The organism is Brucella tritici (assembly GCF_902825325.1).
Taxonomy (GTDB): domain Bacteria; phylum Pseudomonadota; class Alphaproteobacteria; order Rhizobiales; family Rhizobiaceae; genus Brucella.
The window spans coordinates 56,510-112,258 of record NZ_CADEAR010000011.1; the positions used below are offsets into that span (position 1 = coordinate 56,510).

The following is a 55,749-nucleotide window of genomic DNA, read 5'->3' on the forward strand; positions in this document are numbered from 1 at the left end:
TCGATGAAAATCGTCGCCGCTTCCGGATAACGGCCCTGACCGTAAAGCGATTCACCAAGCCAGAAGCGTGCTTCCGCCGTATTGGGGTCCGCCGGATAGCGCTTCACGTGTTCGCGAAAACCGGTTTCCGCTGCCTTGTAGTCGCCCGACATCAGATATTGATAGGACGCCTGATAGAGCGAATTGGGATTATCGTCGGTCGGAAGGGAAGCGACCGTATCACCTGCCGTTCCTCCGGCCGTAGTACCCGGTGCCGCACCCGGCTGTGCCGTTCTTGGTGTGGCATCGAGCGTTTCGCCGATTACATTGCCACTGGCGTCGAACCGGATGGAGCCCAGCGATTGTGGCGGCTCGCCACGTGCCGGTCCGCCTTGTGCGGGCGTGTTCGAACCAATAGCCATGGAATCGGCGCCAGAAGACTGGCTGGCCGCAGTCTGCGAAGAAGCGTCATAGCCGCCGCTCTGTGGAGCGCTTCCGGAAACCCCGCCATCGAGGTTTCCGTTACTGCCCTGACTGGAACCGGCATCGGCGAGCGACGTGTCGCCGCCAGCCTGCTGAACATCCGTTTCGGCGCGCTTGCCGGTTTCCAGAAACTGAAAGCGGTTTTCGTTTGCTTCCTGCATCTTCTGCATCTGATCCTGCATTTCGAGGATCTGGAAGTTCATGGCTTCAGCACGCGCACTCAATGCATCCGCGATCCCGGCGGGATTGCCCATGCCCTGTGCACAGAGATCGGCCCCAGGCGATGCTGCAGCGGGAGCGGACTGAGACGCGCCGCTGGAAGCAGGCGAGGCTACGCCGTTCTTCTTTTCCAGTTCTTCGAACCGGAATTCATTGTCTTCCTGCGTCTTTTGCAACTGGTTGTCGGTGAACGAAATCTGGGCGTCCACGTCCTCGACCTTGCCGGTCAGGTTGCGCACAAGTTCCTGCTGCAGGCCGGGGCTTTGATAGCCGCCACCCTGCCCGCCGCCGCTGCCATTATCACGCATGGCATCATCGAGAATTGCCGTCGAGCCGATGCTGACGCGATTCTGTGCGCCGCCACGCCCCTTCTCCAATGCCTGAAAACGCGCTTCGTTGTCGCGCTGGATTTTCAGCATCTTGTCGCGAAGCTGCAAGATGCGCGCATAGGATTGGGCGTTTTGATGCGCCAGATTGCAGACCTGCTGCGAAAACTGATCCCCGCCGGGAGCACCTGCCTGTGCGAGCTGAATTCCCCCTTGCGAAGAAACAGATGCCGCCAGAACCGGAGCACTCGCCAAAAGCGGCAGCATGGCAATTGCCAGCGTCACTTTCCTCATTGGTTTCCTCATTCCCTTTTGCCCCTGCTAATTCATCCACCCAATTCGAAGCGAACTGGATGATCGAGTGCCGCGCCTGAACAGGCGCTGAACATGATTGCCGCATGACGAGAACCGTTCCGGCTGGAACATGACTCGTTGGAACCACTCTATCCATTTGTTTTTACGTATGTCTTTACCCCGAAACCGGTTCCCACTTTCGCGAGACATACTTCAGCTCCGCTTTTAGAGCATTTCCCGCAAAAGTGCGAAGCGGTTTTGCGCCGGAAATTGCGAAAAGCAAGGGCCTTTTGATGTTCACTATGACAAGTGCGACTTCGGCCAAAGTTTGTCGAAACGGCTAATCAAGCGGTCAAAAACGAAAAAAGCGGCCTGAAAGCCGCTTTTCCGTAACACTGTAAGGTGTTCGAAGATTAGCTGCCTGCACCGTTGAGAACGGTGACAGCGCGGCGGTTTTGCGACCAGCACGAGTCGGCATCGCAAACCGCGACCGGACGTTCATTACCGTAAGAAATGGTGCGCATACGGTTGGTCGGAACGCCACGCGAAGCGAGGAAGTCGCGGGTGGCAGCTGCACGGCGCTGACCGAGAGCGAGGTTGTATTCACGCGTACCGCGTTCGTCGGCATGGCCTTCGACCGTGATCGAGTACTGCGGATAACGCTGCAGCCACTGGGCCTGCTTGGAAAGCGTCTGCTGTGCATCGGCGCGGATCAGCGAAGAATCGAGATCGAAGAAGATGCGGTCGCCGACATTAACCGTGAAGTCCTGCGAGGAACCCGGCGTTGCAGCGCCTGCACCGAGACCCAGATCACCGGCATTGTTCGGAAGGTTCTTCTTGGACGCACAACCGGCAACGGCGAGCGACATGAAAAGGGCAATAGCGATCGGGCTACGTGCAATCGACTGGATACGGCGCATGGGCCGGAGCTCCTTAAGATTTGATGTTCCTGCGTAACCATCCAATAATCATATTGAGGTTAAGACAGGCTCAAGAAGTATGGTTAATATTTTCTTGCGGCCAAGTGCAACCGGCGATTTCCGGCGGCATTTCTGGTTCTAGCCCTTGGGGGCAAAATACGGCAGAAACACGGCTTCCTGGCAATGATTGTGGCAATTTGAGCATTTCCAGCAAAAGTGCGAAGCGGTTTTGCGTGAGGATAATGCGACAAAACAAAGAGATAGAGTGATTCCCCGTTTCCGGTTCAACCGGAACCGCTCTATCCATGAAAAAGGCGCGAAACCGGAGCTTCGCGCCTTCAACTTTGGTAACTTTTCGCAAAAGCCTATTCGAGCAGCGGTGACCAGGCCGGGTCAGACGCGAAGTTTGGCGTCTGAATCTGGCGCTCGTTGCGGCCGGTCAGATCAATGGTGAAGAGCTTCGGACCGCCTGCACCTGCCGCCTTGCGGAAGAACATCAGAACGCGACCGTTCGGAGCCCAGGTCGGACCTTCATTGTGAAAGCCCGAGGTCAGCAGGCGTTCGCCCGAACCATCAGTCTTCATCACACCGATGGAAAACTGGCCCTGCGACTGCTTGGTGAAGGCGATGAGATCGCCGCGAGGAGACCAGACCGGCGTAGAGTAGCTGCCGTCACCTGCCGAGATACGGCGCGGATTGGAGCCATCGGCACCCATGACATAAAGCTGCGGACGTCCACCACGGTCGGAGGAGAAAACGATCTGCGATCCGTCCGGTGAATAGGACGCGCTCGTATCGATCGCCTGGCTGTTGGTCAGGCGCGTGGTCGAACGATTGCGCAAATCCATGGTATAGATATTGGCGCTGCCGTCGTCCTGAAGCAGACTCATCACGACCTTCTGGCCATCGGGCGAGAACCGCGGAGCAATGGTCATGCCGGGGAAGTTGCCGACGAGTTCACGCTGGCCGGTTTCGAGCTGCAGCAGATATACTTTCGGTGAACCGCCTTCGAACGACATATAGGTGACTTCCTGACGGTTCGGCGAGAAACGCGGCGTCAGCGAAATCGCGCGACCGTCGGAAATATAACGCACATTGGCGCCGTCCTGATCCATGATGGCCAGTCGCTTCACGCGCTTCTGTGCCGGGCCGGATTCGTCGACGAAAACAACGCGCGTATCGAAATAGCCCTTTTCACCGGTCAGGCGCTCATAGATGGCGTCAGCGATGATGTGGGCGACGCGGCGCCAGTTGTCCGGCGTGGTGAAAAACTGCTGGCCGATCATCTGCTGGCCACCGAACGTATCCCACAGGCGGAACTCGGCCTTGAGGCGGCCATCCGGCTGCTTGGTGATGCGGCCCGTAACGAGCGCCTGCGCATTGATGACCTTCCAGTCCTCGAAACGCGGAGCCGCGTCCGGATTGGAGATCTTCTCGATGAAGGCGCCCTTGTCGATAGGCGCGAAAAGACCCGACCGCTCAAGATCAGCCGCAATGACCGACGTGATATTCGGTCCGAGCTGGTCGGCCGAAAGGAAATCGGTGATGGCGATCGGCAGCGGCTCGATCACACCCTTGTTGATATTGATTTCCACGACGGCGCGCGCCGGCATGGTGCAGACAAGGCTTGCGGCAATCATACACGCGAAAGCCGAAAAGACCGTCCGGATCTTTGTATTGATGATGCCGATTTTCATGTCTTCTGGGACCTCTTTGTCCTTGGCACTAGTGGGTTGGCGACCGGAAACCCGGTCAGAACATATCGCTCGGGTCGAAGTTGACGATCACTTCCGACCATGTGTCATACTTGTCCGCTGGCAGATTGTACGGTGCGCAGCGTGCGACAGCGCGCTTGGCGCTCTCAGCGGCTGCACGAGCCACACCATCACCGCCACCGCCCGACGTAACCTCAGGCGAAGCCTGTAGGGAGCCGTCCTGGTTCAGCTTCATCTTGACGGTCACGACCAGTCCCGGCGCGTCAGCCACACCGGCCGGTACGTTCCAGCACTTTGAGATAGCTCCCTTCAGCGCATCAGTTTCGCTCTGGCTGAGCTTGGCGCCGCCCGTATTCTTCTTGCCGCCCAGCGAAGCCTGATCGGTGGAACGCTTGGCACCGCCGCCTGCCGCCTTCTGCTTGTTCAGAAGGGCTGCAACCTCATCTGCAATCGCGTCTTTCTTCGATTGCGATGTTTGCGAAGCGCTCTGCGTCGGCTTCTTCTCTTCCGTCGGCTTGCGGTCCGGCGTCTTCGCGGTCTGCGCCTGCGGTGGCTTCGGCTTGGCTTCCGGCGCGGGAACCTTGTCTGGCAGCTTCGGCGCTTCCGCGTCGGGCGATTCAGCCTGCTTTTCGATGGCTTCCGCCACCGGATCGGGCTTCACTTCCTGCTTTTCTTCCGGCTTGGTCTGAACTTCCGTCGCAGGAACCGGCGTCGGCTTCGTCTCCGGCTTCTGTTCCGGTTTCGGATCAGGCTTCGGTTCCGGCTTCTTCACCGGTTCCGGTTGTGCCTTTGGCTCTTCAGCCGCCTCGATTGGCTTTGCCTTCGTGTCGGGCTTTGGGGGCGTCGTGGTGTCTACGTCCTGATCGCCGACATTCTGGGCGTCGGGAACGGTTTGCGGCTTGGTTGTCGGCACGGGAGCCGACTTTTCCTTCATGGGCGCTTTCTTGTCGCCCTGCTGGATTTGGGTAATCGACTCGATCGGTACGATATCGACAGGGAATGATTCCGAATCCTGCACGTCGAAAGCCTTCGGCGAGGAAAACGAAACCACTGCCAGCGCGACCGCAACGGCATGCAATGCAACAGAAGATGTCAGGCCAGCCTTCATGATGGCGTCAGCTATCCTGCTCCTGGAGGGTCACAAGGCCGATATTCTTGAAACCGGCGGCGGAAATGCGAGCCATGACTTTCATGACGGTGCCGTAATCGGCAGCCTTGTCACCGCGCACGAAAATGCGCTCTTCATAGCCTGTCTTGGCGATGGCCTGGAGCTTCGGAACCACTTCCTCAATCGGAATTTCAGTTTCCTGCAGGAAGATCTTGCCTTCGCTATTGACCGAAACGGTGATCGGCTGCGTGTCGGCGTTCATGGCCTTGGCCTGCGTGTCCGGCAGATCAATTGGCACGCCAACAGTCAGCAATGGTGCGGAGACCATGAAGATGATGAGGAGAACGAGCATCACGTCAACGAACGGCGTGACGTTGATTTCGCTCATCAATGCTGGTCTGCGGCCGCGCCTGCGGCGTCCGCCCGACTGCATTCCCTGATTTCCTACCGACATGCCCATTGCAAGATTCCCGAAGGCTGAAATTACACTCGATGCTTGAAGCCGCTTAATTACGCGGCGTCAGCTTCTCATCAATTTGGCGCGACAGTATGGCGGAAAATTCATCCGCAAAGCCTTCCAGTCGCCCACCGATCTTGCCCGCGTCTGCCGACAGCTTGTTATAGGCAATAACGGCAGGAATAGCGGCAAGAAGACCGATTGCCGTTGCCAGAAGCGCTTCGGCGATACCTGGCGCCACGACGGCAAGACTGGTGTTCTTGGAAGCGGCGATGGCCTGGAACGAGGTCATGATACCGACAACCGTGCCGAACAGACCGATAAAGGGGGCCGAGGAACCGATGGTCGCCAGAAAGCCCAGACGCGAGTCGAGCTTTTCACTTTCACGCGCCAGCGCGACGTCCATGGCCTTGTCGATACGCATCTGAAGACCGATGGGCGAGCGAGCGCCCTTCTCGAATGATTTCTTCCATTCACGCATCGCAGCCATGAAGATGGACGCCATGCCCGTGGTGCGGCGTTCACCGAGATTGCGATAGAGTTCCTCCAGCGACTGGCCTGACCAGAACGTCTGCTCGAAGCGATCAATCGCGCGGCGCGCCCGTCCGTAAGCAATCGTTTTGTCTACGATGATAGCCCAGGTCCAGATCGAGGCGAACAGCAGGCCAAGCATAACCAGCTTGACGACCCAGTTCGCCTGCATGAACAGGCCCCAGAGGGTAACATCGGCGGCGGGGGCCGCTAACGCAACATTTTCCATCGATCTACCGTCCTCGAATCCAAACGCCCGGCCACATGACCGGGCGGTATCGCAAATCCGTTACTCAACGTCTGAAAACAGACGCTCCAAACCTGCGCAGCTTTTCATTTGAAGCCGTACCTGCCCGACGAGCGGTCGACACTTCGTTCGGCAACCGCCATTCCCGGATTTCAACTTTAAATCCATCACGCGCTTGTTACGGTTAATTTTGGTGAAAGGAAGGCGCTGCGCTTCGTGCCTGCCTCTCCACCGATTCCGTCAGGGTGATTAATGGAATATTATGGTTAAAGATGCGTTAGCATTCGGCCAATTAGGCATATTTGCCGGTAGCGCATAGAGCAAGCCAGCGCAGAAAGTGCCTGGAGCTGTCTTGGGACTCAGTCCTTGCGGCTGTTGGTGAAGGCTTCCCGCCACTCGTCGGGAATGCGACGCGGATGGCCTGCCTTTGTTATCATCACGGCCTCTACCTTCGCCTCCGAAAGCAGACGTTCACCGCAGGTAATCTTCTGCGCCATGATGACCCGTGCGCCACGAATTTCGCTGACGCGGGTTTCAATCAGAATAAGGTCGTCCATCTTCGCGGGCGATTTGTAATCGATCTCCATGCGGCGAACGACCCAGACCATTTCCTCGCCAAGCGCGCCTTCGGCCAGTTCGATATGATGAACGTCCTGCAGGCGCAGGAAGTCCGTGCGTCCGCGTTCGTAGAATTCGAGATAACGACCGTGATAGACGAAGCCGGAAAAATCCGTATCGGCATAATAGATGCGTGCATAGAGCAGATGCGCGCCGTCTTTCAGTTCGCCCGATACGGCAGCCTGCGCCAATTGTTCCTGTCGTTCCGTCATTCATCTTCCATAAAGAGACCGTATTGCGACTGCTGGATGATTTCAGCAGGCGCAGGCAATCCGAGATGCTGCCATGCGATGGCCGTCAAAACGCGACCGCGTGGCGTGCGCTGCAGGAAGCCCTGCTGGATCAGATAGGGTTCGATAATGTCTTCAATTGCATCACGCGGCTCAGACAGGCCGGCGGCAATGGTTTCGATCCCCACCGGACCGCCGCCGAAATTGCGTGCGATAATATTGAGGTAACGCCGGTCGAGCTGATCCAGCCCGCGATTGTCCACTTCAAGACGTGACAGCGCCTCATCGGCAATCTTCCGATCAATGACATCCACGCCTGCAACCAGCGCGAAATCACGCACGCGGCGCAACAACCGACCGGCAATACGCGGAGTACCGCGCGAACGGCGGGCGACTTCCAGCGCACCATCCGGCGAAATACCCATCTGCATGATGCGCGCACCACGCCGCACGATATATTCCAGCTCCTCGACCGTGTAGAAATTGAGCCGTGTCGGAATGCCGAAACGATCCCGCAACGGCGTGGTCAAAAGCCCGAGACGGGTCGTGGCCGCAACGAGCGTGAACTTGGCGAGGTCGATCTTGACCGAACGGGCGGCAGGCCCCTCGCCGATGATGAGATCGAGCTGGAAATCCTCCATGGCCGGGTAGAGGATTTCTTCCACCGCCGGGCTCAGGCGATGAATTTCATCGATGAAAAGAACGTCGCGCTCTTCCAGATTGGTCAAGAGAGCCGCAAGATCGCCCGCCTTGGCAATGACCGGGCCGGATGTGGAGCGGAAATTGACGCCCAGCTCCTTGGCCATGATCTGCGCCAGCGTTGTCTTGCCGAGCCCCGGAGGGCCAACGAACAGGACATGGTCAAGTGCCTCGCCACGCACTTTGGCGGCTTCAATGAAAACCTTGAGATTGGCGCGCGCTGCCGCCTGCCCGACAAAATCGTCAAGCGTCTGCGGGCGCAGCGTATTGTCTTCGTCTACGCGTCTATCGGCATCGATGAGAGGGTTGCGGTCGCTCATGCCTTCCTCCTCGCATGAACATATCGCTCAGGCAAGTAAATCACCGCGACAATTCCTTCAATCCAAGACGGATCAGCTTGGCCGAATCGGCGCCCTCGCCCGCTTCCTTCAGGGCGGCAGCGACGGCATTGGCGGCCTGATCACGCGAATAGCCTAGATTGGAAAGCGCCGACACCGCATCGGCAACCGGTGCCGGAGCCGCCCCCGCGCCAAGTTCCTGCTTGAGCCCGATCGTGCCGCTCGCATCACCGGCGAAGGCAGGCGCCTTGTTCTTGAGTTCCGTCACGATGCGCTCAGCGACTTTCTTGCCGACGCCCGGCGCGCGCGACACCATGGCGATGTCACGCAATGCAATCGCATTGGCGAGTTCCGATGGAGACAAAGTGCCAAGCACGGCCAGAGCCACCTTGGCGCCAACGCCCTGCACATTCTGCAACAGGCGGAACCATTCACGCTCAAGCTGACTGGCAAAACCATAAAGGCGGATCATGTCTTCGCGAACATAGGTTTCGATAAACAGGATGGCCGCCTCGCCCGCACCACCGAGATTGCCCAGCGTGCGCGCCGAACAAAACGCAACGTAGCCGACGCCATGCACATCGATGACGGCATGATCCTCGGCAATTTCATCGATCACGCCCTTGAGCTTGCCGATCATTCTGATCCTACCCCGCTGAGAGCGCATCCCGAAAAGTGTAAAACGGTTTTCGGACGAGATGCGCGCAAAAAAACTACGTTAGAACGCGCAGCGACCTGATGGATCAGGTCGCTGCGCGTTCTAACAGCGCCTGCATCCGGCGGGCGCTTACAATGCTCTGACGATGATGCGCATGACAAATGGCGATGGCCAGTGCATCGGCGGCATCGCTCGTATCGAACGATGCGCGCGGCATCAGCACTTTCACCATCATATGGATTTGCTGCTTTTCCCCGTGCCCGACGCCGATTACAGCCTTCTTCACGGCATTCGGCGCATATTCGGCAACGGGCAGTCCGGCCTGCGCGGGCGCCAGCAAAGCAATACCGCGCGCCTGACCAAGTTTCAGCGTTGCCGTTGCGTCCTTGTTGACGAAGGTGTGTTCGACCGCTGCCTCATGCGGCATATATTCATGCAGGACTTTGGAAAGCCCTTCATGCAGCTGGCAGAGGCGCGATGCCAGATCCATCTCGGCATTCGAGGTTACGGTGCCCGAGCCGATGAAATGCAGTGAATTGCCAAGCGATTCGACAATGCCCCAGCCAGTACGGCGCAGGCCCGGATCAATACCAATGATGCGAATCGTTTCTTTCATAAGCGAACCCTATCCTCAGACGGATTCACTTGACAGCAGAAAAGTGAACAAAAGAGAAACATGCGCCACGAAGGGCACATATGATCAATTGTTACGAAGCGCCAAAAGCGGTCTTGAGCAAAACGATCTGTTCGGAAACCGGGTTGCCACGCGGAACGCCCTGAAGCGAAACCACTTCACCGTAAACTTCGCGGTCCATGCGGCGCACGCGTGCCTGAAGGCGCATGGAACGGTCAATGAGTTCCATGAATGCGGCGGGCAGTTCGGACCAGCCCTGTGCAACTTCGCCCGCCGACGGTGTATCAAGACGCACCTTGGCCTTTTCGGCGGAAACCTGCTGGCGGGTCATCTCACCGCTGCGTGCCGCGCGCTGGAGCAACAGCCAGGACGCTATCTGCATCAGGCGCGTCGTCAGACGCATCGATTCGGCAGCATAGAGCGTCGCAGCCACACGGGAAAGATTGCGTGCGTCTTCACGGCCTTCGCCGTCGAGATAGCTCGCAGCTTCCTCGACCATATCCATGCCTTCGGCGTAGATCGGCTTGAACGAATCCGAGAAGACCATGCGCTCCGCGAGGCTGATCATATTGCTCGGCATCTGACCCTGTTCGCTAATCACTGCTCTGCCACCTTGCATGACCGCCGGTATCGGCGGCCCATTCCGTTGCCGCATACGTCCGGTGGGATTTGCCGGACGGATACGAATGAAACCATTGAACCGCTGTTCGACCATGGGGGAGGCTGAGACGGAACAGCTGCGCTAAACAAGTCCACGATAAACTGCACCTTCATGCACCGTCGCGCAAGTTTATGTTTAACATTCGGTTAACATTTTCAAAGGCTTTTGATCAAAGCCAGGAAACTAAGCACGCCCCCAAAAGTGGAAACCGGTTTTGGGACAAGGACATGCGTGAAAAAGATTAAAGCGGGTCGTTTGAATATGACAAAATACGACACGATTTAGAACGGATTGAGCAGATATTCCGTTCCACGTCCCTGCATGTGGAGATTGGTTTTTCCCGGTGCGTAGCAAAAAGCACATAAAAAAAGAGCCGCAATGGCGGCTCTCAGGAGTTTAACAGGGAGGCGTCAAACAGAGTGGCTAAACCACTCGGTAAGAATCCAGCCGAACTGGATGTAAACCATTTAACATTCTTAAGATTAATGAATGGTTAATTTCTGCTCGGCGCTGTGGATAATCTCGCACAATCCGGCGCTGTTTACTCAAAGAAAAGCCGCCCGAAACGGGCGGCTGATCGGTGCTGATTGTTAATAGCGCTGCATTGCAGGCTTCGAGCTTGAGGCAACCTGCATCTTGACGGGCTCGGCAGCGGGAACAGCGGATTTTGCCGACGCGGCTGCGCCTTTTTTGCTCCAACCAATGGTCGGCAGCCATTCAAGATAATAGGCCAGCGCGAACTGCATGACGATGCCGGTTGCAATCAGCAGCGTGTCATAAGGCAAGCCGCCCGGATTAACGAGCTTCATCACCTGTGCGACCATTGCCAGCAGCGTACCGGCAATAAAGACCGGCAACGAATGCTTGCCGAGAATCGCCAGCGGATTATCCGGCGCAGTCCGGGCAATGTTGTTCAGCGTCGGCACAACAGCAATGAGATAGGCAATCGCCAGCACATGCAGCAGGCGCGGGCCTGACAGGAAGGTCTTGTCGAAGCCGGTGACGACCATCGGCATGCCCATTGATGCGTCGATACCCCATAGCGGGATGCGGACCCATGCCAGCGCCAGCACGAGATAGCCGACAGCTAGGCCGATCAGCAGCGGATGCTTCGGCAGTTCACCACCGCGACGCACATGCATCACGCCCGCGATACCGATCGCAAACAGAAACTGCCACGACAGCGGGTTCAAGAACCAGACGCCTTCGGTCGGATAGTTGACCGGCGCAACGTGATAGAGGCCAGACAGGAACCAGACCGTTCCGGAAACACCGAGCATGAGCGGCAGGCTGATGCGCGCCAGCAGAAGCAGGAGCGGGGTCAGAATCAGCATCACGGCATACATCGACAGAATGTTGTTATAGCCAAGCTGGTGACCCATGGTGACGATGCCGAACAGCGCCTCGACCGGGTGCTTGACCAGTGGTGCGATGTTGATCTGCGTCAACAGTTCCGAACGTTTCAGGAAGATGGCCGCAGCAGCGAAAATGGCGATGGTCGCCATGGTGGTCATGATGTGCGTGGTATAGAGCACGCCCGCGCGGCGCCACATCTTCAGCGACAGGAGCAGGCGATTGCCGGGGGCAAACTTTGATCCATAAGCAAGCGCCACGGCCATGCCGGAAATCAGCACGAAAGCTTCAGCCGAATCGGAGAAGCCCAGATTCTTGTGCGTGAAATGCTCGTAGATCGTGCCGGGCACATGGTTGATGAAGATCGTTAGCAGCGCGAGCGCACGAAACACGTCAATGCGCGTATCACGCATTTTCGTTGGTTGTGCGGGCATCGCTTCTCTAGCGGTCGCAATATTCATTTACCAGCCTGCCTATCTTTGAAGGAAAGCGCTCGCACTTGGGATTGCGCGGCTTTCCAATCTTCTTCGTGTCATTCCGGATGGGTAACCGGAACAGTTTCACACGTTTTGCCGGGGCGTTCAGCGCCCGGTCTTGGTGTGGCATATATACCCGTTAATCCCGGCAGAACCGGGTTGGTTCCGATCAACTTTCGTTCCAGTGGATAACATTCTGCCAGCCCGGACAGGCGCAAACCGACGTGAGTTTCGCCAATGAATACTTGCCGAAGCGCGGTTGCGTCGCATAAATGCGATAAAACAAATAGATAGAGCGCAGCTTCTGTTTCCGATAAACAGAACGCCTCTATTGCCCGAATTCCATCACGTTTTTCCCGTTAGGCTTGGTTCATGAACACGCCCGCACACCAGACTGAAATCGAACGCTGCCGCATTGTGCTGGTTGCGCCTCCACTTGCCGACGGCGCGGCTCTCGCAAAGCTTTTGACGGCCGCACTATCGGGCGGTGACGTTGCAAGCGTCATTCTCGATACCGGCGATCTCGATGAGGCCACTTTTCAGGCCACGGCCGAAAAAGTCATCCCCATCATTCAGGAGAAAGGCGCTGCCGCGCTCATCCTCAACGATACACGCATCGCAGGTCGCGTCGGCGCTGATGGTATTCACATCGAAGGCAAGACTGCCGATCTGGCGGATGCAATCGAAAAGCATACGCCGAAAATGATCGTCGGCACCGGCAATCTGCGTGACCGCCATGGCGCGATGGAGATCGGCGAATTGCAGCCCGACTATGTCTTCTTCGGAAAGATCGGCGCGGACAACAAGCCGGATGCCCATCCGCGTAACCTGTCGCTGGCTGAATGGTGGTCGCAGATGGTGGAAATCCCCAGCATCGCGCAAGCCGGAAGCACGCTGGAAAGCATCATCCCTGCAGCCGAAACCGGCGCGGATTTCGTTGCGCTCGGACGCGCCGTCTTCGACGCGGAAGACCCCGCAAAGGCTGTCGCGGAAGCCAACCGGCTTCTCGATGAGAACGCGCCACGTTTTGAAAACTGATTCCTTCATCAAGGTCTTGCCGATGCCCATGAAGAACAAATTTCTTCTCGCTGCCGTTCTGACATTCGCGCTGCCGGTCCTGCCTGCTCTGGCAGCAGGCGAGCCGGTGCACGGTCAGAAGGAGAGCCAGCAGGGTAATCACAAGGACAAGAAGGCGGACAAGCCAGCCAAGCCGGTGATGCTGCCGCAGCCGGCAACCACGGAACCGATGCCCCCCATCGATCCGAGCCGCTTCGGCGACAAACCGGCAGACGAGGCATTCGGCGCATTTCAACGCGGTCTTTATCTGACTGCTTTCAATCTGGCCAAGCCACAGGCTGAAAAGGGCGATCCGGCATCGCAGGCGCTCATTGCAGAGATTTATGCCCGCGGACTCGGCATCCCCGCCAACCAGAAACTGGCGGCAGAGTGGTATGAGAAAGCAGCCAATAACGGCGTTGTCGAAGCGCAATTCCGCTATGCTGCACTTCTGCTTCAGGGCACCTATGCCAAGAAAGATCCGGTCAAGGCCGAGGAACTGATGAAGAAAGCCGCCGATGGCGGCAATGCCATGGCGCAGTTCAACTATGGCCAGATGCTGATGGTAAAGACGCCGGGCAAGCCGGGCATCGACCTTGCCTTCCCCTGGTTCGAGAAGGCCGCCGAAGCCAAACTGGCCGACGCACAATATGCACTCAGCCAGATTTATGCCAACGGTACGCCTGCCATTCCGCGTGACGACAAGAAAGCGCGCGTCTATCTCCTGCTTGCAGCCGCGCAAGGTTACGATACCGCGCAGTTCGATCTCGGTCGCTGGCTGATTGAAGGGCGCGGCGGCGACCGCGACTACGAACAGGGTTTTGGCTGGATGCGTCTTGGTGCCCAGCGCGGCATGGTGATGGCGCAGGCCTGGCTTGCCCGTCTCTATCGCGACGGCATCGGCACCGAAGGCGATCTCGTCAAGGCTGCGGCCTGGTATATTGTTGCCCAACGCGCCGGTTTTCGCTCGCCGGACCTCAACGACATGATGGACGGACTGGCTGACGACCAGATCAAACAGGCCATAGAAACCGCCAACAATCTGCGCGTTCGCTGATTTTTGGGCGAATTTTCTGGCACGTCCTGCTCTCTTTTCGTGCTCAGGCTTGCGCCAAGCGCCTTTTTATGGTCTTGAGACGCCGATTATCGTGGTTCGAGTATAAGGCAGGTGCGCAATCTCCGGAATAAACCGGACGGTTGCCTTTTCGTCGTCATGCGCCGGACCGCACATGGTTTCACATTTTCATTCCGGATCAAGCTCATGAAGATCAATGGTAACGAAATCCGCCCCGGCAATGTCATCGAACATGCTGGCGGCCTGTGGGTTGCGGTCAAGACCAACGCCGTCAAGCCTGGCAAGGGCGGTGCCTATAATCAGGTCGAACTGAAGAACCTCATCAACGGCACCAAGCTCAACGAACGTTTCCGCGCTGCTGAAACCGTGGAGCGCGTTCGTCTGGAACAGAAGGATTTCTCGTTCCTCTACGAACAGGGCGAAGCGCTGATCTTCATGGACACCGAATCCTACGAACAGCTTGAGCTGGCCAAGGATTTTGTTGGCGACCGCGCTGCTTTCCTGCAGGATGGTATGATGGTCACGGTCGAACTTTACGAAGAAAAGCCGATCGGCATCCGTCTGCCGGATCAGGTCACGCTCGCCATCACCGAAGCCGATCCGGTCGTCAAGGGCCAAACCGCTGCATCGTCCTACAAGCCGGCTGTGCTTGAAAACGGTATCCGCATTCTCGTACCGCCGTTCATTGCATCCGGTGAACGCGTGATCGTTGATACCAACGAACTGACCTACGTCAGCCGCGCTTAATACGAAAAACGAGATCTGCGGTGCCCCGTATCGGGCGCCGCATAATCCATGTCGCAAATTTAGCGACCGTTCTTTCTCAGATCGCTCAATTCCCCCGACTGTCCGCCAAACATGTTTCTGGCTGGATGATCGACCTTCTGTTTATGATTAACTGCATGATTCCCTTCAAAATCCACGCTTCGGGATCGTGCTTACAAGGACAATGAAATGGCCCGCTCAGCCCTTCTCAACGTTATGGTACAGGCCGCTATGAAGGCCGGCCGCAGCCTCGCTCGTGATTTTGGCGAAGTCCAGAATCTCCAGGTTTCTCTCAAGGGCCCAGGCGACTATGTCAGCCAGGCAGACCGTCGCGCCGAACAGATCGTCTATACGGAATTGAGCCGCGCCCGCCCGGATTACGGCTTCCTGATGGAAGAATCCGGCGAGGTTGAATCCAAGGACGGACAGCATCGCTGGCTGATCGATCCTCTCGACGGTACCACGAATTTCCTGCACGGCATTCCGGTTTTCGCAGTCTCCATCGCTCTCGAGCGTCAGGGGCAGATCGTCGCCGGCGTCATCTACAATCCGGCCATGGACGAGCTTTACACCGCAGAACGCGGTGGTGGCGCATTCCTCAATGACCGTCGCCTGCGCGTTGCATCGCGCAACAAGCTGGTTGATTCCGTCATCGGCACCGGTATTCCCCATCTGGGTCGCGGCCATCACGGCCATTATCTGGTCGAACTGCGCAATGTCATGGCTGAAACCGCAGGCATCCGTCGCATGGGCGCCGTTGCGCTCGACCTCGCCTATGTTGCAGGCGGCCGTCTGGATGGCTTCTGGGAAGACGGCATGCATCCGTGGGATCTCGGCGCGGGCATGCTGATGATCCGCGAAGCCGGTGGTTTTGTCTCGGACAAGAATGGCGGGCAGGATATTTTCGGCACCAAAACCATTGTTGCGGGCAATGAAATCATTCAGAAAGCCTTGCTGAAGACGATCAACAAGCCGATCTGATTTAATTCCGGCATTACCTGCGTTTCCTTTCAGCGCGTCGTGTGAAAGCGGCGCGCTGAAGCATTTTTGCCTTCATTTTTTCGTATCCAGACGATTCCGCTTCACGAATTAATGAAGTAGGCTCCTGTTCAAACACGCGACCATGGAGCGCAGCGCATGAGCGATTTGAGAGTTTCCCGGGACCGTCTGGACGAGGGACGTGATTACGACCCCTACCGCCTTTCGAGCCCGCGCATCGTCATTCTCTCCATGGCGATCTTCCTTATTATCGTCGCCTTTCTGGCGGCGATCCTGATGCGACAGATTCACACTTTCTTCATCACCAATCCTGGTCTCAACGGGCTTATTCTCGGCGTTCTGCTGGTCGGCATTCTGCTCGCCTTCGGGCAGGTGTTGCGGCTTTTGCCTGAAATTCGCTGGGTTAATTCATTCCGCGACGGTGACCGCGAAGGCACCACGCGCCCACCCGTGCTGCTGGCACCGATGCGTGCTCTGATCGGCCGCCGCCAGTCGATGGCGCTGTCGACCTCATCCATGCGGTCGATCCTCGATTCCATCGCGACGCGCCTTGATGAAAGCCGCGATATATCGCGCTATCTGATCGGCCTTCTGGTCTTTCTCGGTCTTCTCGGCACTTTCTGGGGCCTTCTGGAAACAGTCGGGTCCATAGGACGCACCATCCAGACACTTGACCCCAATTCCGGCAGCACTGGCGACGTTCTCGATGCATTGAAAGCCGGGCTTCAGGCTCCACTGTCTGGCATGGGTACAGCCTTCTCGTCTTCTCTGTTCGGCCTTTCCGGCTCGCTCATTCTCGGCTTCCTTGATCTTCAGGCGGGCCGCGCGCAAAACCGCTTCTATACAGAACTGGAAAACTGGCTTTCCTCGGTCACCGATCTCGGTTCCGATATCGCAGCCGATCAAAACGGCGGCACGGAAGAAATCCGCGTTCTGGCCGACAGGCTACAGAACCTCCATGGTGGGGACGCTTCGACACAGCGCACCACGGCAGCGCTGGCCAATCTTGCGGAAGGCATACAGGGCCTCGTCAAGAACATGCGCAGCGAACAGCAGATCATGCGCGACTGGGTGGAAAAGCAGGCCGACGAGCAGAAGGCCATCCGCCAGACGCTTGACCGCCTCACCAAGGCCATCGGCGAGCGTTCGCACGACCGCAAATCCGACCGCACGGACAAGACGGAGTAGGCCGCCATGTCCCTCGCCCGCAACCGCCGCTCCCAAAGGCATGTCGATTACTGGCCGGGCTTCGTCGATGCGCTGACGACGTTGCTGCTCGCAATCATGTTCCTGCTCACCGTCTTCGTGCTGGCGCAATTCCTGCTAAGCCGCGAGGTCAACAACAAGGACAGCGTGCTTGCACGCCTCAACAGCCAGATACAGGAATTGACGCAGCTTCTGTCGCTGGAGCGCAGCAATTCGCAGGACATGCAGGACACCATCGCCAATCTGCAAGCTTCGCTGTCCAGCGCGGAAAATGAGCGTTCGCGTCTGCAAAGCCTTTTGAACGAAGGCAGCGGCGCGGGTGCAGCGGCTGAAAAGCGCGCTGGTGAACTGTCCGAAAGCCTTGATGCCGAAAAGCAGGTCAGCGCCCGCGCACTCAGTCAGGTGGAACTGCTGAACCAGCAGATTTCGGCTCTTCGCCGCCAGATCGCAGCGCTTGAAGATGCACTCAATGCTTCCGAAAGCCGCGACCGCGAATCGAACGCCAAGATCGCCGATCTCGGCCGCCGCCTGAATGTCGCGCTGGCGCAGCGCGTGCAGGAGTTGAACCGCTACCGTTCCGACTTCTTCGGGCGTCTGCGTGAAATCCTATCAGACAAGGAAAACATTCGCATAGTCGGTGACCGTTTCGTCTTCCAGTCGGAAGTTCTTTTCCCGACGGGTTCGGCGGATATCAATCCGGCCGGTCAGGACGAGATGAAGAAACTTGCCGATGCGGTAAACCAGCTCAATCAGGAAATCCCGGATGACATCAACTGGGTGCTGCGCGTTGACGGCCACACAGACAATGTACCTCTGGCCGGCACCGGACGTTTCCGCGACAATTGGGAGCTTTCATCGGCCCGAGCAACCGCAGTGGTCAAATTCCTGATCGCCAACGGCGTTCCGGCCAACCGGCTCGTCGCGGCTGGCTTCGGCGAATATCAGCCGCTCGACGCCGCCGACACACCCGATGCCCGGTCCAAGAACCGGCGCATCGAGCTGAAGCTGACCGAACGTTAAGAAGAAATGACGGGAGGGCAAAGCCCTCCCATTTCACTTCGCAACGAATGCTCCAGCACCTGCCTCGAATTGCAGCTTGGCGAGACGGGCATAGATACCGCCCTTTTCGACAAGGCTTTGATGTGTGCCTTCTTCGACAATATGACCATGGTCGAGCACGAGAATGCGGTCGGCCTTGAGCACAGTTGCAAGCCGGTGCGCAACGACAAGCGTCGTGCGATCAGCCATCAGGCTGTCCAGAGCTTTCTGCACCAGCATTTCGCTTTCGGCATCAAGCGCTGACGTCGCTTCATCAAGGAGAAGAATGGGCGCAGCACGTAAGATTGCCCGCGCAATGGCAATACGCTGGCGCTGACCGCCTGAAAGCGTCACACCGCGTTCACCCACTTCCGTATCATAGCCCTTGTCGAGCGCCATGATGAAATCTTGCGCAAGAGCCGCCTTTGCCGCCGCCACAATCTCCTCGTCGCTCGCTCCGGGGCGACCGAAGGCGATATTCTCGCGTATGCTGGTGGCGAAAATCGCGACGTCCTGCGGCACGGTTGCAATACGCGCGCGAACGGCTTGCGGGTCGGCATCAGGCAAGGCCACGCCATCGATCAGGATCTTGCCGGACTGCGGATCATAATAGCGCATGACAAGCGCGAAGATCGTGCTCTTGCCGGCACCCGAGGGGCCGACAATCGCAACGGTTTCGCCGGGTTTCACGGTGAAGCTGATGCCGTTGAGCGACGGCGCATCTGGCCGTGTCGGATAGGAGAAATGCACAGAATCGAACACGATCTCGCCGCGCGGCGGCACCGGCATGGCAACGGGCTTCAAGGGGGCTGCGATGCCGGGCTGTTCGTCCAGAATTTCGACAAGGCGCTCCGTTGCCCCTGCAGCCTGCGCCAGTTCCCCCCCCACTTCCGACAAGGCACCGAAGGAACTGCCTGCAAACACCGCGTAAAGCACGAACTGTCCAAGCGTACCGGCCGTCATCGTGCCAGCCAGCACATCACGCGAACCGAACCAAAGCACCGCAACAATGCTGGAGAAGATCAGGAAAATTGCAAAGGCCGTCAGGATTGCGCGGGCTTGAATGGAGGAACGCGCTGCCTGGAAGGCTTTTTCCACCGCGCTGCCAAAACGCCCGACCACCATGTTCTCGTTGGTGAAAGCCTGCAGCGTGCGCATCGCGCCAATCTGTTCGCTGGCATAGGCATTGGCCTTCGCAAGCATGTCCTGCGTCATACGGGAGCGGCGACGCACCGAGCGTCCGAAGGCAATGAGGGGCAAAACGATGATCGGAATGGCGGCAATGACCAACGCAGAAAGCTTCGGGCTGGTCACGACCATCATCGCCAATGCGCCGACACCCAGAATCATGTTGCGCAGCGCGACAGAGGCCGTAGCGCCCACCACGGACTTGATCTGCGTTGTGTCGGATGACAGACGCGAAACGATTTCACCGGACTGCGACCGGTCGAAGAATTCCGGCGAGAGCGCCGTCACATGCGAGAATACCGCATTGCGCAGATCGGCAACCACCCGCTCTCCGAGCGAAATCACGAAGAAATAGCGCAGGCCCGACGCCAGCGCGAGAATGAGCGCCAGCAACACGAGCATGCCGAAGTAATTATTGACGAAGATCGCATTCGAGCCCGTAAAGCCATGGTCAATCATGCGACGCAGCGCAACAGGCACTGCAAGGGTCGTTACAGCGGCCAGCACCAACGAAAAGAGCGCCCCTGCAACCAGGACCTTATAGGGTGCCAGAAACGGCATCATCCTCTTCAGCGGCTTCAGCGAGCGGCGTTTGCGACTTTCTTCTGCAGTCAATTCGTGATTCATATCAATTTCAGTATCCCGGTCGGCCATTCTTGTGTTTGCGCCCTTGTTATTGCCGTGCGCCTGATGTATAGGCTCGCCAACCCTTTTGGAAGCCGTTGCCTGTAGGTAATGGGTCTTCATATCTGCCATTGGGCGAAAGTGCCGCAGTTTCGATAGTCAAGGCTGCGCTTTTCACCCCAGACTTTCAGGATTGAGAAGATGAAAGCCAATATCCATCCCGACTACCACACCATCAAGGTCGTGATGACCGATGGCACCGAATACATGACCCGCTCGACCTGGGGCAAGGAAGGCGATACGATGAACCTCGATATCGACCCGACCACTCATCCGGCCTGGACGGGCGGTTCGCAGACCCTGCTTGATCGCGGCGGTCGCGTTACCAAGTTCAAGAACCGTTTCGGCAATCTCGGCATCTAATCCGATATTGCATCTGGTTGAAAAGCCCCGCCTCGGCGGGGTTTTTTATTGCCCGAATGTCTCATTCATCAAGGCATAAAAAATCCCGGACAAAGCCGGGATTTTTCGAGATTATCTCAGAGTGCCCAATCAGGCGCTCAGCTTTTCCATGACTTCGTCGCTGACTTCGAAATTCGTGTAGACGTTCTGCACGTCGTCATCGTCTTCGAGCACGTTGAGAAGCTTGAGAACCGAACGCGCCTTTTCCTCGTCCAGCTCGGTATTGGTCTGCGGCTTCCAAATCGTCTTGATCGATTCGGCTTCACCGAGCGCAGCTTCCAGAGCCTTGGACACTTCGCCGATATCTTCGAACGCGCAGATGATGACGTGTTCTTCTTCACCGGACTGCACATCGTCAGCGCCAGCTTCGATGGCTGCTTCCATAACCTTGTCGGCGTCGCCGACTTCAGGCTTGTAGATGATTTCGCCGACGCGGTCGAACATGAAGGACACCGAGCCGGTTTCGCCCAGTGCACCGCCCGATTTCGTGAAGGCTGCGCGCACATTCGATGCAGTACGGTTGCGATTGTCCGTCAGCGCTTCCACGATGACCGATACGCCGCCGGGGCCACGGCCCTCGTAGCGCACTTCATCATAATTCTCGCCGTCATTACCGGCAGCCTTCTTGATGGCACGCTCGATATTGTCCTTCGGCATAGACTGCGCCTTGGCGTTCTGGATCGCCAGACGCAGGCGCGGGTTCATTGTCGGGTCAGGCAGCCCCTGCTTGGCAGCGACGGTGATTTCGCGTCCGAGCTTGGAAAACATTTTCGACCGCACCGCATCCTGACGGCCCTTGCGGTGCATGATATTCTTAAACTGTGAATGGCCGGCCATGGCACCCCTGTTCTGTTTAAAATGCTGTGCACGGAGAAAGCGTCACGCATGAAACAGAGATCAAGCAGAGAAGGGCCGCAGGTTGGGCCACAGTGCTTTCCGTGCAGAATGGCGGCGTTATAAGGAATTCAGGCCCATTCGTCCAGCAAAAGCGCCGTCCCCCTCGAATCTCTGTCAATAAAAGCAATATTGCTCGACCCGCCAGGCAAAGCAGATTATCTATAAATTCATGATTCAGCCCGCCCAGAACACCCCCAGCGAAACCATTGCAGCCCGTATCAGCCGCATTCTTGCCGACCGCATCATCGCGGGCGAGATAGAACCCGGCATGAAACTACGACAGGATCACATTGCCGAAGAATTCGAGACCAGCCATGTGCCGGTGCGCGAAGCATTCCGGCGGCTGGAGGCTCAAGGGCTTGCTGTTTCCGAGCCACGGCGCGGCGTCCGGGTCGCATCGTTCGACATCGGCGAGATCAGGGAAGTGGCAGAGATGCGGGCCGCTCTGGAAGTTCTGGCGCTGCGCCATGCAGCCCCGCACATCACACAGGCAACGCTCGACGCCGCCGAACAGGCCACACTGGAAGGCGACAAGTCACGCGATGTCAGAAGCTGGGAAGATGCCAATCGCCGCTTCCATCGGCTCATCCTCGAACCATGCAAGATGCCGCGTCTGCTTGCAGCCATCGACGATCTCCATGCTGCCAGCGCCCGGTTTCTCTTCGCTACCTGGCGGTCGGAATGGGAAACCCGCACCGACCACGACCATCGCGCCATCTTGCAGGCGCTGCGCCAGAACGATGTCGAGAGCGCAGTGACCATCCTCGCCCGTCATGTACAATGGATCGGACACCGTCCGGTCAAGACCGCATCGGGCAAGACGCGCGATTCGTTCGCGATTGTTGGTTGATCAGGCGCTTGCACAGATAAGCACCTCATTTCTATCGTCGCCACTCTGGTCACTCGTGCGGATTTTCAGCTGCGTGACAGGGGCTCTGCGCGCGACTCCCACAGCTACGCACCGTTCTGTTTGCGCCGCCTCTTGCGTTTATCGTCAGGAGCCTTAAGAAGATATAGATCGAATCTCAATTTTATCTATAATTTGAGGAAACCATGACGACCATCACCCAGACGTGCCCATCCTTCAGCCCACTCAATCTGGAATCCCGTTCCCCTGCGATGCGCCTTGCAGCCGTTGCGCTTGGCACGCTGGTTCTCGCCATCTCGTCGCAGATCGAAGTTCCGATGATTCCGGTTCCGATTACGCTGCAGACCCTGATCGTCCCGCTGATCGGCGCACTCTATGGCTGGCGTCTTGGCATGGCCACGGTTCTGGCCTGGCTCGGCGAAGCCATGCTCGGCCTTCCGGTTCTGGCTGGCGGTGCTGGCGGTCTTGCGCATTTCGCAGGCCCCACCGCAGGCTATCTCGTTTCCTTCCCGATCATCGCCGCGATGACCGGCTATCTGGCCGAACGCGGCTGGAACGGTAACCGCGTCGGCCTCGCCTTCGTTTCGTTCCTTGCCGCTAATGTAGTCTGCCTTGCGCTTGGCGCAGTCTGGCTGTCCAGCATCATCGGCGTTGAAAAGGCAATTGCCTTCGGCGTAACGCCGTTCCTTATCGGTGCCCTCATCAAATCGGCTCTTGGCGCTGCGATCCTCAAGGCCATCGCCCGCGACGGCAAGGCCTGATCAAACAGGTGACAATACGCCTGCGCGGCCATCACCTCCTTTGCATGCTGACTTATGTCGGCAAAGGCTACAGCCCGGCTTTCGTCGAAAACTACGACAGGATTGCCGGGCGGCTGAGCGAAGGGGAAGATATCCTTCTCGTCGATGGCCCGGACGACATTTGCGCGCCCCTGCTCTGCGGGGGCGATTGCCATTGTTACGAAGCGAGTGTTCGCGAGCGCGACCGGCTGGCATTGGAGGCCGTAGGCGACCTGATCGGCCAGACGCTTTCCACGCAAAACCTTCTCGGGCTCAACGCAGAGCGGCTTGACGTAATGCGTCGTGCTTTTGCAGAAGGCATATTACGCACAGCCTGCAAGCGTTGCGAATGGTCAGACCTCTGCACGAGAATTGCCACAACAGACCAGTTTCACGGCGTTAAAATAACAAGGCCACCCGTCTCAGGATGAGACGGGTGGCCTTGTCGTATCTGGCTTTTACTGTTGGCTTTTGCGCTTTCGCCGCGCCAGCATGTTGAGCGCTTCGACCAGCGCCGAAAAGCCCATCGCAGCGTAGATATAGCCCTTCGGGACGTGGAAGCCGAAACCATCGGCAATCAGCGTCATGCCTATCATCAGCAGGAACCCCAGCGCCAGCATGACGATGGTCGGGTTCGCCGCGATGAACCGCGACAGCGGATCAGCCGCAAGCAGCATGACGGTGACGGCTGCGACCACGGCAATGACCATAATGGCGATCTCGTCGGTCATGCCAACGGCAGTGATGATCGAATCGACCGAGAAGACCAGATCGAGAATCAGAATCTGAACGATGGCGGCGCCCATGGTAAGTTGAGCCACCTTGCCGCCGATATTTTCCTTGCCATCCTCGGGGTCAACCGTGTGGTGGATTTCCTTGGTCGCCTTCCAGACAAGAAACAGACCACCGGCAATCAGGATGATGTCACGCCAGGAGAAGCCGTGGCCGAACGCCTCGAAAATCGGGTCCTTGAGCTGGACGATGATCGAAATGGTGAAAAGGAGTGCCAGACGCAGAATGAGCGCCGCACCGATACCGATACGGCGTGCGCGAGCCTGCTGCGAAGCGGGCAGCTTGTTGGTCAGGATAGAGATGAAGATCAGATTGTCGATACCGAGGACGACTTCCATCGTCACCAGCGTAACCAGCGCGGCCCAGCCGGCGGGGGTCGAAAGAAATCCCAGATACTCGGCAAAAAAATCCATTAAGCTGCGTCCCCTTGCGAAAAAACTCGTTGCAAGGAGATAGGAACGCGAAAAGCCCGTTCAACCGGCAGAAAGCTGCCAGGTCAAAATAGCCACTCAATTGTAGATAACATCATACTTCGAGCTAAAATAAGACGTTATCGCCAGAATGCCGGAATGGTTTCTTCCAGATGTGCACCGATGCGCAAGGGGGCGGCCTTTTCTGCAAGCCCTGTGCGATCCGAAATGTCTATACCCACGCCGCAGACGGTAGCCGGGCCATTCGCCGCCTCGAAACGTCCTTTCGGCACTTTCGACAGGAAACGATTGAGCGGCTCTTCCTTGTCCATGCCAAGCGAGGAATCGTAATCACCGCACATGCCGGCATCGGACATATAGGCCGTACCATTCCGCAAAATCTGGCAATCGGCGGTCGGGACATGCGTGTGCGTTCCGACAACAGCGCTGGCGCGACCGTCGACAAAATGACCGAAACACTGCTTTTCGCTCGTCGCCTCAGCATGGAAATCGAAGAAGACCGCATCGGCCTGCTCGCCAAGCGGACAGGCTTCCAGAATTTTCTCGGCCGCGATAAACGGATCATCAAGATCGGGATGCATGAACACTCGGCCCATGACGTTCGATACCAGAACCCGGGCGCCGTTTTTGGCGATGTAAAGCCCCTCGCCTTTTCCGGCTGTGCCTTTCGGGAAGTTTGCGGGGCGCAGAAAACGGTCTTCGCGCCTGGAGAAATCCAGTGCTTCGCGCTGATCCCAGACGTGATTGCCGGTCGTCACGACGTCGGCGCCAGCACGAATGGTATCGTGGAAAATCTCTTCCGTAATGCCAAAACCGCCCGCGGCGTTTTCGCCGTTGACGATTACGAAGTCCAGCTTCAGATCGGAAATCAGCCCCGGCAGTTTTTCATATACCGCGGTGCGGCCCGACCGGCCCACCATATCACCAAGAAAAAGCAATCTCATGAGAATGCCTTATAAACCTGCGCCAAGCGAACGCAAGCCGCTCTCGGTCAGGATCTGGTCGAGCGCAATATCGTGCGGCTCATCGGGCACACGCTCAACTTCCTGACAGTCGAAAGCCATGCCGATCAGAAGTGGCTGCAATCCGCGTTCCGTGAAACGCGCCAGCGCGCGGTCGTAGTGTCCGGCACCATAGCCAAGCCGATGCCCGCGCCGGTCAAAGCCTGCGAGCGGCATCAGCATGATCGCCGGATCAACAACCGGCGCATCTTCTCCCGGTCCCATCGTGCCGAAGCCCGTCTGACGCAATCTGGCATCGGGCAGATACTCACGAAAGGCAATCGTTTCCTTATCCAGAACGACGGGGAGGCAAAGCCGCGCGCCTTTGGCGCGAAATACCGACAACAGCGGGCGCGGGTCCATTTCAGAACGGATCGGCCAGTAGCCGGCGATCAGCGTACCTTTGGCCACATCGATTGCCGCCTCGCCCTTGTTTGCGGCCGCAAGGGAAGCTTCGTAGTGAAAGCGCGGATCAAGAGCATCGCGGACCGCCAGAACCTTGCGTCGAAGCTCCTGCTTTTCCAGTCCGGGGCTACGCTCCGTTGCTGTCATTCCAAGCCACTCCCTGATGCCACGTTGCATCGTGTAGTGGAACCGCATTAAGCCGCTCCGTCAAGTGATCCGGTCGCCCCTGCGTGCGATCTTCTCCGAACGGTCGCGAATGACCTTCAAAACGACGCCGTGGAAATCATTCAGGAACAGCTTGCCCCACAAATCACAGTAGAAATCGATCGGCGTTGCGATCCGATAATGGGTCGTCAGTGTGAGCCGCGTATGACCATTCGCCACCGGTTCAAGGCGATAATCACCCTGCGCAAGCTTCAGATAGCTGCTGTCGACCTTGATATGCGCTTCGACCTCAGGCGGTATGGAGCCGGGACCGAAGCGGAAATCCCACGCCAGAAGCCGGTTCTCTTCCCATTGCGTGACAATTTCCTGAAAATTCACGCCATGCGTCCATTGCAAGTCGCGTACCGCGCCGATGCCGGTACCGTTCAGCCTTGCATCCGTCGGCTGCGGCACGCCAAGAATGCCATGGCTGAATGTCCACGACAGCTCGTCTGGACGCACATTGCGGATTTCAACCGTCTGCTGCCAGACGACTTCCGGCGGCGCGGCAATCTCGATCACCGTAGTCACAGCGCCATCGTGCGGTGTGTAGGACATCTGAAGTTCGGCTGGCAGAACGACGAGCGGCAGCGCGATTACCAGCGTCGTCGAGCGACGGGAGCGAAACTGTCGGATGATCCACAAGGTCACAGCCGAACCCAGCGCCGAGAACGCCATGAAGAACGGAGCGGCCATGGCCACGCAAATTCCGGCCTCATGGAAAAGCACCATGCTGATAACGACAAGCCCACCAATAATGGCCCATCCCATACGGACATGGCGCCACAATCCCTTTTCCGCCCGCGGATCGGAGAGGCTGGAGGCAAGGCTGGCAACAGCCATCGGTAACAGCATCAGGCCTGCAATGACCGGCATTGCATCCACATAATGACGCGACCAGATCATGACATAAAGCAGAAGACCGTAGACGAAAGCGACGGGTACTGCGACGGTCAGTCTTTCCGATGAATCGGGTGATACTGTTTCAGGAGATTTCATCAAGATGCGCGAATTGTTGGACTTCGCGCCTGTTTACGAACAAATTGTCCGTTAGATCAAGCTCATAGCTGACCTGCGGCAAATTGAGAAAAGAAAGCGGCGACCACGACGACCGATGGTAGTGATTGATCCCGGGAACCTACAAAGTAGGTGGGCGCCATATGCGAAAGCCCGCAAGCCTTCACAGGGACAGCTCCCTTAGAGATCAATAAGGCCCCGGGGATGCTGTTACACCTGTCGGGAAGCGCAGTTCGCCAAGAGCCAATATAGTACCTGCTTAACGGGAACGCCAGTGGCTTGCATCGGCCTAACCGGAAAACTTTTCAAAAGGATTTGACGATCCGCAACTAGGGATCAATGGCCCCTACCCGCGCTATTTCTTGGGAAAGATGCTGAAAAAATGGGAAGTCCATGATACCGCTGGAAAGCAATTGCGCTCCGCTTGCGCGAGCATCTTTGGGAGACATGCCAAAACGGCTTTTGAAGGCTGCAGCAAATTGCGTCGGATCCTGAAAACCGCATCGATAAGCGATCTCTTTCGTATAAAGAGTCCGATGGCGTTCTTCCGACAACATGCGAAACGCGCGGTCAAGTCGCTTGTCGCGAATAATCTTCGCGACGCCACCATCATTTTCGAATGCACGATAGAGATGGGAGCGAGACACATGAAAATTTTTGATAATCAGAGAAACCCCAAGAAGGGGATCGTGAAGATTATTGTCGATGAATGACAGAATACGTTTTCGCATCGGCAAATTGACGGGCAGCTGCTCGATGAATTTGCCCTTCAGACCCGTAATCCCAGCGGCGATCAATGTCAGCATCACACGTTGAGCAGCAACCGCATCATCCGGCCCCAATTCTGGCACAACCGCATTGAGCTCCTGAATGTAATTAAAGGCTAGACGGGTCATGGGTTCCGCACCAGGCAAGACGAGCCCGTGCAGACTTCTACCGCCCGTAACCTCCTCCAGATCACATCGGCGCACGAATACCGTCGTTCTGGCACCTTTAAAAGCACGGCTGACAAGGGTTTTCGCGAGATCAATAACGAGAATATCACCAGGGCTTGCCGTCACGTCTGCTCCGCCAAAGTCGCCCTGCAGATGTCCGCCGGTCATCAGTTGTACCATGTAAAAATCCAGCCCACCTTGGGCGATGATCTTCGGGGTCCGGACATAATTTTGCGTATTGAACGTGGTTGTGCCGATTGTAATCATACCGCTGGTACGCAAGCTGGCTACACCAGAAAGCTCATAATTGCGTTCTGCAGGGTCAATAACGATTTCATACAATGGCTTCATGGCAGCCCGTAGAAAATCATTGCGAAACCTGCTCTCAACCATGTCAGTCGAGAAGAATGCGGTATCCGTCCCACTGTATCGCTTCAAGATATTTCCCACACCCGACTAAAAGAAGCTGAACCAGCGGCTATAATAGTCGCTATTAGCTTGCGAGCAACCGATTGGTTCTCACATAAAAAAATGCTCAAAAGCATAAAAACTATTTGAGTATTTTCTCCAGAGCGATTCTGAAAAAAAATCGAAGCTTTTTATTGCCGATTATGATCTATCGATTTGTTTTTAATAACACTCTTGCTCTGAAAAGTTCTTCCCTACCTAAGGGATCGGCCTTAGGGGTGAACCTGTTAATTTGATGAAAATAGCATCTGAAGCAAGAATATCGAATAGGAGAGCCGTGAAGAACGGGACAGCTTCTACAAACCTTCCTCCTGGCAAGCGGTTCGATAAGGCAGATCGCCAAAGAGTAGCCTCGACATCTCAGCGTCTGTGAGACCTATTCCATCCAGTCGGCTGATCTGTCGAAACGACGCAAAAATGCGGAGAGTTGACTAGCTGTTTCGCGGCGCAATGCGCGATGCCACTTGCTCGATGCGCGACGCTACGTCCGAAAGCATGCCGGTCAGGGCAGCGTCGTTGCTATCGGCGCGACCAAGCGCTTCATCACGTGCGCGGCGCAGTGTTTCGACCTCGCTCTCCAGACCGTTGATGCGCTTCTGCATCTCAGCCATCTCGTCCATAACCATGATCCCGGCCATGACCGTCAGGCGCAGATCGCCGATTTCTCCGAAGGAGGTTTTGAGATGCGTGACATACTGATCGAAACGGTCGGCAAGCCCGGACAGGTGTTCTTCCTGCCCTTCGTCGCAGGCCATGCGGTAGGCTTTGCCATCGATGGTGACGGTTACAGTCGCTATGGTAGCCTCCTATCGGTCCAGAACAGCGCGGATTGTCTCCATCGCTGTCACAAGACGCCGCGAAACTTCGCGATTTGCGGCTTCCAGCCGCTCGGCGCGCGCTTCCGACTGATCGAGTTCCTGAGCGAGACGGCTGCGATCCGCATTCATACGCTGCACCTCCTCCTCGGCCTCGGCGAAGTCGCCTTCCTTGTCCAGCCGCAGATCGACCGCTTGTTCAAGCGAATTGAGTGCCTTTTCCAGCCGTTCCAAGACTTGCCTGAGGGTCGTTTCGGGTGCCATCCATATCCTTTCCAATGCCAATTCGCAGACTAACTCTGGACATCGAATCGCGCCTGCGGGACGGGCATCTTTGAAAAGATTGTAATAATCGCCCGCCAGATAAGCAACAAATGAGGGGCTTATGTGAACGTTCATGCACCGTTATCGGTGCAAAAACGGCTTTTCGGTGATTGTTCTACAGCTTTCCACACAACTCAATCGATTAGTCGCGGACAGTTTATTGCCCAAAAGTCATCGGTTTATTGACTCCTCATACGCAGGTGCTATGTGTCCCGATGCCTTCTGGAGCATGATCCCGAGACGCATGAAGCCGTTTTGGATACGGATCGTGCTCAGGCAAAAGGCATCGCCGCAACCCCGTTAACCCCTCCCAAGGAAAGACGGCTGAAACCATGACCAATTCCGACAAACAAAACCAGATGGCCAACGCAATCCGCTTCCTCTCCATGGATGCGGTCGAGAAAGCCAATTCGGGCCATCCCGGCCTGCCGATGGGTGCAGCCGATATAGCGACGACGCTTTATACCCGTTTCCTCTCCCACGACCCGCAGAACCCGCACTGGCCGGATCGCGACCGTTTCGTGCTCTCCGCAGGCCACGGCTCGATGCTGCTCTATTCGCTGCTCTATCTTTCGGGCTACGAAGACATCACCATCGACGAGATCAAGAATTTCCGCCAGCTCGGATCGCGCACCGCCGGTCACCCGGAATACGGCCACGCAGCCGGCATCGAAACGACGACCGGCCCGCTCGGCCAGGGCATTGCCAATGCCGTCGGCATGGCGCTCTCCGAACGCATCCTCAATGCACAGTTCGGCGATAGCCTCGTCAACCATTACACCTATGTGATTGCCGGTGACGGCTGCCTCATGGAAGGCATCAGCCAGGAAGCCATCGCGCTTGCCGGTCATCTGAAGCTGAACAAGCTGATCGTGTTCTGGGACGACAACAACATCTCGATCGACGGCCCCGTCACGCTTTCCGACAATACTGACCAGCCTGCCCGTTTCGCCGCTTCCGGCTGGAACACGATGGCTGTCGATGGTCATGACCAGGATGCGATTGCCAAGGCTATCGAACTGGCCAAGGTTTCCGAAAAGCCTACCCTGATCGCCTGCAAGACGACCATCGGCTTCGGTGCGCCGAACAAGGCTGGCACCAACAAGGTACATGGTTCGCCGCTGGGTGCCGAAGAAATTGCCGCAACCCGCAAAGCGCTCGGCTGGAATTCCGAACCTTTCGTCGTTCCGGCAGAAGTACTGGACGGCTGGCGCGTTGCCGGTCTCAATGCCGCCAAGAAGCGTCAGGAATGGGAAAAGCGCTTTGCCGCCGCCGACCCGGACACCCGCGCTGAATTCGAGCGCCGGATGCGTGGCGACCTGCCTTCCAACTTCGATGCGACCATCATCGAATACAAGAAGAAGCTTTCCGCCGACAAACCGAAGGTCGCAACTCGCAAGTCTTCGGAAATGGCTCTGGAAGTCATCAACGGTGTCGTGCCGGAAACCATCGGCGGCTCCGCCGACCTCACCGGCTCGAACAACACCAAGACGAGCCAGACCAAGGCCATAACGCCGGAAGACTACGGCCAGCGTTACGTCCATTACGGTATCCGTGAACACGGCATGGCAGCAGCCATGAACGGCATGACGCTGCATGGCGGCCTGATCCCTTATGGCGGCACCTTCCTGACCTTCTCGGATTATTGCCGTCCGGCCATGCGTCTTTCCTCGCTGATGGGCATCCGCGTCGTTTACGTGATGACGCACGACTCCATCGGTCTTGGTGAAGATGGCCCGACCCACCAGCCGGTCGAACAGCTTGCCGCCTTGCGCGCCATTCCGAACCACAATGTGTTCCGCCCTGCCGACGCTGTTGAAGCGGCTGAATGCTGGCAGATTGCCCTGCAATCGAAGAAGACGCCGTCGACGATGGCTCTGACCCGCCAGAACCTGCCGACGGTCCGTACTGAGCATCGCGACGAAAACCTTTCGGCTTTCGGCGCCTATGAACTTGCTGTGGCAAGCAAGGATGCCAAAGTGACGATCTTCGCGACCGGCTCGGAAGTGGAAATCGCACTCAAGGCCCGCGACCTGCTGGAAGGCAAAGGCATTGCCACGCGTGTCGTTTCCGTTCCTTGCTTCGAGCTTTTCGAACAGCAGAGCGACGCCTACCAGACGGCGACCATCGGCGACGCGCCGGTCAAGGTTGCCATTGAAGCGGCAATCTCGCTCGGCTGGGAACGCTTCATCGGCGAAAACGGCATATTCATCGGCATGAAGGGCTTCGGCGCTTCGGGCGAGATCAACGATCTCTACAAGCATTTCGGCATCACGGCAGAACATGCCGCCGAAGCTGCGGAGAAGAAGCTCAACGCCGCATGATTTTAGAGAACGCCGGCGTCGCAAAAACGCCGGCGTTTGAGTTTCCATTCCAGTTCGGTTGGACGAATCCTGTTCGATTTGTCCGTTCCGGCGGAGTTTTGAAGCACTGCATGTGCAGTACCCTATCGGGAGATTAAGAGAAAATGGCAGTTCGCGTCGCAATTAACGGTTTTGGCCGCATCGGCCGCAACATCCTTCGTGCCATCGTCGAGTCGGGCCGCACCGATATTCAGGTCGTCGCCATCAACGATCTCGGCCCGGTCGAAACCAATGCGCATCTTCTGCGTTATGACAGCGTTCATGGCCGTTTCCCCAAGGAAGTAAAGGTTGCCGGCGACACCATCGACGTCGGCTATGGCCCGATCAAGGTTCATGCCGTCCGCAACCCGGCTGAACTGCCGTGGAAGGAAGAAGGCGTCGATATCGCTCTGGAATGCACCGGTATCTTCACCTCGCGCGACAAGGCGGCACTTCACCTTGAAGCTGGTGCAAAGCGCGTCATCGTTTCGGCTCCTGCCGATGGCGCCGACCTCACTGTCGTCTATGGCGTCAACCACGACAAGCTGACCAAGGACCATCTGGTCATCTCCAACGCTTCGTGCACCACCAACTGCCTTGCACCGGTGGCTCAGGTTCTCAACGATGCAATCGGCATCGAAAAGGGCTTCATGACCACGATCCACTCCTATACGGGCGACCAGCCAACGCTGGACACCATGCATAAGGATCTTTACCGCGCTCGCGCAGCAGCCCTCTCCATGATCCCGACTTCGACAGGCGCAGCCAAGGCTGTCGGCCTCGTTCTGCCGGAATTGAAGGGCAAGCTCGACGGCGTTGCCATCCGCGTTCCGACCCCGAACGTCTCGGTCGTCGACCTGACCTTCATCGCCAAGCGCGAAACGACTGTCGATGAAGTCAACAACGCGATCCGTGCAGCCGCCAATGGCCGCCTCAAGGGTATCCTCGGCTACACCGACGAGAAGCTCGTCTCGCACGACTTCAACCACGACTCCCATTCCTCTGTCTTCCACACGGACCAGACCAAGGTCATGGAAGGCACCATGGTTCGCATCCTGTCGTGGTATGACAACGAGTGGGGCTTCTCCAGCCGTATGGGCGATACCGCTGTCGCCTTCGGCAAGCTGATTTAAGCTTCTGATCATGTTTCGAGCCCTTCTCCCCACCGTTGCGCGCTGGCGTCAGCTGGAAGGAGAAGGGCTCGAACATCTCAGTATCGGCCCCACCGGCCGCACGATCCGTGCCGAAAGCGTGGTGATTGGCGACCGCGGAGGCAACCCCTATGGCGTGCGCTACAGCATCGACTGCAACAGCGCCTGGCATGTCCTCCATTTCCTGATCGAAACCACAGCCGGAAATCGTCTGGAGCTTGTTTCCGACGGCGACGGCCGCTGGAGCACGATGGCTGGCGATGCATTGCCCGAGTTCGATGGCTGCATCGATATTGATCTGGCAGGAACGCCCTTCACCAACACGCTGCCCATCCGCCGCCTTGGCCTCACACCGGAAAGCGGCACCATTCAGCTCGACATGCTTTACGTGCCGTTCGATAATTTCCGTCCCTTGCGCGACCAGCAGCGCTATACCTGTATCGAGGAAGGCAGGCGCTACCGCTACGAAGCGGCGGACCGTTCCTTCACCGCCGAATTGCCCGTCGACGAGGACGGGCTTATTACCGACTATCCAACCCTTTTCCGGCGCCTACCTGTTTGAGCACCCCTGCTCCACCGGCACCCGAAAGACAGTTCTGGGAGAAAAATCATGAGTTTCCGCACTCTCGATGATGCCGACGTCAAATCCAAGCGCGTACTGGTCCGCGTCGACCTCAACGTGCCGATGGCAAATGGCGAAGTCACCGACCTGACCCGCATCGAGCGCATCGTTCCGACCATTGCCGAACTGTCGAAAAAGGGCGCCAAGGTCATCCTGCTCGCCCATTTCGGTCGCCCCAAAGGCGTTGCTTCGGACGAGAATTCATTGAAGCATGTTGTGAAACCGCTCGCCAAGGTACTTGGACACGGTGTCCATTTCGCCGAAGACTGCATCGGCGACAAGGCCAAGGCTGCCGTCGATGCGCTGAAGGACGGCGATGTTCTGCTTCTGGAAAATACCCGTTTCCACAAGGGCGAGGAAAAGAACGATCCGGAATTCGTCGCGGCTCTGGCCGCCAATGGCGATCTTTATGTGAACGACGCTTTTTCCGCCGCTCACCGCGCCCATGCCTCGACCGAAGGTCTGGCTCATGTCCTGCCCGCTTATGCAGGTCGCGCCATGCAGGCCGAACTTGAAGCGCTCGAAAAGGGTCTCGGCGATCCGGCTCGCCCGGTAGTGGCCATCGTCGGCGGTGCCAAGGTTTCGACCAAGCTCGACCTCCTGTCGAACCTGATCGAAAAGGTCGATGCACTCGTCATCGGCGGCGGCATGGCCAATACATTCCTTGCTGCGCAGGGACACGATGTCGGCAAATCGCTCTGCGAACATGAGCTGGCCCATACCGCTCGCGAAATCATGGCCAAAGCAGAAACCACGAAATGCGCAATCATCCTGCCAGTCGATGCCGTGGTTGGCTGGCACTTCGCAGCCGATACGCCGAACAAGACCTATGGAGTCGATTCGGTTCCAAGCGACGGCATGATTCTCGATGCCGGAGCACTTTCGACCGATCTGATCGCTTCGGCCATTGATGACGCAGCTACGCTTGTCTGGAACGGTCCGCTTGGTGCGTTCGAACTGCGTCCATTCGATGCTGCTACGGTCAAGACCGCAAAGCATGTCGCCGCCCGCACCAAGGCGGGCAAGCTGGTTTCGGTCGGCGGCGGTGGCGATACCGTCGCGGCCCTCAATCATGCTGGCGTGGCCGACGACTTCACTTACATCTCGACCGCGGGCGGCGCTTTCCTCGAATGGATGGAAGGCAAGCCGCTCCCGGGCGTCGATGTGCTGAAGAAGTAATGCGATAAATCATGTTCACATAAGCCCGGTTGATACCGGGCTTATTTTTTGGGCGTCAGCTTCAGGAGGCGTCCCGGATTGTCATCCTCGATCAGCCAGATGGCCCCGTCGGGGCCGACAGCAACATCGCGGATACGGTTTTCCATTTCAAAGCGCTCGGCTTCGTCCGCCTTGCCGTCCTTATCGATCACGACACGCACCAGCGACATGACCGAAAGCCCTCCGATCAAAGCCGAACCGCGCCATTCGGAGAACATGTCTCCCTCGTAAAAGGCAAGCCCGGCGGGAGCGATAACCGGCGTCCAGTACACCAATGGCGGTTCGAATTCGGGGCGTGTACTATGGCGCGGGATCGGCCTGCCGCTATAGTTGTCGCCATTGGAAACAACAGGCCAGCCATAATTGAGACCGGGCTTGATGAGGTTGAACTCGTCGCCGCCGCGCGGCCCCATCTCGTGCTCCCACAGTTTTCCGTCTGGACCGAAGGCCAGCCCATACGGGTTGCGATGACCAGTCGACCAGGTCAGTGCCCGCACACCTTCCGCGTCAGCATGCGGATTATCCTTGGGCACGGAACCATCCAGATTCATGCGCAAAATTTTACCCATTGGAGCCGCATCATCCTGCGCGGTTGCAGGCAACATACGGTCACCGACCGAAAAGAACAGATGCTTGCCGTCCGGCGCAAATGCAATAATGCCGCCCGGCTGTCCACCGCGCGCCGCCGCATCCTGTTTCCAGATCGTGGTCTTGTCCTTCAGCGCTGCCTTGCCGTCACCTTCTTCCAGCACAGCACGTGCCAGAACGACGCTGCTGCCATTCTTCGCCGGTTCGTTATAGGAAAAATAGACTGCCTTGCTTTTTTCGAAATCCGGTGCAGGCGCAATATCAAGAAGACCGTTCTGGCCACTGAATACCACTTTCGGCACACCACCAACGGCGGTCTTGTCGCCCGATTGCGTGACGATGAAAATCTTTCCACCCTTCTCCGTCAATAAAAGTCTGCCATCGGGCAGAAAGGCGATAGCCCATGGCGTATCGAATTCGGCGACCGGGGTTGCTGTAAACGGCGCATTAGCTTTGGCCTGCCTGCCGCCGGCATTGATGCTCCCGGCCGAAACATCCAGCACCGGCAGGGCAACCATCGATGCGGCCAGAACAAGCGGCAGGCTCAAAAGGGCTCGTCGCATATCTCCTCCTCAAATCTGGACAACCGAGAACAAGCCAGGTTTTCTCAGCGGTTTCTTACATGGGGTTTGAGACGCGGATATCAAAACGGGTTTCGGCAAAAACTGCGATAGCCAGTTCGACTGGTCTAAACCGTTTGAAAAATATTTCAAACGTTTCAATGACTTGCGCTCGCCACAGTTTTAACCAACACTCCCTCATCGCCTTGATAGAAGGAGCATTGCATATGACTGAACGTCTTGAAGATATTGCGATTGCACTGGTGGCGGCAGGAAAAGGTATTCTCGCCGCCGACGAAAGCTCGGGCACCATCAAGAAGCGCTTTGACGCCATCCCCCTCGCCTCGACGGAGGAAACGCGCCGCGACTATCGCGAAATGCTGTTTCGCTCTGACGACGCGATGAAGAACTATATTTCGGGCGTCATTCTCTATGATGAAACCATAAGGCAGAAGGCCAAGGATGGTACACCGCTTGTTGAAATCATCCGCAAGGCAGGGGCCATTCCCGGCATCAAGGTCGATGCGGGCGCAAAGCCGCTAGCAGGCTTCGAAGGTGAAACCATCACAGAGGGGCTGGACGGTCTACGGGAACGGCTTGCCGAATATTACGGCCTTGGTGCGCGTTTCGCCAAATGGCGCGCGGTGATTTCCATTTCGGACGGCCTGCCCACATGGGGCGCGGTGAAACAGAATGCCCAGACCCTCGCACGCTACGCGGCGCTTTGCCAGGAGGCGAACATCGTCCCCATTGTCGAACCGGAAGTGTTGATGGACGGCAAGCCGGGCAATCACACAATCGACCGTTGTTACGAAGTGACGGAATGGGTTCTGAAAACCGTCTTTACCGAACTCCACGATGCCCGCGTCAGGCTGGAAGGCATGATCCTCAAGCCAAACATGGTCATTGACGGCAAGAACGCCCGTAAGGCTTCCGTCGAGGAAGTGGCGGAGAAAACTGTACGCTGCTTCCGCAATACGGTCCCGGCAGCGGTGCCCGGCATCGCCTTCCTTTCTGGAGGCCAGACCGGCGAGGAAGCGACAGCCCATCTTTCCGCGATGAATGCAGGCTTCGACATGCCATGGAAAATGACCTTTTCCTATGGCCGTGCCCTGCAGGCGGCAGCACTGGAAGCCTGGAGCGGCAAGGATGAAAACATAGCTGCCGGTCAGCGCGCTTTCGCACATCGGGCAAAGATGAACGGTCTGGCTGCAACCGGCGGCTGGAAAAAAGATCTCGAAAAAGCAGCCTGACTTGCCTTGAAAAACAAGAGCCCGGCCATTTCAGCCGGGCTTTTCGTCAGCCTTCGTGCAGGTGGAATCCTACCGCTAGTGCCATGATCAATATGGCAATGGCTGCGATCTTCCAGCAATCGCCGCGCCGCTTCAGGCCCGGCAGGCCAAGCGGTTTGATGATGTGCAGTCCCATCAAAAGAACAAGCAGCATAGGCAGGATTTTTGTCACAAATCACCTCTCTGCCTCCTTGTGGCGCAGACGGGCCATCGCTGCAAGACGCCTGCGTCAGACAAAGCCGTTTACACGGTCGCTTTTGGCAAAGCTTGATCTTCATCTTAAGTTTCATGGACGGGTCGCCGTCCAGCGGCGTAAACTGCATGTGGAGGTGACAAAAGCGCATGGAGGAGATGGACCGGAACAGGTCGATCTTGCGTTTTCGTCAGCAGACTAATCACGACGCGACAACCACCCATCAGGGTGGACATTGCGCGTGCTTCTGGGAGGAAGAGCATGACTTCGAAATATGCCGAAACCTATGCCGCATGGCAGACCGATCCTGAACGCTTCTGGGCAGAAGCGGCGCAGGCAATCGACTGGTTCACGCCATGGGACCAGGTTTTTGCGGGCGACGAAGGTGTCTATGGACGCTGGTTCAAGGGTGCTGAGTGCAACACCTGTTACAATGCGCTCGACCGCCATGTCGCCAACGGGCGTGGTGAACAGGTGGCGCTCATCTATGAAAGCCCTGTCACCGGTAAGGTGCGCAAATTCACTTATCGCGAACTGCTGGAAGAAGTGGAAGCGCTCTCCGCCGTCATGCTCGACAATGGCGTGTCGAAAGGCGACCGCGTTCTCATCTATATGCCGATGGTTCCCGAAGCGGCTGTCGCCATGCTGGCATCGGCCCGTATCGGTGCCGTCCATTCCGTTGTCTTCGGCGGATTTGCCGCTAATGAGCTCGCAACCCGTATCGACGACGCCAAGCCTGTGATGATTATCGCTGGTTCCTGCGGTATCGAGCCTGCCCGCATCGTGCCTTATCAGGCCATGCTCGATAAGGCGATTTCACTTGCGCATCACAAAGTCGATCATTGCATCATATTGCAGCGCGAGCAGCATCGGCACGAACCGGTGGCAGGACGTGACATCGATTATCGCGAGGCCGTCGATGCCGCGCGCGGCCGTCATGTCCCCTGCACGCCTGTTGATGCCACCGATCCGCTTTACGTGCTCTACACATCCGGCACGACCGGCGAGCCGAAGGGCGTCGTGCGCGACAACGGCGGACATATGGTGGCACTTGCCTGGTCCATGAAGAATGTCTTTGGCGTAGAGCCTGGACAGGTATGGTGGGCAGCATCCGATGTCGGCTGGGTCGTTGGCCATTCCTACATCGTTTATGCACCGCTGATCCATGGTGCGACGACGATCCTGTTCGAAGGCAAGCCCATCGGCACACCGGATGCGGGTACTTACTGGCGCATCATCGCCGAACACGGCGTCGAGGTGATGTTCACCGCACCGACCGCGCTACGTGCCATCAAAAAGGAAGATGCCGACGGACATTTCGTGCGGCGTCACGACCTTTCAAAGTTCCGCGCCCTTTATCTTGCTGGCGAACGCGCCGACCCCGATACGATCCATTGGGCCGAGAACCTGCTGGGTTGCCCGGTGATTGATCACTGGTGGCAGACGGAAAGCGGATGGCCGATGGTTGCCAATCCGCTCGGGCTTGGTCTTCTGGAAACCAAATACGGTTCGCCCGCTGTCTGTCTTCCGGGTTACGATATCCGCGTACTGGACGATGAAGGTCACGAACTTGAGCGCGGCCAGCTCGGGAATGTTCTTATCAAGCTGCCCCTGCCGCCCGGTTGCCTGCCAACGCTCTGGAATGCCGATGAACGGTTCCGCAAGGCCTATCTGAACGAGTTCCCCGGCTACTATAAAACTGCCGATGCAGGCTATATGGATGAGGACGGCTATCTCTACATCATGAGCCGCACCGACGACATCATCAATGTCGCTGGCCATCGCCTGTCGACGGGTGCAATGGAGGAGGTGCTTTCCAGCCATCCCGACGTTGCCGAGTGTGCTGTGCTTGGCATTTCGGACCCTATGAAGGGACAAGTGCCCTGCGGGTTCCTCGTGCTTAAATCCAATATCGACCGCGACCCGCAAGAGGTCGAGAAGGAATGTGTCAGCATGGTGCGTGACATCATCGGGCCGGTTGCAGCCTTCCGGCTGGCACTGACCGTAAAACGCCTGCCCAAGACACGATCCGGCAAAATTCTGCGCTCAACCATTCAAAAGATCGCAGACGGAGAAGAATGGAAAATGCCGGCTACAATTGATGATCCGGCTATTCTGGAAGAAATCAGCATCGTCCTGCGCGAGCGCCACACCGGGCTCGCCTTCGCCTGATCCTGACGCTATTGACCGGCGGTTTCCGCCGGTCCACTCTCCATGAAAATTGGAGATCGATCATGCAGTTAGAAGGCAAGGTGGCAATCGTCACCGGCGCTGCCCGCGGTATTGGCTATGCCATAGCAAAGCGCTTCCTGATGGATGGCGCAAGCGTAGTCCTATCCGACATCGACAACGCCGCCGCCATGCGCGCAGCCAAGGATCTGGAGCAATTCGGCCCGGTTCGCCATATGGCGGCGGATGTGGGCGACAAACTCGATGTCCACAATCTCCTGACCTTCACCATCACCAATCTGGGCGAGATCGACATCCTCGTCAACAATGCCGGTATCGTCCATCAGACGGATTTCCTCGATTTGAAAGAAGAGGATTTCGACCGCGTCATGAGGGTCAATCTCAAAGGTGCCTTTCTGTGCGGTCAGGCAGTCGCCAGACGTATGGTCGAGAGGGTCGAATCGGGTGGCGATCCAGGCACCATCATCAATATGTCGTCAATCAACGCGATCTTCGGTTTGCCGGAACAGCTCGCCTATTCTGTTTCCAAAGGCGGGTTGAACCAACTGACACGCACCATGGCAGTAGCACTCGCGCGTTGGGGGATTCGGGTCAATGCGATCGGCCCCGGCTCCATCGAAACCGACATGCTTTCTACCGTTAACACCGACGCCGATGCCCGCAACAAAATTCTTTCCAGAACGCCGCTCGGTCGTATCGGCCAAGCCTCTGAAATTGCTTCAATCGCGTCGTTTCTGGCATCGCTGGATGCGAGCTATGTAACAGGCCAGACCATCTATGCGGATGGCGGGCGCCTGCCCCTCAGCTATACGGCGGCGCCACGCTACAAAGCGTAACGTTGCGGCTACGCAATATTAGGAAGATAATAAAACAGGACTTCGCTCCTGACAGAAAGCTGTCAGGAGGGGTGTGCGATACTGCGTATCCAAGGATGAGGGAGATTTCACCATGGCACTCGCAATCGCACCATTGATCGCAGTTTTGAAGGAATATAGGCGCAGATATGACGAACGCCGTCGTTTCATTCGCACCGAACGGGTGATCGGCCGACTGCCGAACGATTTGCGCAAGGATTTGGGCTGGCCGGATCGCTATCTGGAGCAGCGCAACACCAAATACTGCAACGGAGAATAAACCGGAATGCGCCGTGCAGACCGCCTTTTCCAGATTGTTCAGCACCTGCGCGGTGGCAGGCTTGTCACCGCGCGCCAGCTTGCGGAACGGCTGGAAGTCTCCGAACGTACGATCTATCGTGACATTTCCGATCTGCAGTCGACGGGCGTTCCCATCGACGGCGAAGCCGGTGTCGGCTATATTCTGCGGCAGGGTTTCGAACTCCCGCCACTCATGTTCACGCGTGATGAAATCGTCGCTCTTGTCGCCGGAGCGCGTCTCATTCGCGCCTGGGGCGGCGTTTCCATGGCGCGTGGCGCGGAAGAGGCTCTGGTCAAGATCGAAGCCGTCCTGCCCAAGGAAGAGCGCGCCCGCATCACCAGCACCCAGATTCATGCGCCTACGGCCCGCATCAGCATGGACGAACGCCGCATCATCGACGCGGTGGAACGCGCCGTCGATCAGGGCAATGTGCTGAATATCCGCTATCGGGATCTGGAATCGCGCGAAAGCGAGCGTGATATTCGTCCACTGGGACTGTGGTTTTGGGGCAAGGTCTGGACGGTCATCGGCTGGTGCGAATTGCGCAACGCGTTCCGCACGTTTCGCACCGACCGTATCGTCGAAGCCAGCGACGCTGGTCGCCTCTTCCGGGCTGAACGCGGCAAGACGCTCTCCGATTTCTACCGCCTCATGGAATTGAGCGAATACAACGCCTTTAAAGACTGACTGCTCCGGCATTACTCCCAAGGCGGCCGCTTGAGCCGGTCCGGCAAGCTGTTCACACAGGCATGTCGGGCCGGTTTTCTTTTTCAGCCATGATGGCGACTAGCAGACTTATGACGTGTTGCAACCCTCGATCTTCCTGACGTCGCCTGTGCCAGGCGACGTGCAAGGGAAAACCCGCAATAGGGATCGGAGGTGTGAAAGCGACGAGCGCAGACATATCCTCGGGCATACAGCGCGATGGCAGCATGGCGATCATATCGGTACTGGTTAGCAATTCGGGCACCATGCCGAAGTTAGGCACAACCACACCCACCCGACGTTTCAATCCTCGCTGTGCCAGAACGCTATCGACGGGGCTGCTGTTATCGCCGCGTCCCGAAACAAGAACATGCGGATAGTCGAGCCAGCTTTCTAGCGAAAATGCCTTTGCTGCCGGATGGTCTTGCCGCATGGCGATAATGTAATCTTCCTCCAGTAGCAGTTTGCACTGAAGCTCGTCGTCGGCTTCAGGAAAGACGGAAAGAGCAAGATCGCTTTCTCCTGTCACCAGCGCCTCGCGCGCTGCGACCGCGCCCTGCCAGGGCTGGACGACGATATTGATCCCCGGCGCGGTATGTGCAAGCGCCTTCAACAGAGGCCTTATGACGAAGATGGCCGGATAATCAGCCATGCAGATGCGTATCGTCTGCTGCAACGACGCAAGGGGACTTCGGGCGGATCAACGAGATCGAGCACCCCTGCCAGCAAAGTTTTCAAAGGAGCCCGCAATGCTTCCGCTTTCGGTGTGCGTCGCATCGTCCCTCGCCCACGTTCCAGAAGCTGGTCGTTGAACAACACACGGCAGCGCTGCAAAGCATTCGATACAGCGGGCTGCGTCAAATTCAGCCGGTCTGCAGCCCGGCTCACATGGGCTTCGTCCAGAAGAGCATCCAGTATGACCAGAAGATTCAGATCAAGGGACCGTAAATTCATAAAAACAATAATATACTATAATGATAATAAATTGGTATAATTTCAACATTCGCCGCATCGTCCTCTCAAGCTGAAGGAGACAACGATGTCCAAGACCCTGATTTTACTTTTTCATCCCAATCTGGCCCGTTCTCAAGCCAATGCAGCACTTGCTGCAGCGGTTGCAAAATTGCCCGGCGTGGAGATCATCGATATGCAGACCGTTTATCCGCAGGGGATCGACTTCTTCAAGGATGGCGAGCACGAGGCACATCGTCTTTTGTCTGCGGATCGCATCGTCCTGCAATTTCCGGTTCGATGGTATTCCACGCCCCCGCTTCTGAAGGCATGGCAGGACGCTGTCCTGACGCGCATGTTTTACGTTGCTTATGAGCAGGAGGGCCGTAAGCTCGAAGGCACACCGCTCATGATTGCCGCAACCGCAGGAAATGTTCCCGAAGCCTACCGTGAAGGCGGGCACAACATGTTTCCGATGATTGATCTGTTCGCGCCGCTGCGAGCAACAGCAAACCGTTGCAGGCTAAACTGGACGGACCCGTTTGTGCTCTATGCCGCCGACAAGCTTTCAACCGAAGCACTTGAGGATGCAGCCAGCCGCTATATGAACTTCTTGAACGACTGGATAAACGCGACATCCGTTATTGGACGCGAGGCTATAGCTTGATCCAACAAAAAACCCGGCTGATGAAGCCGGGCTTTTTGATATTTCGATAAGGCGATTTCTCGTCCCGACTATTCGTCTTCGTCTTCGTCCGGAGTCGAACTCTTGAGCGAAGAGAGCTTGGCGAAAACCTTGTCCGCATCGAGTTCTTCTTCTGCGGGCTGCTCGTCACGATAGTCGAAATTCTCGGTCGCAGAAGCTGGCAGCAAGGTGCTATCCGATTCCGGTGTTGCCGGACGGTTGCGGGAGGCGCGTTCGACTTCGATGTCGAGATCGATCTGCGAGCAGAGGCCGAGTGTAACCGGGTCCATCGCCGTCAGATTTGCCGAGTTCCAGTGCGTGCGATTGCGAATCTGCTCGATGGTCGACTTGGTCGTACCGATCAGGCGGGAAATCTGCGCATCCTTCAGTTCAGGATGATTGCGCACCAGCCAGAGAATCGCATTCGGGCGATCCTGACGCTTGGAAAGCGGCGTGTAACGCGGGCCCTTGCGCTTGGCTTCCGGAACACGAACCTTCGGCTCGGAAAGCTTCAGGCGATAATACGGGTCCTTTTCACCCTTCGCGATCTCCTCGCGCGAAATCTGACCCGTAATGACCGGGTCCAGACCCTTGATGCCCTGAGAGGCTTCACCGTCGGCAATAGCCTTCACTTCCAGCGGGTGCAGCTTGCAGAAAGCGGCAATCTGGTCAAAAGACAGAGCCGTATTATCGACAAGCCAAACGGCCGTTGCCTTCGGCATAAGAAGCTGGGTGGCCATTAGATATAATCCTTCTGTTCGTCCGCTCCGGTGGCGCGGGACGTGGGCAAAACCACAATTTCCGGGAAATCACGGCCTATATATCGTTTTTTTGTCACCAGAGCAAGAATGGCTCTGAACCTTAAATGTCTGCAGACAAGCATGGCGACTTTTGGCCCGGATACTAAGCAATATCGAGTACGATCTTGCCAATATGTCTTCCCTCCTCCATGCGCTCATGCGCGCGCCAGGCATCTTTCAGCGAAAAGATCATGTCCATTACCGGGGCGACGCGGCGCTGCGCCAGAAGCGGCCAGACCTTCGCCTCCAACTCCCGCGCAATGCCAGCCTTGAAGTCAACCGGTCGCGGACGCAGCGTAGAGCCGGTATGGGTCAGACGCTTGGTCATCAATATTGCGAAATTGGCCGTGGCCTTCGCACCGTTGAGAAAAGCGATCTGCACGATGCGACCATCTTCCGCTGCAGCTTTGTAATTGCGGTCGACATAATCGCCACCCACCATATCGAGAATCACATTGGCGCCTTTGCCCTTGGTCACTTCCTTGACGACCTCGACAAAATCCTCTTGCCCGTAATTGATGGCGTGATCTGCTCCGAGTTTGAGGCAGGCTTCGCATTTTTCCTTCGAGCCCGCAGTTGCAATGACGGTCGCGCCGAATGCCTTTGCAAGCTGGATAGCTGTCGTGCCAATACCGGACGAGCCGCCGTGAACCAGAAAAACCTCCCCCTTCTTCAGCCCGCCGCGCTCGAACACATTGTGCCAGACAGTGAAAAAAGTTTCCGGGATCGCTGCCGCTTCAATGTAGCCATAGCCCGAAGGCAAGGGCAGCGCGTTGGTCTCATGCACGACGGCATATTCGGCATAGCCGCCACCGGCCAGCAGTGCGACCACCTGATCGCCGGTCTTGAACCGTTTGACGCCGCTGCCGACGACAACAATGTCACCGGCAATCTCCAGACCCGGAATATCCGACGCGCCGGGCGGTGGCGCATATTGACCCTGCCGCTGCAAGACATCTGGCCGGTTGACCCCGGCGGCGCGTACCCGCACCAGAATTTCACCTTCCTTGGGTTCAGGCACCGAGCGTTGAACAGGTCGAAGCATATGGGCTCCGCCCGGTTCAGAAATTTCGATAGCGGTCATCTGGGAAGGCAAGTCGGCCATCATATTCACAACTCCATTCAGATTTCTGGCCCTACGCATCGTCGCAGAAATGCCGCATGGCGGATGCAAGACGTCACGTTAGGGAAATCGTCATCGATTTTCTCAAATATATATGCGACGATTCAAGGTGTTAAATCTTTTCTGAGCCATCATTGACCACGGAGGACGGCTATGAGCGGTTTCGATGAGGATGTAGTAAAGCCCCGCAATAGCGTGGCGCTAAGCGACGAGGAGCTATCGCTGCTTTCGGTTATCGAGATCGACCAGCGTATAGCCTTGCTGCAATCCGAGATAGAGCGATTGAAGACAGAACGCCTCAAGAAGGGCGATAGCCGCGCTGCGGCAGAAGCATTGTTTCGCTAGTGGATTGAATTTGACGTTTGATACCCGTCCGATATTATCCCGTTTCAAACGTCAAATTCGAAAAATCCACTAGATTCATAAAGTTACTAGTGGTCTTTTTGCTTCCGACATTTGCTCGGCGCTCATATCCGAGGGATGCAAATGTCGGAAGCAGACCACTAGAAGTGAGATCGTCAACGGAAATGGATACCGGAGCAAAACAGCCGGAACCATTTCCGAGGGAGACCTTTCCGAACAAAAACATTGATCACAATGATCGCTCATCAGCCTCAGCACTGACAATTCGGCTTCAGACTTCGGGAATAGAATTTTGCGCATTTACATTCAGGTTCTGGCCCTTCTCTGCGGTACAGCCTTCCTTCTCATCGCTTCGGGACTTCACGGTCTTCTATTGCCGCTGCGCGGCGGTGTGGAAGGCTTCTCAGTGGCATCGCTCGGCATGCTCGGCACCACCTGGGCGGGCGGTTTCGTTGCGGGCTGTCTGTTTGCGCCGCGCCTTGTGCGCCGCGTCGGCCATGTGCGGGCATTCGGCTGTTTTGCCGCATCGGCAGCGATCATCGCCCTTCTGTCCGGCATCTTCGTGGATGCAACAATCTGGGTGATCCTGCGCGCTTTCACCGGCTTTTCCATGGCTGGCGCCTTCATGGTCATTGAAAGTTGGCTGAATGAGCGTGCAACCAACGAATCACGCGGCAAGATTTTCGGCATGTATATGATGGTCAATTACGGGGCCACCATGTCCGGCCAGATGCTGGTGGCAGCAGGAGACGTGCGCTCCGATCATCTGTTCATGATAAGCGGTGTCTTCTTCTGCCTGGCTCTCATTCCAACGGCAATCTCCACAGCCGTCAGCCCCAAGCCGCTGACCGAAGTGCAGCTTGATCTCAAGGCGCTCTATAACAACTCACCTGCAGCTTTCGTAGGTTGTATCCTGATCGGCATCGCCAATGGCGCCTGGGGCACGCTTGGAGCTGTCTTCGGTGCGAAATCCGGCATTTCGACCACCGAAATCGCCTTGATGGTCAGTGTCACTATCGCAGCCGGAGCCTTGATGCAGATTCCAATCGGACGCATTTCCGATCTGGTTGACCGACGTTTCGTGCTGGCAAGCGTTGCGGCGCTGGCGGCACTGGTTGGCCTCATTGCCTTTCTCGTCGCTCCGTCCAGCGGCCCCGTCATCATTACGATGACCGGCTGTTATGGCGCGCTTGCCTATGCGCTCTATCCCGTTGCCGTTGCCCACGCGAACGATCATGCGACGTCGGAAAGCTTTGTGAAAGTATCGAGCGGGCTTCTGTTGCTTTATGGCTTCGGCACGATGTTGGGGCCGTTGCTAGCGGCTGCGGCCATGGATATTTTCTGGCCGTCCGGCCTCTTCGCCATCACCATGCTCGCGCATATTTCCATCACCGGCTATGCACTGTTCCGCTCACGCAAGCGCGCGTCCGTTCCGAAAGAAGAAAAGGATCAGTTCAAGAGCATGCCGTCGGAACGTGGCGCAACGCCGGAAGCGCTGAACCTCGATCCAAGAGCTGAGACGGAAGGTTGACGGACGCTGAAAATGGCTCCGATAAATGAAGTCGATTAAATAGTTGAATCAATATGTTCGGCGGCTGTGGCACAGCCGCCAATACTGAATTTCGGCATCTTCGCTTTGGAATGCAAACTGCATTCACGACAAAGAAACTCCAACTCGTCAGAGCCGTTCGGTCTCCAATGTCGATGGTTTAAGACGCCTTATCGAACCGCGATCTAAGCGCGGCTTCCCTGTTAGTGACGTGTTACCTGGGATCTCAGTTTTTCGATCTGGTCCTTAAGCATAAGCTTCTTGCGCTTGAGAGATGCAACGTGCAGGTCGTCCATTGCCGGTGACGCTATAGCTTCGGAAATTTCCTGCTCCAGAGCGCCGTGCTTCTTTTCGAGCGTGGCAAGATGGGACTCGATAGCCATCATCAGATCTCCTTTGGTTGATTTCCCTGATTTACGGAACAGCGCGGACCTCGTTTGCCCGTTTGTCCGCTATCCCGCCATTCAACCTGCATGAACGTCCGGCACACCTCCTGTATTCCGGGCCAAACACGCAGTCCCGGCTGCCAAGGATGCGGTATTGTTGTCGCCTTCGACAGCCGCCATCCATGACAGAACCATGACAGTTTGGCATGAGTTTGGTGCAAAGTCGATTTTGTCGTGGTAGCATTTTCCTGAGGCGAAAAATATGATAAGGGCTTCGCCGGAAACGGGCTGATGCCGCACCTTTTTATGGTTCGGTGCGGCCCGTAAAATTATTCAACAGAACGGGGCACCGCATGTCCGATCAGGAACAGGCCGAAATCAGATTGGCCGTCGCACGACTGAAACAGGAACACGCGGATTTCGATGCTGCTATAAACGCCATGATAGCCGTTGGCTGCGACCAATTGCGCGTCCAGCGCATGAAGAAGAAAAAACTCGCAATCAAGGACAAGCTGCAGGAGATGGAAGATCGGGTAATCCCCGACATCATCGCCTGAATGTCCATAATGATCCATGACAGAGCCGGGGTTCGCCCGGCTTTATCATTTTTAATATCACCCTAAACATGCACGAAAGAAGCGGAGCAGGAAGATCAATGAGCGTTACTGCCGATGTCGCCGTCATCATGGGAAGCCAGTCCGACTGGGAAACCATGCGCCATGCTGCAGACACACTGGAAGCACTCGGCATTTCCTTCGATGCCCGGATTGTTTCCGCGCATCGCACGCCTGATCGCCTCGTTGCCTTTGCCAAAGGCGCCAAGGCAGAAGGGTTCAAGGTCGTTATCGCGGGTGCGGGCGGCGCAGCTCACCTGCCGGGCATGGCCGCAGCGATGACGCCACTGCCTGTCTTCGGCGTTCCGGTTCAGTCCAAGGCGCTCTCGGGTCAGGATTCGCTCCTCTCCATCGTACAGATGCCAGCCGGCATTCCCGTCGGCACACTCGCCATCGGTCGCGCCGGTGCGGTCAACGCCGCCCTTCTCGCTGCAGCCGTCCTGGCGCTTTACGACGAGGCGCTTGCTGGCCGCCTTGATGAGTGGCGCAGAGCGCAAACCGAAAGCGTGGCCGAACATCCTTCGAACGAGGCTTGACATGGAAAATCCTGGACTAAAGCCCGGTGCAACCATCGGCATTATTGGCGGTGGCCAGCTCGGCAGAATGCTCGCCATGGCCGCAGCACGTCTCGGCTTTGAAACCGTGATCCTGGAGCCGCAGGCCGATTGTCCTGCAGCACAAGTTGCTAATCGCCAGATCATTGCTTCCTATGACGACCCAAAAGCGCTTGCCGAACTTGCAGCGGCGTCCGATGTCATTACCTACGAATTCGAGAACGTGCCAGTCAGTGCCGCCGACAAGCTGGCTGAAACCGCTCTGGTCTTTCCTCCCCCGGCAGCGCTCGAAGTCTCACAGGATCGCTTTACGGAAAAGCAGTTTCTCAACTCCAGTGACATCGAAACGGCACCCTGGCGTCTTGTGGACGATGAAGAAACCTTGATTGCAGCTCTGGGTGCCCTTGGCGAGCGTGGCATCCTCAAGACGCGACGTCTTGGTTATGACGGCAAGGGACAGGTCCGCCTGACGTCACTTGATGAGGCTGATGCTCATAAAGCACTTCTCGCGATCAATCGTGCCCCGGCCATCCTCGAAGGCTTCATAGATTTCGAGCGCGAAGTCTCGGTGATCGCAGCACGTGACCGTTCAGGCAATGTCGCAATCTTTGATATTGCCGAAAACGTTCACAAGGACGGGATCCTCGCGACTTCAACCGTACCGGCTACCATTTCCGAAAGCACAGCGGAAGCCGCCCGCAAAGCCGCCACAAAGCTTCTGAATGCGCTTGATTATGTCGGCGTGCTCGGACTTGAGTTCTTCGTCCTGAAGGACGGCACGCTTCTGGCAAACGAATTCGCCCCGCGCGTCCATAATTCGGGCCACTGGACGGAAGCGGCCTGCGCCATTTCGCAGTTCGAACAGCATATCCGAGCCATAGCCGGATTACCCTTGGGCAACACGGATCGCCATTCCGATTGCATGATGGAAAACCTGATCGGCCACGATGTCGAGAAGGTGCCAGCGATTCTCTCCGAAAAGAATGCCGTGTTGCATCTTTACGGTAAAAAGGAAGCTCGTCCAGGCCGCAAGATGGGCCATGTGACGCGCATCCACCCCCGCGGGAAATAATGTTCATCGGGAATCCCGTCGATTCCCGATGAATCTTTTGCCGCCTGCCAAGAATTTCAGCTCCAGTGCCCTGAATCTGCGGCTCAGGAGTTGACATTTGCCCGAAACCTTGTGTATTTCGGCCAACCCTTCGGGCATCTAACAGTGCCTGTAATCAATTGGCGCCTCGAGCGCCTGTTTTTATGAAGCCCCGCGGCATCTGCACGTCAACGGGCCAACAAGACCGGTGATTGACATGAAGATCAAGAACTCGCTTAAAGCGCTCAAGGGCCGTCATCGCGACTGCCAGCTGGTCCGCCGCAAGGGCCGCGTTTACATCATCAATAAGACTGCCCCGCGCTACAAGGCTCGTCAGGGCTGATCTTATTTCTGATTTTGCATTTGACGTTTCGCTGCGCATGGTAAAATCTATGCGCATGCGGAACGTTTTTGCATATCTGATTTCTTTTTCTGTACTCGCGTCGCTTGGTACGACGGTGCCATTGGCGTATGCCGAAGTGGCGCCCGGCAAAGTACCGCTTACTGCACCTCTGACGCCCGTTCAGACTGGCCCCGACAGCGAGCAGAAACCTTCCCCGGAAAAGCCTGCATCGGATGCAGTCCAGACGCCTGAAGAGCGTCTCGACAAGCTCTTTGCCGATCTTCGCCGCACGACGGACGAAGCCAAGGCGCGGCGCATTGCTTCACAGATCAATACGCTGTGGTCGCAGTCAGGCAGCGCAACAGTCGACCTCCTGATGCAGTGGGCCAATGCGGCGATGCTCGAGCGACGCTATCCTTCGGCAATCGACTTCCTGAATGAGGCAATAGCACTCGACCCGGAATATGCGGAGGCCTGGAACCGCCGCGCTACGGTCTATTTCCTGCAAAAAGACTATGCCCATGCCATGTACGACATCAATCGTACGCTGGAGCTGGAACCGCGTCACTATGGCGCTCTGACCGGCATGGCGGCCATCTTGCGCCTGCGCGGCCTCAAGGAACAGGCGCTGAAAGCCTATGAGCAGGCTCTCATCGTCTACCCGATGATGCGCGACGCTCAGAAGAACTTCAATGATCTTGCAGACGAACTGACGGATACGCGGACTTAGAGCCTGTTCCAGTTAAAATGGAGTCGCTGAAACCGCTTCGTATCTGCTGCCTCCCCAGTTCATCACCATTCACGACAAAAAACGCGCTCCGAAGGAGCGCGTTTCTTTAGATGCCGTGCGCCATGACTGGATGAGATTCCGGGTGTAGCGTGTCGAATATGGTGGGGTTTGAGAACCGGAGTGGAATGTACTTTTGGGTACACGAGCCGCAGCAAGCGCAAACAACGCCATTTGCAGGCCCGTCGCACCCGGAATATCGCCAGATAACCTGATCTGATTTAGTCGGATCAGGTTATGTCTTTTCTTACGCATTATCCGACGCAAAACCGCTTCGCACTTTTGCTGGAAATGCTTTAAATGCCCGACTTTCCGTCCGGACCTATATAGGCGATGCGCAGCATGTTGGTCGCGCCGGGCGTGCCAAATGGAACACCAGCGGTAATGATGACGCGGTCGCCTGCCTTACCAAACTCTTCGTGGAAGACGATTTCGCAAGCATGATTGACCATGTCTTCAAGATCGTGCGCATCGGCAGTCACCACGCAATGCAGGCCCCAGACGAGCGACAGCTTGCGTGCGGTGTCAACAACCGGCGACAGAGCAATGATCGGCGTACGCGGACGCTCACGGGCGGCGCGCAGGCCGGTCGTGCCGGAAGCGGTATAAGTGACGATGGCCGAAAGCTTCAGCGTTTCTGCGATCTGGCGTGCAGCAAGTGAAATCGCGTCGGCACCCGTTGGTTCTGGTGCAGCACGCTGTGCATCGATGATAGTCGAATAGGTCGGTTCCTTTTCCACCTGCTCGGCGATGCGGTTCATGGTGGCGACAGCTTCAACCGGATATTGGCCCGAAGCAGATTCCGCTGAAAGCATGATCGCGTCGGCGCCTTCGAACACTGCAGTTGCAACGTCGGATACTTCGGCGCGGGTCGGTACCGGAGCTGTAATCATCGATTCCAGCATCTGCGTCGCGACAACGACCGGTTTGCCGGCACGGCGCGCCTTGCGGGTAATCTGCTTCTGAATGCCCGGAACATTTTCAAGCGGCACTTCAACGCCAAGATCGCCACGCGCGACCATCAATGCGTCGGAAAGCTCGATGATTTCATCGAGACGCGTCACAGCCTGCGGCTTCTCGATCTTCGACATCAGGCCAACCTTGCCACGCGAAACCTTGCGTACTTCGGCCAAATCTTCCGGACGCTGGATGAAGGAAAGCGCAACCCAGTCGATTTCTTCCTTCAGGACCGCGTCGAGATCCTTGCGGTCCTTTTCCGTCAGCGCACCGACACCGAGCGTCGTATCCGGCAGGCTGACGCCCTTGCGATCTGAAATACGCGTTCCGGAAACCACTTTGCAGCGGATCGACTTGCCGTCGCTTGCTTCGGCAACCAGATGCAGCTTGCCGTCATCGATCAACAGACGATGACCCGGTTCAACAGCTTCAAGAATTTCCGGATGCGGAAGATAGACGCGATGTTCATCGCCAGGCGCTTCGTTGTTGTCGAGGGTGAAGGTCTGGCCGGGAACGAGATCGACCTTACCGTCCTTGAACTTGCCAACGCGCAGCTTCGGGCCCTGAAGATCGGCCAGAATGCCGATCGGACGGCCCAGTTCCTTTTCCACATTGCGGATGCGCTTGACGAGGGTGCGCATCAGGTCATGGTCGGCATGACTCATATTGATGCGGAACACATCCGCGCCTGCCTCAAACAGCTTGCGGATGACGGCTTCCTCACCCGACGCCGGACCTAGCGTGGCGAGAATCTTGACCTTGCGGTTGCGCTTCATTGACTATTCGTTCCTGTAACAGTGGGGTTTTCTGTCGGCGTTTCATCGGTGAGCTGAACCATCCAGCTCGATTGTTCCCCGGTGTCGTATTCCTGGAAGCCATTGCGCTGGAAACCCCGCGCAAAGCAATCCTGGACGCCAGTAATACGGAATTCTTTCTCGGCCACGCACATATTGACCTTGCCCTCCCAGCGTCCGCCGCCCTGAGCGTCTTCGGCGTAGAGGTAATAATAGCGCGAGGTCAGCGGCCCCTCGATGAGGGTCTTGCAGCTTGATCCGTCGATGTGCCACCAGCCTTCGGTCACCCAGCCAGTCTTGGCTCTATAGCCGATGGATACGCCAACAAGGTTCTGGGTTGCATTGCATACGCGGAAATCCGCACGAGCCTCTATGGATGTCATGCCCAGCGCGGTCATCAGCACACTGGCAAACAAAACTAGAGATAGTGGAAGTCGCATACGCAGAACCCCTTCAGCCCGCTATCGGTTTTATCGAACAATTTGTATTGCACAGGGAAATCCCATCTCGGGCAAATCCCATTTCGGGTCGCTCTCTTTTCGGCAGTTTCGCCTTTGATGTCAACGCAATCCCATTGAGAACAGGTCGTCTTCATTAAAGAATGATCGTTGCAATCCGGGCTTTCTCATGACAGACCTGAAACAGCTTCCCGCACAACACAGAAATAATCTCCTTATTTAGCCTCGGATTTCGCTCCATGTCGCTTCAATCCGGATCAACCGCTTCGTCGCCGTTCTCGCCCGCGCATAGTGTCGACGGCGATTTCAGTCTCGGCCTGCTCCTGACCGCCGACCACGCACGGCGCGATGTTCCAGCCGAATATGGCACACTTGGTTTGCAGACAAGTGAATTCGACCGGCACATCGCCTATGATATCGGCGTCGAGAATCTGACCCGCAAACTTGCAAGCCGTCTGAACGCGCCTGCAGTCCTCGGCGGGTTTTCGCGGCTGCTGATCGATCCCAATCGCGGCGAAGACGACCCTACGCTCATCATGCAATTGTCCGATGGTGCGGTCATTTCCGGCAATTACCCAATGTCGGCAGGTGAACGCGAAGAACGGCTTGAACGCTTCTATCGCCCCTATCACAACACGGTAGCACGTGCGAGCGAGCGCACGGCGGCTGAAAGCAGGGCAGCGCCCTTCATTGTTTCGATCCATTCCTTCACGCCGCGCTGGAAGGAAAAGGCCCGCCCCTGGCAGATCGGTCTTCTCTGGGATAAGGACGACCGCGCCGTAAAGCCGCTTTTGTCGCTGCTGCGCGAAAACGCTGATCTAACGGTTGGCGATAACGAACCTTATGACGGCGCACTCAAGAACGATGCCATGTATCGCCATGCGACGGCAAAAGGCTTCGCCCATGTCCTGATCGAGGTGCGACAGGACCTGATTGCCGATGACAAGGGTGCAGATGAATGGGCCGACAGGCTGGCGCCGATGATCGCGCACATCAACACCTTGCCCGGCATTCATGTGGTCCAGCATTTCGGCTCACGTGCTGATCGCGGTGAGTAACAGGCCTGTCAGGAGAGGCTTTACCCGCTATCCACAGGGCTTGACCCGCCAAATCGGGTCGTGCATCGAAAAAGGCTCTTAATTTTACCTGCGACTCGCGGGAAAAACGGTCCAGACTTTCGATAAGCGGTTTCCGCGCAATGCGTGTCCGCACCATCATAGACTTTGAATTGGAGAACTCCTCGTGAGCGACGACATTACCAGCGAAGCCCAAACCATTGCTGTCGGCCAGTTGCGCGCTTTTATCGAGCGCATCGAGCGCCTGGAAGAAGAAAAAAAGACCATCGCCGACGATATCAAGGAAGTTTACGCGGAATTGAAGGGTTCTGGGTTTGACAGCAAGGTCGTGAGGACCATTATTCGTCTGCGTAAAAAAGAAGACCATGAACGTCAGGAAGAAGAAGCCATGCTGCAGCTTTACATGGATGCACTTGGCATGGGCTGATTTCGGCTCTTTCCGAAGCCTTCCTTCTTCCTGAAATCGAAACCCGACGGATCGCCTGCGATTCGTATTCAGAGGAAGGGGATAGGGTCTATGGAGTTCAGGAAGCTCGGACGTACCGAACTCAATGTTTCGCCGCTTTGCTTCGGCGGCAATGTATTTGGATGGACGGTCGATGAAGCGACATCATTCTCGATTCTCGACCGTTTCGTTGATGCTGGATTCAATTTCATCGACACAGCGGACGCCTATTCCGCCTGGGCGCCCGGAAATGTGGGTGGCGAATCCGAAACCATTATCGGCAACTGGCTGAAATCCCGTGGCCTGCGCGATAAAGTCGTTATTGCCACCAAGGTCGGCTCCGAGATGGGTCCCGATGAGAAAGGCCTTTCGCCGGCCTATATCCGCAAAGCGGTCGACGCCTCCCTCAAACGGCTGCAGACGGATTATATCGACCTCTATCAATCGCACTGGGACGATCCCGAAACACCGTTCGAAGATGTGCTCGGCACCTATAAGGAGCTCATCGACGCAGGCAAAGTGCGCGCCATCGGTGCATCCAATCTCACACCTGAGCGGCTGACAGAGGCGCTTGACGTCGCCAGGACCAATAATCTGCCGCGCTATGAAAGCCTGCAACCGCTCTATAATCTTTATGATCGCGCTGATTTCGAAAATGGGTTGGAGAAAATCTGCCGTGAAAACGAACTCGGCGTTATTTCCTATTATTCGCTGGCAGCAGGGTTCTTGACCGGCAAGTATCGTTCCGCTGACGATCTTGGACAAAGCGCACGCGGCAAATCGGTCGAAAAATATCTGACGGATCGTGGTTCGCGGATCATTGCTGCACTAGATGACGTTGCACGCAATCTCGATGTCACGCCGGCGCAAGTTGCAATTGCCTGGCTCATCGCACAGCCGTCGATCACAGCCCCTATCGCCAGCGCCACACGCTCGGCCCAGCTCGGCGACCTGATCGCCGCAGCCGAACTGAAACTCAGCGACGATGAAATCGCCTTGCTGAACAAGGCGAGCAGTTAAGTTCGAAGATTATGTCGAAGGGTAGCCTTACCCTTCGATTTCCTCTCGCAGCATTTCCAGCTCAAGCCATTCCTCTTCCATGGCCGCATTTTCGGAGCGTTTCTTCTCAAGAAGATCGGCCGTCTTGGCAAACAGCGTCGGATCCTTGGCATAAAGCTGCGGGTCGGCAAGCTTGCCTTCCAGCACTGCGATTTCCTTCGAGAGAGCATCCATCTTGCCCGGCAGGGTTTCGAGCGCAAATTTCTGCTTGTAGGAAAGCTTGCGCTTTTCCTCACGCTTCGGCTGCGAAGTGTCCTCTTCCGACTTCTCATCACTTCGGCTGCCTGACACCTTGACCGAGCGCCGGCTCAAAGCCTGCTCCTTGCGCTGAGCCATCATGTCGGCATAGCCGCCCGCATATTCGAGCCAGCGCCCGTCACCTTCCGGTGCAATCACCGATGTAA

The 55,749-nt window shown here is 56.9% G+C and carries 61 protein-coding genes and 1 other RNA gene (2 of these 62 only partly in view); 30 read left to right on the plus strand and 32 right to left on the minus strand.

Features of this window, described 5'->3' with window-relative positions:
* The 12 genes from ybgF to HWX93_RS16400 all read right to left on the minus strand — a co-directional run.
* A protein-coding gene (gene ybgF / locus HWX93_RS16345; protein WP_176037977.1) for a tol-pal system protein YbgF crosses the window boundary here: on the minus strand, positions 1-1,313 show its 5' portion. Its footprint begins 190 nt before the window's first position; the window shows 1,313 of its 1,503 coding nt (coding positions 1-1,313); the start codon lies at positions 1,311-1,313; the stop codon falls past the left edge of the window.
* A gap of 401 nt (positions 1,314-1,714) precedes the next feature.
* The gene (pal, locus tag HWX93_RS16350) at positions 1,715-2,221 is read right to left on the minus strand and encodes a peptidoglycan-associated lipoprotein Pal (protein ID WP_010661371.1); all 507 of its coding nucleotides are present in this window, start codon (positions 2,219-2,221) and stop codon (positions 1,715-1,717) included.
* A gap of 365 nt (positions 2,222-2,586) precedes the next feature.
* Positions 2,587-3,918, minus strand: a complete 1,332-nt coding sequence (gene tolB, locus HWX93_RS16355) for a Tol-Pal system beta propeller repeat protein TolB (protein ID WP_010661373.1) — start codon at positions 3,916-3,918, stop codon at positions 2,587-2,589.
* Between the two features lie 55 nt (positions 3,919-3,973).
* The gene (locus HWX93_RS16360) at positions 3,974-5,044 is read right to left on the minus strand and encodes a cell envelope integrity protein TolA (RefSeq protein WP_176037978.1); all 1,071 of its coding nucleotides are present in this window, start codon (positions 5,042-5,044) and stop codon (positions 3,974-3,976) included.
* A gap of 7 nt (positions 5,045-5,051) precedes the next feature.
* Positions 5,052-5,504, minus strand: a complete 453-nt coding sequence (tolR, locus tag HWX93_RS16365) for a protein TolR (RefSeq protein ID WP_151556125.1) — start codon at positions 5,502-5,504, stop codon at positions 5,052-5,054.
* Positions 5,505-5,550: 46 nt separating this feature from the next.
* Positions 5,551-6,261: a protein TolQ gene (gene tolQ / locus HWX93_RS16370; RefSeq protein WP_109989134.1), complete on the minus strand. Its 711-nt coding sequence runs from the start codon at positions 6,259-6,261 to the stop codon at positions 5,551-5,553.
* A gap of 377 nt (positions 6,262-6,638) precedes the next feature.
* Positions 6,639-7,109 (minus strand): YbgC/FadM family acyl-CoA thioesterase, encoded by a 471-nt coding sequence (locus tag HWX93_RS16375; RefSeq protein WP_109989133.1) that lies wholly within the window; start codon positions 7,107-7,109, stop codon positions 6,639-6,641.
* The gene (gene ruvB / locus HWX93_RS16380; protein ID WP_176037979.1) at positions 7,106-8,146 is read right to left on the minus strand and encodes a Holliday junction branch migration DNA helicase RuvB; all 1,041 of its coding nucleotides are present in this window, start codon (positions 8,144-8,146) and stop codon (positions 7,106-7,108) included. Before ruvB ends, HWX93_RS16375 begins: the two co-directional genes overlap by 4 nt.
* Positions 8,147-8,186: 40 nt before the next feature.
* Positions 8,187-8,804 carry a Holliday junction branch migration protein RuvA gene (gene ruvA, locus HWX93_RS16385; protein ID WP_176037980.1) on the minus strand — a complete coding sequence of 206 codons (618 nt, stop codon included), beginning with the start codon at positions 8,802-8,804 and terminating at the stop codon, positions 8,187-8,189.
* Between the two features lie 103 nt (positions 8,805-8,907).
* Positions 8,908-9,438 (minus strand): crossover junction endodeoxyribonuclease RuvC, encoded by a 531-nt coding sequence (gene ruvC, locus HWX93_RS16390; RefSeq protein WP_176037981.1) that lies wholly within the window; start codon positions 9,436-9,438, stop codon positions 8,908-8,910.
* A 91-nt stretch (positions 9,439-9,529) separates the two neighbouring features.
* Positions 9,530-10,036, minus strand: a complete 507-nt coding sequence (locus HWX93_RS16395) for a DUF1465 family protein (RefSeq protein WP_140022061.1) — start codon at positions 10,034-10,036, stop codon at positions 9,530-9,532.
* Between the two features lie 671 nt (positions 10,037-10,707).
* Positions 10,708-11,931, minus strand: a complete 1,224-nt coding sequence (locus tag HWX93_RS16400; protein ID WP_235969124.1) for an OpgC family protein — start codon at positions 11,929-11,931, stop codon at positions 10,708-10,710.
* A gap of 387 nt (positions 11,932-12,318) precedes the next feature.
* Here HWX93_RS16400 and HWX93_RS16405 point away from each other — a divergent pair, with 387 nt between their 5' ends.
* The 6 genes from HWX93_RS16405 (at position 12,319) to HWX93_RS16430 (ending at position 18,067) form a co-directional block, all read left to right on the plus strand.
* Complete coding sequence (locus HWX93_RS16405; RefSeq protein WP_109989128.1) at positions 12,319-12,984, plus strand: thiamine phosphate synthase; 666 nt, start codon at positions 12,319-12,321, stop codon at positions 12,982-12,984.
* Positions 12,985-13,012: 28 nt separating this feature from the next.
* Positions 13,013-14,059, plus strand: coding sequence for a tetratricopeptide repeat protein (locus HWX93_RS16410; RefSeq protein ID WP_109989185.1), 1,047 nt, complete (start codon positions 13,013-13,015; stop codon positions 14,057-14,059).
* Positions 14,060-14,263: 204 nt separating this feature from the next.
* Positions 14,264-14,824: an elongation factor P gene (gene efp / locus HWX93_RS16415; protein WP_010661385.1), complete on the plus strand. Its 561-nt coding sequence runs from the start codon at positions 14,264-14,266 to the stop codon at positions 14,822-14,824.
* A 207-nt stretch (positions 14,825-15,031) separates the two neighbouring features.
* On the plus strand, positions 15,032-15,823 hold the full coding sequence (locus HWX93_RS16420) for an inositol monophosphatase family protein (RefSeq protein WP_176037982.1): 792 nt from the start codon (positions 15,032-15,034) through the stop codon (positions 15,821-15,823).
* Positions 15,824-15,979: 156 nt separating this feature from the next.
* Entirely contained in the window at positions 15,980-17,029 is a 1,050-nt protein-coding gene (locus HWX93_RS16425) for a MotA/TolQ/ExbB proton channel family protein (protein ID WP_176037983.1), read from the plus strand.
* Positions 17,030-17,035: 6 nt separating this feature from the next.
* Positions 17,036-18,067, plus strand: a complete 1,032-nt coding sequence (locus tag HWX93_RS16430; RefSeq protein ID WP_109989125.1) for a peptidoglycan -binding protein — start codon at positions 17,036-17,038, stop codon at positions 18,065-18,067.
* A gap of 33 nt (positions 18,068-18,100) precedes the next feature.
* Here HWX93_RS16430 and HWX93_RS16435 read toward each other — a convergent pair whose 3' ends face one another.
* Positions 18,101-20,029 (minus strand): ABC transporter transmembrane domain-containing protein, encoded by a 1,929-nt coding sequence (locus HWX93_RS16435; protein ID WP_176037984.1) that lies wholly within the window; start codon positions 20,027-20,029, stop codon positions 18,101-18,103.
* A gap of 69 nt (positions 20,030-20,098) precedes the next feature.
* Between HWX93_RS16435 and rpmE the strand changes: the two genes are divergently transcribed.
* Entirely contained in the window at positions 20,099-20,320 is a 222-nt protein-coding gene (gene rpmE / locus HWX93_RS16440; RefSeq protein WP_002964804.1) for a 50S ribosomal protein L31, read from the plus strand.
* A 129-nt stretch (positions 20,321-20,449) separates the two neighbouring features.
* Here rpmE and HWX93_RS16445 read toward each other — a convergent pair whose 3' ends face one another.
* Entirely contained in the window at positions 20,450-21,196 is a 747-nt protein-coding gene (locus tag HWX93_RS16445; RefSeq protein WP_109989124.1) for a YebC/PmpR family DNA-binding transcriptional regulator, read from the minus strand.
* 229 nt (positions 21,197-21,425) lie between these two features.
* Between HWX93_RS16445 and HWX93_RS16450 the strand changes: the two genes are divergently transcribed.
* The 3 genes from HWX93_RS16450 to HWX93_RS16460 all read left to right on the plus strand — a co-directional run bounded on the left by HWX93_RS16450 (position 21,426) and on the right by HWX93_RS16460 (position 23,334).
* Entirely contained in the window at positions 21,426-22,106 is a 681-nt protein-coding gene (locus tag HWX93_RS16450) for a GntR family transcriptional regulator (RefSeq protein ID WP_061348025.1), read from the plus strand.
* A 203-nt stretch (positions 22,107-22,309) separates the two neighbouring features.
* The gene (locus tag HWX93_RS16455; RefSeq protein WP_176037985.1) at positions 22,310-22,885 is read left to right on the plus strand and encodes a biotin transporter BioY; all 576 of its coding nucleotides are present in this window, start codon (positions 22,310-22,312) and stop codon (positions 22,883-22,885) included.
* An 8-nt stretch (positions 22,886-22,893) separates the two neighbouring features.
* Complete coding sequence (locus HWX93_RS16460) at positions 22,894-23,334, plus strand: DUF1284 domain-containing protein (protein ID WP_176037986.1); 441 nt, start codon at positions 22,894-22,896, stop codon at positions 23,332-23,334.
* Between the two features lie 27 nt (positions 23,335-23,361).
* Here HWX93_RS16460 and HWX93_RS16465 read toward each other — a convergent pair whose 3' ends face one another.
* The 8 genes from HWX93_RS16465 to HWX93_RS16500 all read right to left on the minus strand — a co-directional run bounded on the left by HWX93_RS16465 (position 23,362) and on the right by HWX93_RS16500 (position 29,235).
* A complete protein-coding gene (locus tag HWX93_RS16465; protein ID WP_176037987.1) occupies positions 23,362-24,108 on the minus strand; it encodes a TerC family protein in 747 nt (248 codons plus the stop codon).
* Between the two features lie 137 nt (positions 24,109-24,245).
* Positions 24,246-25,070, minus strand: a complete 825-nt coding sequence (locus HWX93_RS16470; protein ID WP_176037988.1) for a TIGR00282 family metallophosphoesterase — start codon at positions 25,068-25,070, stop codon at positions 24,246-24,248.
* A gap of 9 nt (positions 25,071-25,079) precedes the next feature.
* Positions 25,080-25,679 (minus strand): 5-formyltetrahydrofolate cyclo-ligase, encoded by a 600-nt coding sequence (locus tag HWX93_RS16475; protein WP_109989119.1) that lies wholly within the window; start codon positions 25,677-25,679, stop codon positions 25,080-25,082.
* 60 nt (positions 25,680-25,739) lie between these two features.
* Positions 25,740-26,735, minus strand: a complete 996-nt coding sequence (locus tag HWX93_RS16480) for an SRPBCC family protein (RefSeq protein ID WP_176037989.1) — start codon at positions 26,733-26,735, stop codon at positions 25,740-25,742.
* A 97-nt stretch (positions 26,736-26,832) separates the two neighbouring features.
* Positions 26,833-26,991: non-coding RNA, 6S RNA (gene ssrS / locus HWX93_RS16485), on the minus strand.
* A 91-nt stretch (positions 26,992-27,082) separates the two neighbouring features.
* Complete coding sequence (locus HWX93_RS16490; protein WP_176038045.1) at positions 27,083-28,081, minus strand: helix-turn-helix domain-containing protein; 999 nt, start codon at positions 28,079-28,081, stop codon at positions 27,083-27,085.
* Positions 28,082-28,587: 506 nt separating this feature from the next.
* On the minus strand, positions 28,588-28,953 hold the full coding sequence (locus HWX93_RS16495) for a cell division protein ZapA (protein WP_029376275.1): 366 nt from the start codon (positions 28,951-28,953) through the stop codon (positions 28,588-28,590).
* 9 nt (positions 28,954-28,962) lie between these two features.
* Positions 28,963-29,235, minus strand: a complete 273-nt coding sequence (locus tag HWX93_RS16500; RefSeq protein WP_109988982.1) for a DUF4164 domain-containing protein — start codon at positions 29,233-29,235, stop codon at positions 28,963-28,965.
* Positions 29,236-29,627: 392 nt separating this feature from the next.
* On the opposite strand from HWX93_RS16500, the gene tkt reads away from it, so the two are divergent.
* From tkt to HWX93_RS16520, 4 genes are all read left to right on the plus strand, one after another.
* On the plus strand, positions 29,628-31,619 hold the full coding sequence (gene tkt / locus HWX93_RS16505; RefSeq protein ID WP_176037990.1) for a transketolase: 1,992 nt from the start codon (positions 29,628-29,630) through the stop codon (positions 31,617-31,619).
* Positions 31,620-31,762: 143 nt separating this feature from the next.
* On the plus strand, positions 31,763-32,770 hold the full coding sequence (gap, locus tag HWX93_RS16510) for a type I glyceraldehyde-3-phosphate dehydrogenase (protein WP_140021956.1): 1,008 nt from the start codon (positions 31,763-31,765) through the stop codon (positions 32,768-32,770).
* A gap of 10 nt (positions 32,771-32,780) precedes the next feature.
* The gene (locus HWX93_RS16515; RefSeq protein WP_176037991.1) at positions 32,781-33,350 is read left to right on the plus strand and encodes a putative glycolipid-binding domain-containing protein; all 570 of its coding nucleotides are present in this window, start codon (positions 32,781-32,783) and stop codon (positions 33,348-33,350) included.
* Positions 33,351-33,398: 48 nt separating this feature from the next.
* Positions 33,399-34,589: a phosphoglycerate kinase gene (locus HWX93_RS16520; protein ID WP_176037992.1), complete on the plus strand. Its 1,191-nt coding sequence runs from the start codon at positions 33,399-33,401 to the stop codon at positions 34,587-34,589.
* Positions 34,590-34,630: 41 nt separating this feature from the next.
* On the opposite strand, the gene HWX93_RS16525 is transcribed toward HWX93_RS16520, so the two are convergent.
* Positions 34,631-35,779, minus strand: coding sequence for a PQQ-dependent sugar dehydrogenase (locus tag HWX93_RS16525; RefSeq protein ID WP_176037993.1), 1,149 nt, complete (start codon positions 35,777-35,779; stop codon positions 34,631-34,633).
* Between the two features lie 224 nt (positions 35,780-36,003).
* Here HWX93_RS16525 and HWX93_RS16530 point away from each other — a divergent pair, with 224 nt between their 5' ends.
* Positions 36,004-37,029, plus strand: coding sequence for a class I fructose-bisphosphate aldolase (locus HWX93_RS16530; RefSeq protein ID WP_176037994.1), 1,026 nt, complete (start codon positions 36,004-36,006; stop codon positions 37,027-37,029).
* A 46-nt stretch (positions 37,030-37,075) separates the two neighbouring features.
* On the opposite strand, the gene HWX93_RS16535 is transcribed toward HWX93_RS16530, so the two are convergent.
* Positions 37,076-37,240 (minus strand): hypothetical protein, encoded by a 165-nt coding sequence (locus HWX93_RS16535; RefSeq protein WP_176037995.1) that lies wholly within the window; start codon positions 37,238-37,240, stop codon positions 37,076-37,078.
* A gap of 282 nt (positions 37,241-37,522) precedes the next feature.
* Here HWX93_RS16535 and HWX93_RS16540 point away from each other — a divergent pair, with 282 nt between their 5' ends.
* The 4 genes from HWX93_RS16540 to HWX93_RS16555 all read left to right on the plus strand — a co-directional run bounded on the left by HWX93_RS16540 (position 37,523) and on the right by HWX93_RS16555 (position 41,293).
* Positions 37,523-39,433 carry a propionyl-CoA synthetase gene (locus HWX93_RS16540; RefSeq protein ID WP_176037996.1) on the plus strand — a complete coding sequence of 637 codons (1,911 nt, stop codon included), beginning with the start codon at positions 37,523-37,525 and terminating at the stop codon, positions 39,431-39,433.
* Positions 39,434-39,495: 62 nt separating this feature from the next.
* Complete coding sequence (locus HWX93_RS16545; protein WP_176037997.1) at positions 39,496-40,287, plus strand: SDR family NAD(P)-dependent oxidoreductase; 792 nt, start codon at positions 39,496-39,498, stop codon at positions 40,285-40,287.
* 112 nt (positions 40,288-40,399) lie between these two features.
* On the plus strand, positions 40,400-40,585 hold the full coding sequence (locus tag HWX93_RS16550) for a hypothetical protein (RefSeq protein WP_104753833.1): 186 nt from the start codon (positions 40,400-40,402) through the stop codon (positions 40,583-40,585).
* Between the two features lie 6 nt (positions 40,586-40,591).
* Positions 40,592-41,293, plus strand: coding sequence for a helix-turn-helix transcriptional regulator (locus HWX93_RS16555; protein ID WP_140021964.1), 702 nt, complete (start codon positions 40,592-40,594; stop codon positions 41,291-41,293).
* Between the two features lie 52 nt (positions 41,294-41,345).
* On the opposite strand, the gene HWX93_RS16560 is transcribed toward HWX93_RS16555, so the two are convergent.
* Positions 41,346-41,963 carry a LysR substrate-binding domain-containing protein gene (locus tag HWX93_RS16560; protein ID WP_328700183.1) on the minus strand — a complete coding sequence of 206 codons (618 nt, stop codon included), beginning with the start codon at positions 41,961-41,963 and terminating at the stop codon, positions 41,346-41,348.
* Entirely contained in the window at positions 41,933-42,265 is a 333-nt protein-coding gene (locus HWX93_RS23215; protein WP_328700184.1) for a LysR family transcriptional regulator, read from the minus strand. Before HWX93_RS23215 ends, HWX93_RS16560 begins: the two co-directional genes overlap by 31 nt.
* A gap of 85 nt (positions 42,266-42,350) precedes the next feature.
* On the opposite strand from HWX93_RS23215, the gene HWX93_RS16565 reads away from it, so the two are divergent.
* Positions 42,351-42,929 (plus strand): NAD(P)H-dependent oxidoreductase, encoded by a 579-nt coding sequence (locus HWX93_RS16565; RefSeq protein ID WP_176037998.1) that lies wholly within the window; start codon positions 42,351-42,353, stop codon positions 42,927-42,929.
* A gap of 68 nt (positions 42,930-42,997) precedes the next feature.
* Here HWX93_RS16565 and HWX93_RS16570 read toward each other — a convergent pair whose 3' ends face one another.
* Entirely contained in the window at positions 42,998-43,687 is a 690-nt protein-coding gene (locus HWX93_RS16570; RefSeq protein WP_109988993.1) for a DUF1013 domain-containing protein, read from the minus strand.
* A 163-nt stretch (positions 43,688-43,850) separates the two neighbouring features.
* Positions 43,851-44,855, minus strand: a complete 1,005-nt coding sequence (locus HWX93_RS16575; RefSeq protein ID WP_176037999.1) for an NAD(P)H-quinone oxidoreductase — start codon at positions 44,853-44,855, stop codon at positions 43,851-43,853.
* Positions 44,856-45,023: 168 nt separating this feature from the next.
* Here HWX93_RS16575 and HWX93_RS16580 point away from each other — a divergent pair, with 168 nt between their 5' ends.
* Together HWX93_RS16580 and HWX93_RS16585 are read left to right on the plus strand one after the other, a co-directional pair.
* Positions 45,024-45,215: a DUF1192 domain-containing protein gene (locus HWX93_RS16580; RefSeq protein ID WP_109988995.1), complete on the plus strand. Its 192-nt coding sequence runs from the start codon at positions 45,024-45,026 to the stop codon at positions 45,213-45,215.
* Positions 45,216-45,525: 310 nt separating this feature from the next.
* The gene (locus HWX93_RS16585; protein WP_109988996.1) at positions 45,526-46,764 is read left to right on the plus strand and encodes an MFS transporter; all 1,239 of its coding nucleotides are present in this window, start codon (positions 45,526-45,528) and stop codon (positions 46,762-46,764) included.
* A gap of 221 nt (positions 46,765-46,985) precedes the next feature.
* Here HWX93_RS16585 and HWX93_RS16590 read toward each other — a convergent pair whose 3' ends face one another.
* Complete coding sequence (locus HWX93_RS16590) at positions 46,986-47,168, minus strand: YdcH family protein (RefSeq protein ID WP_012091308.1); 183 nt, start codon at positions 47,166-47,168, stop codon at positions 46,986-46,988.
* A 353-nt stretch (positions 47,169-47,521) separates the two neighbouring features.
* Between HWX93_RS16590 and HWX93_RS16595 the strand changes: the two genes are divergently transcribed.
* The 5 genes from HWX93_RS16595 to HWX93_RS16615 all read left to right on the plus strand — a co-directional run bounded on the left by HWX93_RS16595 (position 47,522) and on the right by HWX93_RS16615 (position 50,499).
* Positions 47,522-47,725, plus strand: a complete 204-nt coding sequence (locus tag HWX93_RS16595) for a YdcH family protein (protein WP_006471281.1) — start codon at positions 47,522-47,524, stop codon at positions 47,723-47,725.
* Between the two features lie 98 nt (positions 47,726-47,823).
* Complete coding sequence (purE, locus tag HWX93_RS16600) at positions 47,824-48,318, plus strand: 5-(carboxyamino)imidazole ribonucleotide mutase (RefSeq protein WP_176038000.1); 495 nt, start codon at positions 47,824-47,826, stop codon at positions 48,316-48,318.
* 1 nt (position 48,319) lies between these two features.
* A complete protein-coding gene (locus HWX93_RS16605) occupies positions 48,320-49,408 on the plus strand; it encodes a 5-(carboxyamino)imidazole ribonucleotide synthase (RefSeq protein ID WP_109988998.1) in 1,089 nt (362 codons plus the stop codon).
* Positions 49,409-49,643: 235 nt separating this feature from the next.
* Positions 49,644-49,769: a type B 50S ribosomal protein L36 gene (gene ykgO, locus HWX93_RS16610; RefSeq protein ID WP_010661422.1), complete on the plus strand. Its 126-nt coding sequence runs from the start codon at positions 49,644-49,646 to the stop codon at positions 49,767-49,769.
* Positions 49,770-49,806: 37 nt separating this feature from the next.
* Positions 49,807-50,499, plus strand: coding sequence for a tetratricopeptide repeat protein (locus HWX93_RS16615; protein WP_176038001.1), 693 nt, complete (start codon positions 49,807-49,809; stop codon positions 50,497-50,499).
* 353 nt (positions 50,500-50,852) lie between these two features.
* Here HWX93_RS16615 and pyk read toward each other — a convergent pair whose 3' ends face one another.
* Together pyk and HWX93_RS16625 are read right to left on the minus strand one after the other, a co-directional pair.
* Positions 50,853-52,289, minus strand: coding sequence for a pyruvate kinase (pyk, locus tag HWX93_RS16620; protein ID WP_109989000.1), 1,437 nt, complete (start codon positions 52,287-52,289; stop codon positions 50,853-50,855).
* On the minus strand, positions 52,286-52,747 hold the full coding sequence (locus HWX93_RS16625; protein ID WP_176038002.1) for a DUF1036 domain-containing protein: 462 nt from the start codon (positions 52,745-52,747) through the stop codon (positions 52,286-52,288). The genes pyk and HWX93_RS16625 overlap by 4 nt, the downstream gene beginning before the upstream one ends.
* 257 nt (positions 52,748-53,004) lie before the next feature.
* Here HWX93_RS16625 and HWX93_RS16630 point away from each other — a divergent pair, with 257 nt between their 5' ends.
* From HWX93_RS16630 to HWX93_RS16640, 3 genes are all read left to right on the plus strand, one after another.
* Entirely contained in the window at positions 53,005-53,823 is an 819-nt protein-coding gene (locus tag HWX93_RS16630) for an N-formylglutamate amidohydrolase (protein ID WP_176038003.1), read from the plus strand.
* 184 nt (positions 53,824-54,007) lie between these two features.
* Positions 54,008-54,268 carry a DUF2312 domain-containing protein gene (locus HWX93_RS16635; protein ID WP_061348000.1) on the plus strand — a complete coding sequence of 87 codons (261 nt, stop codon included), beginning with the start codon at positions 54,008-54,010 and terminating at the stop codon, positions 54,266-54,268.
* A 90-nt stretch (positions 54,269-54,358) separates the two neighbouring features.
* On the plus strand, positions 54,359-55,306 hold the full coding sequence (locus HWX93_RS16640; protein WP_176038004.1) for an aldo/keto reductase: 948 nt from the start codon (positions 54,359-54,361) through the stop codon (positions 55,304-55,306).
* Between the two features lie 27 nt (positions 55,307-55,333).
* On the opposite strand, the gene HWX93_RS16645 is transcribed toward HWX93_RS16640, so the two are convergent.
* Positions 55,334-55,749, minus strand: the 3' portion of a protein-coding gene (locus HWX93_RS16645; protein ID WP_176038005.1) for an ABC-F family ATP-binding cassette domain-containing protein. Its footprint extends 1,402 nt past the window's final position; only the last 416 of its 1,818 coding nucleotides appear in the window; its start codon lies off the right edge, out of view — the gene reads right to left on this strand; its stop codon occupies positions 55,334-55,336.

Coding starts and splice junctions, on each gene's coding strand:
- pal (WP_010661371.1), bottom strand. CDS start 2,221: ATGCGCCGTATCCAGTCGATTGCACGTAGCCCGATCGCTATTGCCCTT.
- tolB (WP_010661373.1), bottom strand. CDS start 3,918: ATGAAAATCGGCATCATCAATACAAAGATCCGGACGGTCTTTTCGGCT.
- HWX93_RS16360 (WP_176037978.1), bottom strand. CDS start 5,044: ATGAAGGCTGGCCTGACATCTTCTGTTGCATTGCATGCCGTTGCGGTC.
- tolR (WP_151556125.1), bottom strand. CDS start 5,504: ATGGGCATGTCGGTAGGAAATCAGGGAATGCAGTCGGGCGGACGCCGC.
- tolQ (WP_109989134.1), bottom strand. CDS start 6,261: ATGGAAAATGTTGCGTTAGCGGCCCCCGCCGCCGATGTTACCCTCTGG.
- HWX93_RS16375 (WP_109989133.1), bottom strand. CDS start 7,109: ATGACGGAACGACAGGAACAATTGGCGCAGGCTGCCGTATCGGGCGAA.
- ruvB (WP_176037979.1), bottom strand. CDS start 8,146: ATGAGCGACCGCAACCCTCTCATCGATGCCGATAGACGCGTAGACGAA.
- ruvA (WP_176037980.1), bottom strand. CDS start 8,804: ATGATCGGCAAGCTCAAGGGCGTGATCGATGAAATTGCCGAGGATCAT.
- ruvC (WP_176037981.1), bottom strand. CDS start 9,438: ATGAAAGAAACGATTCGCATCATTGGTATTGATCCGGGCCTGCGCCGT.
- HWX93_RS16395 (WP_140022061.1), bottom strand. CDS start 10,036: ATGCCGAGCAATATGATCAGCCTCGCGGAGCGCATGGTCTTCTCGGAT.
- HWX93_RS16400 (WP_235969124.1), bottom strand. CDS start 11,931: ATGAATATTGCGACCGCTAGAGAAGCGATGCCCGCACAACCAACGAAA.
- HWX93_RS16405 (WP_109989128.1), top strand. CDS start 12,319: ATGAACACGCCCGCACACCAGACTGAAATCGAACGCTGCCGCATTGTG.
- HWX93_RS16410 (WP_109989185.1), top strand. CDS start 13,013: ATGAAGAACAAATTTCTTCTCGCTGCCGTTCTGACATTCGCGCTGCCG.
- efp (WP_010661385.1), top strand. CDS start 14,264: ATGAAGATCAATGGTAACGAAATCCGCCCCGGCAATGTCATCGAACAT.
- HWX93_RS16420 (WP_176037982.1), top strand. CDS start 15,032: ATGGCCCGCTCAGCCCTTCTCAACGTTATGGTACAGGCCGCTATGAAG.
- HWX93_RS16425 (WP_176037983.1), top strand. CDS start 15,980: ATGAGCGATTTGAGAGTTTCCCGGGACCGTCTGGACGAGGGACGTGAT.
- HWX93_RS16430 (WP_109989125.1), top strand. CDS start 17,036: ATGTCCCTCGCCCGCAACCGCCGCTCCCAAAGGCATGTCGATTACTGG.
- HWX93_RS16435 (WP_176037984.1), bottom strand. CDS start 20,029: ATGGCAGATATGAAGACCCATTACCTACAGGCAACGGCTTCCAAAAGG.
- rpmE (WP_002964804.1), top strand. CDS start 20,099: ATGAAAGCCAATATCCATCCCGACTACCACACCATCAAGGTCGTGATG.
- HWX93_RS16445 (WP_109989124.1), bottom strand. CDS start 21,196: ATGGCCGGCCATTCACAGTTTAAGAATATCATGCACCGCAAGGGCCGT.
- HWX93_RS16450 (WP_061348025.1), top strand. CDS start 21,426: ATGATTCAGCCCGCCCAGAACACCCCCAGCGAAACCATTGCAGCCCGT.
- HWX93_RS16455 (WP_176037985.1), top strand. CDS start 22,310: ATGACGACCATCACCCAGACGTGCCCATCCTTCAGCCCACTCAATCTG.
- HWX93_RS16465 (WP_176037987.1), bottom strand. CDS start 24,108: ATGGATTTTTTTGCCGAGTATCTGGGATTTCTTTCGACCCCCGCCGGC.
- HWX93_RS16470 (WP_176037988.1), bottom strand. CDS start 25,070: ATGAGATTGCTTTTTCTTGGTGATATGGTGGGCCGGTCGGGCCGCACC.
- HWX93_RS16475 (WP_109989119.1), bottom strand. CDS start 25,679: ATGACAGCAACGGAGCGTAGCCCCGGACTGGAAAAGCAGGAGCTTCGA.
- HWX93_RS16480 (WP_176037989.1), bottom strand. CDS start 26,735: ATGAAATCTCCTGAAACAGTATCACCCGATTCATCGGAAAGACTGACC.
- HWX93_RS16490 (WP_176038045.1), bottom strand. CDS start 28,081: ATGGTTGAGAGCAGGTTTCGCAATGATTTTCTACGGGCTGCCATGAAG.
- HWX93_RS16500 (WP_109988982.1), bottom strand. CDS start 29,235: ATGGCACCCGAAACGACCCTCAGGCAAGTCTTGGAACGGCTGGAAAAG.
- tkt (WP_176037990.1), top strand. CDS start 29,628: ATGACCAATTCCGACAAACAAAACCAGATGGCCAACGCAATCCGCTTC.
- gap (WP_140021956.1), top strand. CDS start 31,763: ATGGCAGTTCGCGTCGCAATTAACGGTTTTGGCCGCATCGGCCGCAAC.
- HWX93_RS16515 (WP_176037991.1), top strand. CDS start 32,781: ATGTTTCGAGCCCTTCTCCCCACCGTTGCGCGCTGGCGTCAGCTGGAA.
- HWX93_RS16520 (WP_176037992.1), top strand. CDS start 33,399: ATGAGTTTCCGCACTCTCGATGATGCCGACGTCAAATCCAAGCGCGTA.
- HWX93_RS16525 (WP_176037993.1), bottom strand. CDS start 35,779: ATGCGACGAGCCCTTTTGAGCCTGCCGCTTGTTCTGGCCGCATCGATG.
- HWX93_RS16530 (WP_176037994.1), top strand. CDS start 36,004: ATGACTGAACGTCTTGAAGATATTGCGATTGCACTGGTGGCGGCAGGA.
- HWX93_RS16540 (WP_176037996.1), top strand. CDS start 37,523: ATGACTTCGAAATATGCCGAAACCTATGCCGCATGGCAGACCGATCCT.
- HWX93_RS16545 (WP_176037997.1), top strand. CDS start 39,496: ATGCAGTTAGAAGGCAAGGTGGCAATCGTCACCGGCGCTGCCCGCGGT.
- HWX93_RS16550 (WP_104753833.1), top strand. CDS start 40,400: ATGGCACTCGCAATCGCACCATTGATCGCAGTTTTGAAGGAATATAGG.
- HWX93_RS16555 (WP_140021964.1), top strand. CDS start 40,592: ATGCGCCGTGCAGACCGCCTTTTCCAGATTGTTCAGCACCTGCGCGGT.
- HWX93_RS16560 (WP_328700183.1), bottom strand. CDS start 41,963: ATGGCTGATTATCCGGCCATCTTCGTCATAAGGCCTCTGTTGAAGGCG.
- HWX93_RS23215 (WP_328700184.1), bottom strand. CDS start 42,265: ATGAATTTACGGTCCCTTGATCTGAATCTTCTGGTCATACTGGATGCT.
- HWX93_RS16565 (WP_176037998.1), top strand. CDS start 42,351: ATGTCCAAGACCCTGATTTTACTTTTTCATCCCAATCTGGCCCGTTCT.
- HWX93_RS16570 (WP_109988993.1), bottom strand. CDS start 43,687: ATGGCCACCCAGCTTCTTATGCCGAAGGCAACGGCCGTTTGGCTTGTC.
- HWX93_RS16575 (WP_176037999.1), bottom strand. CDS start 44,855: ATGATGGCCGACTTGCCTTCCCAGATGACCGCTATCGAAATTTCTGAA.
- HWX93_RS16580 (WP_109988995.1), top strand. CDS start 45,024: ATGAGCGGTTTCGATGAGGATGTAGTAAAGCCCCGCAATAGCGTGGCG.
- HWX93_RS16590 (WP_012091308.1), bottom strand. CDS start 47,168: ATGATGGCTATCGAGTCCCATCTTGCCACGCTCGAAAAGAAGCACGGC.
- HWX93_RS16595 (WP_006471281.1), top strand. CDS start 47,522: ATGTCCGATCAGGAACAGGCCGAAATCAGATTGGCCGTCGCACGACTG.
- purE (WP_176038000.1), top strand. CDS start 47,824: ATGAGCGTTACTGCCGATGTCGCCGTCATCATGGGAAGCCAGTCCGAC.
- HWX93_RS16605 (WP_109988998.1), top strand. CDS start 48,320: ATGGAAAATCCTGGACTAAAGCCCGGTGCAACCATCGGCATTATTGGC.
- ykgO (WP_010661422.1), top strand. CDS start 49,644: ATGAAGATCAAGAACTCGCTTAAAGCGCTCAAGGGCCGTCATCGCGAC.
- HWX93_RS16615 (WP_176038001.1), top strand. CDS start 49,807: ATGGTAAAATCTATGCGCATGCGGAACGTTTTTGCATATCTGATTTCT.
- pyk (WP_109989000.1), bottom strand. CDS start 52,289: ATGAAGCGCAACCGCAAGGTCAAGATTCTCGCCACGCTAGGTCCGGCG.
- HWX93_RS16625 (WP_176038002.1), bottom strand. CDS start 52,747: ATGCGACTTCCACTATCTCTAGTTTTGTTTGCCAGTGTGCTGATGACC.
- HWX93_RS16630 (WP_176038003.1), top strand. CDS start 53,005: ATGTCGCTTCAATCCGGATCAACCGCTTCGTCGCCGTTCTCGCCCGCG.
- HWX93_RS16640 (WP_176038004.1), top strand. CDS start 54,359: ATGGAGTTCAGGAAGCTCGGACGTACCGAACTCAATGTTTCGCCGCTT.